Here is a 55,131-nt window from a genome sequence, read left to right as displayed (position 1 = left end):
CGCGCGCGGCGCGCTCACCCAACTGCGCGGTGTGCGCGGCGAAGTGGTGCGCATTCACGCGCCGGGTATCGGCCTGCGCCGCCCCGTGCGGTTGCTGCATCCGCGCTATCCGATCTATATCGCGCCGAAAGAGAACGATCTCTACGTGATCGGCGCGACCGAACTCGAATCGGAAGACATGTCGCCGATGACCGTGCGCTCCGCGCTCGAACTGCTCTCGGCGGCGCATTCGCTCAATCCGGCGTTTGGTGAGGCGCGCATCGTCGAGCTAAACGTCAATTGCCGACCGGCGCTGCCCGATCACCTGCCGCGCGTGCAGTGGGACGGTGACCGGCTGCTGCGTGTGAACGGTCTTTACCGCCACGGCTATTTGTTGGCCCCGGCAGTGACTGGCGAAGCCTGCGCACTCGCGCAAACCTTGTTGCAAACGAAGAGCGCGCCAACGGGCGTTGAGAACGCGCTCGATTGGGAGACGTGGCGAGCAAGCCGGCCGTGGCCGGACCTGTTCCGCCGGGCTTGAGAAGGAACAGAACGTAATGGATATTCAGATCAATCAACAGACGCTGAGCGTGGCCGATGCGGCAACGCTTGCCGAAGCGCTCGCCGCCTACGGCGCCAAGCCGCCCTTTGCGGCCGCCGTGAACGGACAGTTCGTCCCCAAGACGCAATACGCCGCGCGCCAACTCGCGCAGGGCGACAAAGTCGACGTCGTGCAACCGGTCGCCGGAGGCTGAAATGAACGCACTTACCGAATCGGCCAACGTGGCCGCAGGCAGCGCGCGCGACGCGCTCACGCTTTACGACACCCGCTTCGGCAGCCGTTTCTTGCTGGGCACCTCGCGCTATCCGTCGTTGCAAGTGCTCAACGATTCCATCGATACGGCACGCCCCGGCATGGTGACCGTGGCGCTGCGTCGCCAACTCTCGGGCTCGCAAACGTCGGAAGGTCACTTCTGGGAAACGCTGCGCCGCCTCGCGGTGCCGGTGCTGCCCAATACGGCCGGTTGCCATTCCGTGCAGGAAGCCGTCACCACCGCCCAAATGGCGCGCGAAGTGTTCGAGACCGACTGGATCAAGCTCGAACTCATCGGTGACGACTACACGCTGCAACCCGACCCGTTCGGTCTCGTGACTGCGGCCGAGCAATTGATTCGCGATGGCTTCAAGGTGTTGCCGTACTGCACGGAAGATTTGGTGCTGTGCCGCCGTTTGCTCGATGTCGGCTGTCAGGCGCTCATGCCTTGGGGCGCGCCGATCGGCACCGGCAAGGGGGTGATCAACCCCTACGGTCTGCGTTTGCTGCGCGATCGTCTGCCCGACACGCCGCTCATCGTCGATGCGGGTCTCGGCCTGCCGTCGCACGCGTGTCAGGTGATGGAGTGGGGCTTCGACGGCGTGCTGCTCAACACGGCAGTGGCGTTGGCCGCACAGCCGGTCGAGATGGCCGGGGCGTTTGCGACCGCGATTAAGGCTGGCCGTGCCGCTTGGCTGGCCGGGCCGATGGCCGAGCGTGAAAGCGCCGAAGCCAGCACGCCGGTGGTCGGTGTGCCGTTCTGGCACGACAAGGACTATTCATGACGAAACCCGCCCGCGCTGCGGCGCTTCAGCCCACGTACGACGCCCCTGCGTTGTCTCACGTGCAGTGCCTGCCCGCCGACGCGCCACTCGCGCTCGCGTGGCAGCAGGCGGCTGCGGCCATTCGTGCGCGTCTCGCCCCGTGGCCGGACGGAAGTGCCACGGCGCAATGGCGTCTGCACGCGCAGGTGCCGCCCGGTGGGTTCGCGAAAGGCGACGTGTTTTGGTGGCCACTGACGCCGCAAGGCGCATTGGATACCGGCACGTCGGTGCAGATCGACGTGTGGCGTGCCGCAGGCGCCGTCGTACTGTGTACGCGTGCGCTGCCGCGCGGTGGCGTAGAAGACACGCTGTATGCCAACGGCGAGATCTATCGCGTGGCCGGTGTGGATGACCCCGCGTTTTTCCCCGCGTTCGCCGCTTTTCTCGATTGCGGTTTCGCCCCGCACGATGCCCTCATACTCGGTCGCGCGTGGCGCACCGACGGCAGCCACGCGCGCGCGGAAGATGCCGCCACGTTGGGCGACTGGCCGACCGTGCTGGCGACGTTTCCGGCTGTCGTTGGGCAAGCGCCGAGTCCCGGCGAGTTTCCTTCGTGCCCGGCAAGACTGGGTTTGTATCCGGTACTGCCCAACGCCGACTGGTGCGAGCGCATGGCCGATTTGCAGGTCGGCACCGTGCAGTTGCGCCTCAAAGACCCTGCCCATCCGGCACTCAAGTCGGAGATTGCGCGTACGGTCGCGGCGGGCAAGCGTGTGACGCACGACAGCGCGTGGTTCATTAACGACCATTGGCGCGAGGCGATGCAGGCCGAGGCTTACGGCGTGCATCTCGGGCAGGAAGATATGGCGGCGCTCTCGGCCGACGAGGTGCAGACGCTGCACGCGAGCGGTATGCGCCTAGGGATCAGCACGCACGGCTATTACGAGATTCTCGCGGCACATCACTTCCGTCCGAGCTATCTGGCCGTAGGGGCCGTGTTCCCGACGACGACCAAGGTGATCGCCACGGCGCCGCAAGGCTTGGCCAAGCTCGCACGCTACGTGAAGCTGATTGCGCCGCACTATCCGCTCGTCGCTATCGGCGGCATCGATGCGCAGAACTTGCCGCAGGTACTCGAGACTGGCGTGGGCTGCACGGCTGTCGTGCGCGCCGTGACCGAGGCCAACGATGTGGCCGCTGCGGTGAAGGGGATGCAGGAGGCGTTTGCGCAGCGGGGGTGACGAGTCGCGTGGCAGGGCATGAGAACCATGACCTGCCGATGTGGCTTGTGCGGCTGACGGGTGCCGATGAGACGGCGAGGAAGTGCGCTGACGAAGTTTTACAGCGTGCGCGTCATGAACACCGCGCCGTCGCCGTACCCGGCCAACTTTGCCGCAATGAGCGGCGACACATCGGTTGCCACTATGTAACCGAATCGCGCCCAAAAGCCTTGCGATTGCTGCACTGCAACGAGCGCGGATGCGCCGAGCCTTAGCGACTGTGCCGACGCCAGCGCTGCGGCGTACAACCGGTCGGCAACGCCCGCACCTCGTGTGCGCGGTGCTAGCGCCATGTCATGCACGTACCAGCAATCGGGGGCGTCGGGCAGGGCGTCAAGTATCGAGTCGAGCGGCGGCGGGGCGGCCAGCCGCCACGGGTGGGTGAACAGATACCCGGCCACGACGGCCGCATCGTCGATCGCCACCCAGCACGTGGCCGGTGACAGTGCCAGCCGGGAGCCGAGCGTGGCTTCCGATTCCAGCATCACATCGCCATAGGCTTGCGCCTGCACCGCCAACACTTGGGGAAGGTCGGCAGGACGCATCGGACGCGTCTGAAATTGCGTGGTCAACGCCTGCGGGCGCGGCACACCGTCTGACGGGACAGACTTCATAACAATCAATGGTTTATTGCCCAAACCGGCATATTGTAGCAACGGCGCAACACCCGCGCCGCTCAGGCGATCCGTAAGTCCTTGGCAGGGTTACGTTTTTCCTCGTTACACGCATCGGAACGAGATTCTGCGGGGCGAGCCAGCCGCCTGTAAAATCCCGCGGGCAACTGCCAGGACTGCCTGTCACTGCCTCCCCTTGGACGGCATCGATCAGCATTCCCCCCTATAATTGGCGTTTTGCGCCGCACTATAAGACCCGAAACGTGCCTATCCCGAATACGGAAAATCTGCTCGAATTGCGCGACGTTAGCTTCGGTTATGGCGAACGTCTCGTCCTTTCCGGGCTGAATATGCGGTTTCCGCGCGGCAAGGTGATTGCGGTCATGGGCGGCTCCGGCTGCGGCAAGACCACCGTGCTGCGCCTGATCGGCGGGCTGGTGCATGCCAGTCGAGGCACCGTCGATTTCGATGGCACCGACGTGTCGTCGCTCGATCGCGACGGCTGGTATAAGTTGCGCCGCCGCATGGGCATGTTGTTCCAGTTTGGCGCGCTCTTCACTGACATGACGGTGTTCGACAATGTGGCGTTTCCGCTGCGCGAACATACGCGTCTCGACGAAGAGATGATCCGCGATCTGGTACTCATGAAGCTCAACGCTGTCGGCCTGCGTGGCGCGCGTGACATGAAGCCGGCCGAGATTTCGGGCGGTATGGCCCGGCGCGTCGCACTGGCGCGCACGATTGCGCTCGACCCGGACCTCGTCATGTACGACGAGCCGTTCACCGGTCTCGACCCGATCTCGATGGGGATTACGGCGAACCTGATTCGCAAGCTCAACGATGCGTTGGGCGCAACGTCGATCATCGTGTCGCACGATGTCTCCGAGACTTTCGCTATCGCCGACTACATCTATTTCATTACCGACGGCCGTATCGGGGCGGAAGGCACGCCCGAGGAGTTGCGGGCGTCGCAAGACCCGACGGTGCGTCAGTTCATCGATGCACAACCGGACGGCCCGGTGAAGTTTCAGTACCCTGCGTTGCCGCTGGCTGAAGATTTCGGTATCGGAGGCCGCGCATGATTACGGCGATCGGCAGTTTCGTCCGAGGTCACGTCGAGCGTCTCGGGTATGGTGCGCGGTTGTTCCTGCGCATGCTCCGGTCGAGCGCCGCGTTGCTGCGCCGCCCGCGCCTGGTGACCGATCAGATTCACTTCGTCGGCAACTACTCGTTCGTGATCATTGCGGTCTCGGGCTTGTTCGTCGGCTTCGTGCTGGGGCTGCAAGGCTATTACACGCTCAATAAGTACGGCTCGGAACAGGCGCTCGGGCTGCTCGTGGCCCTCTCGCTCGTGCGCGAGCTCGGCCCGGTGGTCACGGCACTCTTGTTTGCCGGACGTGCAGGCACGTCGCTCACGGCCGAGATCGGTTTGATGAAAGCCGGTGAGCAGTTGACGGCGATGGAGATGATGGCGATCGACCCGATTGCGCGGGTTGTGGCGCCGCGCTTCTGGGCGGGTGTGATCGCGATGCCGATTCTCGCGGCCATTTTCTCGGCGGTCGGTATCTTCGGCGGCTATCTCGTCGGCGTGCAGATGATCGGCGTCGACAGCGGTGCGTTCTGGTCGCAGATGCAAGGCGGCGTCGACGTCTGGGCAGATGTCGCCAACGGCGTGATCAAGAGCATCGTGTTTGGCATTGCCGTGACTTTTATCGCGCTGTATCAGGGGTTTGAAGCCCAGCCGACGCCGGAGGGTGTTTCGCGCGCGACGACACGCACGGTGGTGCAGGCGTCGCTTGCCGTGCTGGCGCTCGACTTCCTGCTCACGGCGCTGATGTTCAGCTAAACCGCCGGGCGACATCGCCTAAGACATACACAGACTGATTGCGCACACTGACACAATGAAAAAACACCCCCTCGACTTCTGGGTCGGCTTGTTCGTGGTTCTCGGCTTCGCAGCCCTGCTGTTTCTCGCACTCAAGGCGGGGAACATGAGTTCGCTGTCGTTCTCGAGTACCTACCCGGTGACCGTGCGCTTCGACAACATCGGCGGGCTCAAGCCGCGCGCCGCGGTCAAGAGTGCAGGCGTGGTGGTCGGGCGCGTGGCGTCGATTCAGTTCGACGACAAGCGCTATCTGGCCAGCGTCACGCTCAATATCGACTCGCAATACAAGTTTCCGAAAGACTCATCGGCGAAGATTCTGACCTCGGGCCTGCTCGGCGAGCAGTACATCGGGCTCGAACCCGGGGGTGACGATCAAATGTTGAAAGCCGGTGATACGATCACGCTCACGCAGTCTGCAATTGTGTTGGAAAACCTGATCGGCCAGTTCCTGTATAACAAGGCGGCGGATGCCGGCGGGGCGCAACCGGGGAACGCATCTGCGGCTCCGGCAGCGCCTGCGGCGCCAGCTGCACCGGCTGCCGCGCCGGGGCAAGGGGCAACGGCTAACCAAGGAAAATAAAAGAAATGACCCGCTTCCGTACTTCGGCAGTGCTGGCCGTCGGCGCCCTGACGCTGGCTGGTTGCGCCACTGTCACGAACCCCACGCCGACCGACCCCATCGAAGGGTTCAACCGTTCGATGTACACGTTCAACGACAAGCTCGATAAGGCTGTCATGACCCCGGTGGCCAAGGGCTACCGCTTCGTGGTGCCCCAGCCCGGGCGCGACATGGTTACGAACTTCTTCTCGAACGTCGGCGACGTCTACAACTTCGCCAACAACCTGTTGCAGCTGCAAGTGACCGCCGCCGTACAGGATTTGATGCGCCTGACGATCAACACCTTCTTCGGTGTGGGCGGTCTGTTCGACTTCGCAACGCCGGCCGGCTTGCCCAAGCACAGCCAGGACTTCGGCGTGACGCTCGGCAAGTGGGGCGTGCCCGACGGCCCGTATCTGGTGCTGCCGCTGCTCGGCCCGAGCACGGTGCGCGACACGGCGGGGATGGCGGCGAATCTGTACCTCGACCCGACGTCCTATATCAAGCCGGATTGGGTGAGCTACTCGCTGTACGGTGTGCGTCTGGTCAACACGCGGGCGAACCTGCTCGATGCGTCGAACCTGCTCGAAGCGGCTGCACTCGATCCGTATTCGTTCACGCGTGACGCTTATTTGGCGCGCCGTAAGTACCTGATCAGCGGTGGCGCATCGGGCAATACGCCGCTGCCGAATTACGAAGATGAGGACGGCGCGGCTGGCGGTTCCGGCGCAGGTGCCGCAGGTGCCGCGGGTGCCATGGGCGCAGGCGGGCAACCGATGCCGGCCTCGGCCTCTGCCCCGGCGGCAGAGGCACCGGCCTCCGGCGCATCGGCTGAACCGCAAGCCCCGCAAGGCTCGCCGCTGCCGGGCACGATGGTGCCGGGTGGTCTGCCGTTCCGTCGCTGATGAATGACACGCCGCACGCTCAACCGTGCGGCGTATATCCGAAACGCGCAGCATCCCGCCATGTGGGATGCCGTCGGCAGGCCCGCCAGGCAACAGTTTGTTACAACGCGCCGCCGATAATTCGCGAACTCCAGACGTAACGCGGGTATCCAAACCCGCAACACTCGTCACTCGAAAGAGGAAGTCCACAATGAAGAAGTTCTGGCTCATTCCCGTCATGGCGTTCATGACGTTTACCGCTGCGGGCTCGGCAATGGCACAGGCTCAGGCGCCGGATGTACTGGTCAAGCAAACCGTGACCGAAGTCATGGCCGCTGCCAAAGCCGACCCGAATATTCAACGCGGCGATCTGAACAGCATTACCAAGCTGATCGAAACGAAGATCATGCCGCATGCCGACTTCGGCAAGACCACGCAACTCGCCACCGGCCGCGCATGGGCAAATGCCACGCCGCAGCAGCGCGAGCAACTCACGACGGAATTCCGCAAGCTGCTGCTGTACACGTACGCAGGCGCCATCGCATCGATTCGCGATCAACAGGTCCAGTACAAGCCGTTCCGCATGCAGCCGGGCGATACCGACACCGTGGTCTCCACCAGCGTGCTCAACAATGGCCAGCCGTTCGAGCTGGACTACCGCCTGTACAAGACGGACAGCGGCGAATGGAAGCTGTATGACATGAGCGTATTCAACGCATGGCTGATCCAAACGTATCGCAGCCAGTTCGCCGAGCAGATCAACAAGAACGGTATCGACGGTTTGATCCAGTTCTTGAAGACCCGCAACCAGCAACTCTCGGGCGGTAAGTAAGCGCATGCTCGCTTTGAAAACCGATCTCACTCACGACACTGCCGGCGAAGTGCTTGCGCAGGCCATCGATCGCATCGACGCGGGTGAAACCCACGTCGATTGCGCGGGGCTCACGCACTTCGATTCGTCGGCGCTCGCCGTGCTGCTGGCCTTGCGCCGTCATGCGGGCCGACGTGGGGCGACGTTGGCGTTCACTAACTTGCCGACCGGTTTGGCCAGCCTCGCGCTGGTGTATGGCGTCGACCATCTGCTCTCGAGTTGATCGGCCGGTGCACCGTTTGCGGGGTTTCCGCCCCAAAGAAAAAGCGCCGTTGAGAGACGGCGCTTTTTTTGCCCGCGGCGAGCACGCCGTGCCTGTTGAATCCAGCAGGTAAGCGCCTGGCAGACGATTCGCGGGCCAGCCGACCGGGCAAAACCACGGGGGACTGCCGCTTCCTTTATAATCAGGGGTTTTCTGCCGTCTATCGGGCGGTAACCCTCCGTCAGGGCATCGACGCCGTCATTGCCGCCATCCTCCCCGGTTTGCGCGCTCGGCGCGCGGTGCCCGGAGCTACAAAAAATGGCGCGTCCGCCAAGACGGGCGCGTGCAGCCCATGGCCGCCATCGAAATCCGTAACGTCAAAAAACGCTATCAGGCGTTGCAGGCGCTCAAAGGCGTCAGTTTCTCGATCGAAGAAGGTGAATTCTTCGGTCTGCTCGGCCCCAACGGCGCCGGCAAGACGACGCTCATCAGCATTCTCGCGGGCCTGGCCCGTGCCGACACCGGCAACATCAGCGTGCTCGGCCACGATGTCGTGCGCGACTACCGCAACGCCCGCCGCAAGCTCGGCGTGGTGCCGCAGGAGCTCGTCTTCGATCCGTTCTTCTCGGTACGCGAGACGCTGCGCATTCAGTCCGGCTATTTCGGCCTGACGCGCAACGACGACTGGATCGACGAAGTGATGGCCAACCTCGATCTGACCGACAAGGCCGACGCCAACATGCGCCAGCTCTCGGGCGGCATGAAGCGCCGTGTGCTCGTGGCGCAGGCGCTCGTGCATCGTCCGCCGGTGATCGTGCTCGACGAGCCGACCGCCGGGGTCGACGTGGAACTGCGTCAGACGCTGTGGAAATTCATCTCGCGCCTGAACCGCGAAGGTCACACCATCGTCCTCACCACGCACTATCTGGAAGAAGCCGAAGCGCTGTGCGATCGCATCGCCATGCTCAAGCGCGGCGAAGTCGTGGCGCTCGAGCGCACGGCGTCGCTGTTGCAGCGCTTTGCGGGCACGCGTCTGGTGCTGCGTTTCCGTCAGGGCACGCTGCCGGAGTCGCTGCGTCCGCTGTTGGTCGATGGGCAAGACACGGGCGGGCGTCAATTCGCGCTGCGTCTGGCCGGTTGCGACGAGGTCGAGTCGATTCTCGCCACGTGCCGGGCTGCTGGCGGCATCGTCGAAGACATTGAAATTCAGAAGGCCGATCTCGAGGACGTATTCGTGCAGATCATGTCGGGCTCGCGCGCGCAGGAGGTGGCAGCATGATCGGCTTCCGCACGCTGTTCTATAAAGAAGTGCTGCGCTTTTGGAAGGTGAGCTTTCAGACGGTCGCGGCGCCGGTGCTGACTGCGCTGCTCTATCTGATGATCTTCGGCCATGTGCTGGAAGACCGCGTGAAGGTCTACGACCAGATCACGTACACGTCCTTCCTCGTGCCGGGCCTGGTGATGATGAGCGTGTTGCAGAACGCGTTCGCGAACAGTTCCTCGTCGCTCATTCAGTCGAAGATCACCGGCAACTTGGTGTTCGTGCTGCTGCCGCCGCTCTCGCACTGGGAGATGTACGGTGCGTACGTGCTCGCCGCTGTGGTGCGCGGGTTGTGCGTGGGGTTCGGCGTGTTTTTGGTGACGGTGACGTTCACGCATCTGACGTTTGCCGCACCGCTGTGGATTCTCGGCTTCGCGTTTCTCGGCGCTGCGATTCTCGGCACGCTTGGGCTGATTGCGGGCATTTGGGCCGAGAAATTCGACCAGCTCGCCGCGTTCCAAAACTTCCTGATCATGCCGGCGACTTTCCTCGCAGGCGTGTTCTATTCGATTCATTCGCTGCCGCCGCTGTGGCAGGCCGTGTCGCACTTCAACCCGTTTTTCTACATGATCGACGGGTTCCGCTACGGCTTCTTCGGCGTCTCGGATGTCTCGCCGGTCACGAGCCTCGCGGTCGTCGGCGCGACGTTCCTCATACTCGCAACCGTGGCGCTGAACTTGCTGCGCCGCGGCTACAAACTGCGTCACTGAACTTTCTTAGGATCGGCAAATGCTGCCCACCCCAGAACAAATCAAACAGTACATCGAAGCCGGTTTGGCTTGCGAGCACGTTGCCGTCGAAGGCGACGGCCAGCACTTCTTTGCGACCATCGTGAGCGCACAGTTCGAAGGCAAGCGCCTCATCGCGCGCCATCAGCTGGTGTACGCCGCATTGGGCGATCGCATGAAGGCGGAAATTCACGCATTGTCGATGAAGACCCTGACGCCCGCGGAGTATCAGGCGCAATGAGGATTACGCAAGAGAGCGCCGGCGCGGCCGGCAACGGCGAGCCTATCGCCGGCGAGCGTGTGGCCGCAGACCACCTCGAAATCGAGGGCGGCGAGCGGCTGGCGGGAGAAATTACGGTATCGGGCGCGAAGAACGCTGCCTTGCCGATTCTGTGTGCAAGTCTGCTGACGGCCGAGCCGCTGGTGCTTGGCAACGTCCCCGATCTGCACGACGTGCGCACCATGCTGACGTTGCTCGCCCGCATGGGCGTGAAGGTCGAACGTCAAGGCGAGTCGGTGACGCTCGACGCGTCGCAGATCACGGAAGCCGCTGCCCCGTATGAACTCGTGAAGACGATGCGGGCATCGATTCTCGTGTTGGGACCGCTGCTGGCGCGTTGCGGCGAGGCGCGTGTGTCGCTGCCCGGTGGGTGCGCGATCGGCGCACGCCCGGTCGATCAGCACATCAAGGGCCTGCAAAAGATGGGCGCCGAGATCACGCTCACGCACGGCGACATCGTGGCGAAGGCCACTCGCCTGCGCGGCGAGACGCTCGTGACGGACATGATCACCGTGACCGGCACCGAGAATTTGCTGATGGCGGCCACGCTTGCTGACGGCGTGACCGTGCTGGCCAATGCCGCGCGCGAGCCGGAAGTGACCGATCTGGCGAACTTGCTCGTGAAGATGGGCGCGAAGATCGAAGGCATCGGTACCGACCGTCTGGTGGTGACCGGTGTGGCGCGCTTGCATGGTGCAACGCACGACGTGGTGCCCGATCGTATCGAGGCAGGCACGTTCCTGTGCGCGGCGGTGGCCACGCGCGGCGATATCACGCTGCGCCGTGTGGTGCCGGGCACGCTCGATGCCGTCATCGCGAAGTTGCGCGAGACCGGTGCCAATGTGAGCGCCGGTGCGGATTGGCTGCGTGTGTCGATGGATCGACGCGCGCAGGCCGTGAGTTTTCAGACGTCGGAATATCCGGCGTTCCCGACCGACATGCAAGCGCAGTTCATGGCGCTGAACTGTATTGCGCAGGGCGCATCGCAGGTCGTCGAGACGATCTTCGAGAACCGCTTCATGCACGTGCAGGAATTGCTGCGTCTGGGCGCGAATATCGGCATCGAAGGCAATACCGCGCGTATTTCCGGCGTGGAACGCTTGTCGGGTGCGCATGTGATGGCGACCGATCTGCGCGCTTCCGCCAGCTTGATCGTGGCTGGCCTGACCGCCGATGGCCGAACGCTCGTCGACCGTATTCATCACCTCGATCGCGGCTATCATCGTATCGAGGCCAAGTTGTGCGCCGTGGGCGCGCGAATCCGGCGTGTCGAAGCACGCCAGGGAGAGATTGCATGAGTTCCGCCAAGTCCGCCCAGCCGCTCAGCCAACCGCTGACGCTGGCCCTCTCGAAAGGGCGTATCTTTACGGAAACGCTGCCGTTGCTCGCTGCCGCAGGCATCGAAGTCACGGAAGATCCCGAAACCTCGCGCAAGCTGATTTTGCCGACCACGGACCCGAATTTGCGCGTGATCATCGTGCGCGCGACCGACGTGCCGACCTACGTGCAATATGGCGCCGCCGACTTCGGCGTGGCCGGTAAGGACGTACTGATCGAGCACGGTGGTGGCGGTCTTTATCAGCCGATCGATTTGAACATTGCCCGCTGCCGCATGTCTGTGGCTGTACCGAAGGGCTTCGATTACGCGAACGCCGTGCGTCAGGGCGCCCGCCTGCGGGTGGCGACCAAGTACGTGCAGACCGCGCGCGAACACTTCGCGGCCAAGGGCGTGCACGTCGACCTGATCAAGCTGTACGGTTCGATGGAACTGGGCCCGCTGGTGGGCCTCGCCGACGCGATTGTCGACCTGGTGAGCACCGGTGGCACGCTGCGGGCCAACAATCTGGTGGAAGTGGAGGAGATCATGGATATCTCGTCCCGCCTCGTGATCAACCAGGCTGCACTCAAGCTCAAGCGCGAGTCGTTGCAGCCCATTCTGGATGCCTTCGAGCAGGCCTCCCGCCAAACAGCATGAAACTCGATATTCGCAAACTCGATTCCTCTGCCGACGGCTTCGCGAAACAGCTTCGCGATGTGCTGGCGTTCGAGGCGAGCGAAGACGCCGCCATCGATCGCGCGGCTGCCGAGATTCTCGCCGACGTGAAGACGCGTGGCGACGCAGCCGTCATTGAATACACCAACAAGTTCGACCGCCTCACGGCATCCGATATGGCGGCGCTGGAGCTGCCTGCGTCGGCGCTGGAAGCCGCACTGGAAAGCCTCGAACCGAAGCGCCGTGCAGCGCTGGAAGCGGCCGCTGCGCGCGTGCGTGCCTATCACGAGAAGCAGCGCATCGAATGCGGCAGCCATAGCTGGCAGTACACCGAGTCGGACGGCACGGTGCTGGGTCAGAAGGTGACGCCGCTCGATCGCGTTGGTATCTACGTGCCGGGTGGTAAGGCCGCCTATCCGTCGTCGGTGCTGATGAACGCGATTCCTGCGCGTGTGGCCGGCGTGAAGGAAATCATCATGGTGGTGCCCACGCCCGATGGCGTGCAGAACCCGTTGGTGCTGGCGGCGGCGCACATTGCTGGCGTGGACCGAGTGTTCACCATCGGTGGTGCGCAGGCGGTCGGCGCGTTGGCGTATGGCACCGAGACCGTGCCAGCTGTCGACAAGATCGTCGGTCCGGGTAATGCGTTCGTGGCCGCGGCCAAGCGCCGTGTGTTCGGTACGGTTGGCATCGACATGATCGCCGGTCCGTCGGAAATTCTCGTGATTTGCGACGGCACGACCGATCCGGACTGGGTGGCGATGGACCTGTTCTCGCAAGCCGAGCACGACGAGCTCGCGCAGTCGATTCTGCTGTGCCCGGACGCCGCTTATATCGCACGCGTGCAACAGTCGATGGAGCGCCAGATCGAAGAGATGCCGCGTCGCGAAGTGATCGCTGCATCGCTGCAAGGCCGTGGCGCGCTGGTGAAGGTGCGCGACATGAACGAAGCGTGCGAAATCGCCAACGTAATCGCACCCGAGCACCTTGAGATCTCGACGGAAAACGCGCAGCAGTGGGGCGACAAGATTCGCCACGCCGGTGCGATTTTCCTTGGCAAGTTCACGAGCGAAAGTCTGGGCGATTACTGCGCCGGACCGAACCACGTGCTGCCGACCTCGCGCACGGCACGTTTCTCGTCGCCGCTGGGCGTGTACGACTTCATCAAGCGCTCCAGCCTGATCGAAGTGAGCGAAGGCGGTGCCCGCATGCTCGGCGAAATCGCTGCCGAGCTGGCCTACGGCGAGGGCTTGCAGGCCCACGCACGCAGCGCCGAATTCCGTCTGCACCACGAGTCCTGACATGCGCGACGACGCCCTGTGGCCCGCCGCGCAAACTGCTTCGGCGCCGGCTACTTCCCGGCGTCGGGCTCGCGCAATGCCCGCTCAATTCCAAGCTTCAGTAGTTTCATCCATGCTGCCTGCCCGCTTCGCGCGGGCCGGGTGGCGTGCGGCTGTTCGCATCGCGGCGCTCTTCGCGCTTGGTGCTGCCGCCAGTTCCGCAGCGCACGCCGCTGGCAACTACTGCCAGCACGCGACGTTCGAAGGTGCGTCGGTTGAGCGCATGACCGTGTGCGTGCGTCGTCAGGCGTTCGATAACGATGTTTATGTGCTGCGTCTGGACGGCAAGACCGCCTTGCGCGGTACCGACGACGAAGTGGCGCACGGCGTGTTCGGCCGCGTGGGCAACCGGCTCGTGGCGATGCGCTGCGAAGCCGAGGAATCGCCCGCGCGAGTGAGCCCAGCGGTGGCGCAAGCGCTGTCGTGGCAAACCGGCGTGCGCGTGCAGCGCATTACAGACGCGCTTGGCAGTGTCGAGACCGGCCGCCGTTGCACCGTCAAGATCGACGGGGCCGACGCCGGGCTGCTGACCTTCGCGTTCAACTGATCGGGCGCTGCCACACGACGCATCCGATTTCACTGATTTAGCCGATTTCACCGACGTAGCTGACTAAACCCGCAAGCGATTCGCGCTTTGCCCACACAGGTAGTCCGACCCTCATGTCTGTCGATCAAGTGATTCGCCCCGATGTGCTCGCCATGAGCACGTATCCCGTGCCCGATGCGAGCGGTCTGCTCAAGCTCGACGCGATGGAGAACCCCTACGGCCTGCCCGAAGCCCTGCGCACCGCGCTGGGGCAGCGTCTGGCCGACGTGGCGCTCAATCGCTATCCGGCACCGCGTCCGGCTGCGCTGCTCGAAAAGCTTGCGCATGCGATGGACGTGCCGGCGGGGGCAAAGCTGCTGCTCGGTAACGGATCGGACGAAATCATCACCATGATCGCGACGGCCACGGCACGCCCGGGTGCCGCGATCATCGCACCGATGCCGGGCTTCGTGATGTACGAGATGACGGCGCGCTTCGCAGGCATCCCGTTCGTCGGCGTGCCGCTCAGGGCCGACTTCTCGCTCGACATGCCAGCCATGCTGAACGCCATTGCGGCGCATCCGGGCGCGGTGGTGTATCTGGCGTACCCGAACAACCCGACCGGCAACCTCTTCGCCGACGACGAGATTGAAACGCTCGTGCGCGCGGCCAGCGGCGGCCTGGTGGTTATCGACGAGGCCTACCAGCCGTTTGCGGGCAAGACGTGGATGCCCCGTCTGCCGGAATTCCCGAACATGGTGGTCATGCGCACGGTCTCGAAGCTGGGGCTGGCGGGGATTCGGTTGGGCTATCTGGCGGGTAGTGCCGAATGGCTCGACCAGTTCGACAAGGTTCGCCCGCCGTACAACGTGAATGTGCTCACGCAGGCGTGCGCCGAATTCATGCTCGATCACCTCGACGTGCTCGACGCTCAAGCGGCCGAATTGCGGGCTGAACGCACCCGTCTGGCGGCCGCCGTGGCGGCGCTGCCGGGTGTGACGGTGTTCCCGAGCGCGGCGAATTTCCTGCTCGTGCGGGTGCCTGATGCCGACAAAACCTTCGCGGGCCTGCTCGCCCGTAAGGTATTGATCAAAAACGTGGGTAAAATGCACGTATTGCTGGCCAATTGCCTGCGATTGACGGTCGGCACCCCCACGGAGAATGCGACGATGGTCGAAGCCCTGGCCGCATCACTCTAACAAGCTACAAGACGAGAACTCACCATCATGCGCATTGCGGAAGTCGTTCGCGATACCAGCGAAACGCAAATACGCGTCAAGATCGATCTGGACGGCACTGGCCGGAAGACGCTCGACACCGGCGTACCGTTTCTGGACCACATGCTCGACCAGATCGCGCGCCATGGCCTCATCGACATGGAAGTCGAAGCCAAGGGCGACACCTTCATCGACGACCACCACACGGTGGAAGACGTCGGCATCACGCTGGGTATGGCCGTGGCCAAGGCCGTCGGCGACAAGAAGGGCCTCGTGCGCTACGGCCATAGCTATGTGCCGCTCGACGAAGCGCTCTCGCGCGTGGTGATCGACTTCTCGGGGCGTCCCGGTCTCGAATTCCACGTGCCGTTCACGCGTGCGCGTGTGGGCAACTTCGACGTCGACCTGACCATCGAATTCTTCCGTGGCTTCGTCAATCATGCTGGCGTGACGCTGCATATCGACAACCTGCGCGGCATCAACGCCCACCACCAGTGCGAAACGGTGTTCAAGGCGTTTGGCCGCGCGCTGCGCATGGCGGTCGAGATCGATCCGCGTGCGGCAGGTGTCGTGCCGTCCACGAAGGGCAGCCTGTAAGCGAACAAGCGGAATAAGCGGAACAAGCGAGTTAGCCCGCCGGTCTTGGTGACCGGCGTCCCAGCGACGATTCTCTGACCGGCCGGAATGCCGGCGCCGCGTGCCCCCAGATGACGCTCGACGCCTTCAAATTCTTCATTTCGCTGCTGGCCCTGATCAACCCGCTGGGCGCGATCCCGCTGTTCATCAGTCTGACGTCCACGCAGACGCGCGAAGAGAAACGCCATACGATCAATGTGGCGGCTATCGCCGTGGCGCTTGTGGTGGCGGGCTCGGGATTGTTCGGCGAGCACATCATTCGCTTCTTCGGCATTTCGATTGCGTCGTTGGAAGTGGGCGGTGGGGTGATCATGCTGCTCATGGCAGTGAACATGATCAACGCGCAGACCGGCAACACGCGCGCGACCGCCGAAGAGCGGCACGAAGCGGAAGAGCGGCCGAACATTGCCGTGGTGCCGCTAGCCATTCCGCTGCTCACGGGGCCGGGCACGATCAGTACCGTGATCATTTACTCGGGCCGTGCCGCCGGGTGGGCGCAGATTCTGGCGCTCATGGCGATTGGCGTGGGGGTTGGGGCGGTGTGCTGGGTGGCGCTGCGCAGTGCCGGGCGGATCGAAGGCTGGCTGGGCCGCACAGGTATCAACATCGGCACGCGTCTGATGGGGTTGATCCTCTCGGCGCTGGCCGTGGAATTCATTATCGATGGTTTGAAAATACTGCTGCCGGGTTTGAGATGAATAAGATTGCGATTGTCGACTACGGAATGGGCAACCTGCGCTCGGTCTATCAGGCGTTGCGCGCTGCCGCGCCGGAAGCCGACGTGAGCATCAGCAGCGACGCCGCCGAGATTCGCGCTGCCGACCGCGTGGTGCTGCCGGGTCAGGGCGCCATGCGCGACTGCATGGGCTGCCTGAACGAGTCGGGCCTGCGTGAGGCGGTGGTCGAAGCGTCGGCCACCAAGCCGATGTTCGGCGTGTGCGTGGGCGAGCAGATGCTGTTCGACATTTCGGACGAGGGCAATACGCCTGCGCTGGGTCTGCTGCCGGGCCGCGTGATGCGCTTCGATCTGGAAGGCCAGTTGCAAGACGACGGCTCGCGCTTCAAGGTGCCGCAGATGGGTTGGAACCGCGTGCGTCAGGCGCAGGCTCACCCGATCTGGGCCGGTGTGCCCGACGACAGCTATTTTTACTTCGTGCACAGTTACTACGTGCTGCCAGCCAAGGCTGAACTGACGGTCGGCGAGACGGTGTACGGCGTGCCCTTTACCAGTGCAGTGGCGCGGGATAACATCTTCGCCACCCAGTTCCACCCGGAAAAGAGCGCTCAGGCAGGGCTTGCGCTTTACCGCAATTTTGCACAGTGGAAACCTTAATTCGCCTGATTGGGACCCGCGCGGCGCCTTGGTGCCCGGGCCTGTCGGCGCAGCCAGCTTATACTGTGTCATGTTGAATATTCCGATCCCGATGTACCGGCACCTTGCAGGTCAGGGATCGGTTTTATGTTGTCCGCGTTTTTCGCGAATTCCTTTTACTTCCCACTAGCGACGTTTCACGATTGCCTATGCTGCTCATCCCGGCCATCGACCTTAAAGACGGTCAATGTGTGCGCCTTAAACAAGGCGACATGGATCAAGCCACTGTTTTCTCGGAGGACCCCGCTGCTATGGCCCGACATTGGGTCGAGCAAGGTGCACGCCGCCTCCATCTGGTGGACTTGAACGGCGCATTTGTCGGCAAGCCGCGTAACGAGGCTGCCATCCGCTCCATCATTCAGGAAGTGGGCGCAGACATCCCCGTGCAGCTGGGCGGCGGTATTCGCGACCTCAACACCATCGAGCGCTATCTCGACGACGGCCTGTCGTACGTGATTATCGGCACGGCGGCGGTGAAGGACCCCGGCTTCCTGAAGGACGCGTGCAGCGCGTTCGGCGGGCACATCATCGTGGGCCTCGATGCCAAGGACGGCAAAGTTGCCACCGACGGGTGGAGCAAGCTGAGCGGTCACGAAGTCGTGGACCTCGCGCGCAAGTTCGAAGACTACGGCATCGAGTCGATCATCTACACCGATATCGGCCGTGACGGCATGCTGCAAGGCATCAACATCGAAGCGACCGTGCGCCTTGCGCAGGCCGTGACGGTGCCGGTGATCGCCAGCGGCGGTTTGTCGAACCTGGGCGATATCGACGCACTGTGTAACGTGCAGAACGAAGGCGTCGAAGGCGTCATCTGCGGCCGTGCGATCTACTCGGGCGACCTGAATTTCTCGGCGGCGCAAACGCGTGCCGACGAGCTTTCCGAAGGAGCGGCATAAGCGAGACTACGGCTGCGGCCGTCTCGCGTGCCTACATCATGGCTCTCGCTAAACGCATCATCCCGTGCCTGGACGTGACGGCCGGCCGCGTGGTCAAGGGCGTCAATTTCGTCGAACTGCGCGACGCGGGCGACCCCGTCGAAATCGCCCGTCGTTATGACGAGCAAGGCGCCGACGAGCTGACGTTTCTCGACATCACGGCGACCTCCGACGGGCGCGACCTGATTCTGCCGATCATCGAATCGGTGGCGGCGCAGGTCTTCATCCCGCTGACCGTGGGCGGCGGCGTGCGCGAAGTCGCCGACGTGCGTCGTTTGCTCAACGCCGGTGCAGACAAGGTCAGCATGAACTCGTCGGCGGTGGCGAATCCGCAACTGATCGCCGACGCGTCGGCCAAACACGGCGCGCAGTGCATCGTCGTGGCGATCGACGCCAAGCGTGTCTCGGCCGACGGCGAGCCGCTGCGCTGGGAAGTCTTCACGCATGGCGGGCGCAAGGCCACGGGGCTCGACGTGGTGGATTGGGCGAAGAAGATCGCAGCGCTCGGCGCGGGCGAGATTCTGCTCACCAGCATGGATCGCGACGGCACCAAGAGCGGCTTCGATCTGGCGCTCACGCGTGCCGTGTCCGACGCCGTGAGTATCCCCGTGATCGCCTCGGGCGGCGTGGGGTCGCTGGCCGATCTGGCCAACGGCGTGACCGAAGGCCATGCCGATGCCGTCCTCGCCGCCAGCATCTTCCACTACGGCGAGCACACGGTCGGTGAAGCCAAGCGCTTCATGGCCGACAAGGGCATTTCGGTGCGGCTCTGAACGGGAATCGACGGATCATGACGCAAGACTGGCTGGACAAGGTAAGTTGGGACGCGCAGGGCCTGGTGCCCGTGATCGCGCAGGAAGTCGGCAGCAACGACGTGCTGATGTTCGCGTGGATGAACCGTGAAGCGCTCGCGCGCACGGTTGAGACCGGCGAGGCCGTCTACTACTCGCGCTCGCGCAAACGCCTGTGGCACAAGGGCGAAGAATCGGGTCACGTGCAGAAAGTGCACGAGATTCGCCTCGATTGCGACGAAGACGTGGTGCTGCTCAAAGTCGAGCAGATCGACGGCATTGCGTGCCATACCGGCCGCCATTCCTGTTTCTTCCAGAAGTTCGAGGGCACCGTCGAGGATGGCCAGTGGGCCACCGTCGAGCCGGTGCTCAAAGACCCGCACAAGATCTATAAGTGAGTGCCATGAACGATACGCTCGCGCGTGTTGCCGAAGTGATCGCGTCGCGCCGCGGCGGCGATCCGGACAAGTCGTACGTCGCCCGTCTGTTCCACAAAGGCGATGACGCGATTTGCAAGAAGATCGGCGAAGAGGCCACCGAAGTGGTGCTCGCAGCGAAGGACATCCGCATCGGCGGGGCCGACAATCTGCGTCAGAAGTTGGTCAACGAGACCGCCGATCTGTGGTTTCACTGCATGGTGCTGCTTGCGCATCATGACCTGAGCCCGGACGAAGTGCTCGCCGAACTGGCACGCCGCGAGGGGCTCTCGGGGCTGACGGAAAAAGCGCAGCGCAGCACGCGCGGCGAACACGCCGACTGACAGAACAACGGCAACCGCCGGGGAGACCATCCATGAACGATCCGCAAATGCCCGGCACGCCCGGCACGACTGGCGCCTCGGGCAACAGCAATCCGTACGTCGTCAACCCGCCCACGTCCGAGCAGGAGCGCGCGCTGCGTAAGCTCACGCATGTGCTCTACGCGTTGTACGCACTGTTCTGGCTCACGGGCGGCGTGACCGCCATCGTGGCGATCATCATCAACTACATCAAGCGCGACGACGCCGTCGGCACGCTCTACGCCTCGCATTTCACGTGGCAGATCCGCACGTTCTGGTGGTCGGTGCTGTGGGGCGTGCTGGGTGTGGCGCTCGCGGTGGTGATGGTTGGCTTCGCGATTCTGTGGGTGCTCGGCATCTGGACGCTGTACCGCATCGTCAAGGGCTGGCTCTATCTGAACGACAACAAGCCGATGTACGCGGCGCGCGCCTGAGCCGGCTTTCGCCCACCCGCATCGAGGCATTGGAGAGGACGACATCAGCATGACGCAAGACAACTGTATCTTCTGCAAAATCGTCGCCGGGCAGATCCCGAGCACACAGGTGTACGCCGACGACGACGTGATTGTGTTCAAGGACATCAACCCGGCGGCCGATATGCATTTGCTCATGGTGCCGCGCAAGCACATCGCCACGTTGCAGGACTGTCAGCCTGAAGATCAGGCGCTGCTCGGCAAGATGCTGCTGCTGGCCCCGAAGCTGGCCGCCGAACAAGGTTATCGCTACGACGGCGACCCCGAGAACGTTGACGGTAACGGCTTCCGGGTGGTGGTGAACAACGGCCCGGGTGGCGGGCAAGAGGTTTATCATCTGCACATGCATATTCTGGCCGGACCGCGGCCGTGGAAGCGCATGTAAGCCAGAGGATGTGAAATGCGGGTGAAGTGCGAGTGAAGCGCGAGTTCAGCGAAAAATCACTGCAATTCACGGGCATACGATGCATCGACACCGCATCGGAAAAGGTTTCACGAAACATTTATTTCTACCCGGCGTCCGACGCGGTTACGATGCTGGACGTGACGCTCGATGTGCCACAATGGGGCACATCGCGTCGCACTCGGGGCAAATACAACGCATCGGGCGACATCGTCCGATAAGACCCCTCGCCGCACGGCGGCCGGGGCGAGTTACGCAAGGAGAGTGGTCATGGGTTCGTTGAGTATTTGGCACTGGCTGATCGTGCTGGTGATCGTGATGATGGTTTTCGGCACCAAGAAGCTGCGTAACATGGGCAGCGACCTCGGCGGTGCGGTCAAGGGCTTCAAGGACGGCATGAAGGAAGGCGAAACGCCGGCCGCCAAGGAAGACCCGACGACGGCCAAGGAACTGCGCGATTCGACGACCATCGACGTGCAGGCCAAGGACACGAGCAGCAACAAGCAAGGCTAAGTCGGCGTCGACATGATCGATCTCGGCCTTTCCAAACTGATGCTGATCGGCGTTGTGGCGCTGGTCGTGATCGGTCCTGAACGCCTGCCGAAGGTGGCCCGCACGGCAGGCGCGCTGTTTGGCCGCGCCCAGCGTTACATCAACGATGTGAAGGCCGAGGTGAGCCGCGAGATGGAGCTCGACGAACTTCGTAATATGCGAAGCCAGTTCGAGGACGCGGCACGCAGCGCCCAGAGCACCGTTCAGAAGCATCTGCATGAGCAGGAATCCTCGCTTAACGAAGCCTGGGCGAGCGCCACGGGCACGACGTCGAGCGAGATGGCCGGGGGTGGCACCGATGCCGCGACCGGGTATTCCGACAGCTACCTCGCCGAACCGGTCATTACGCCCGGTATTCGAGCGTCGACCAAGCGCCGCAACTGGCGCGTACGTCGGAATGCAACGCCGGTGTGGTTCAAGCAGGCGAGCGCCACGCGCACGAAAGTGCAATCGGGCGCAGCACGCGTCGCGCGTCATACGCCGGCCAAACTGCGCCGGCCGGTCAAGTTCTTCTGAGGCGCCTGCGCACCTTACTTCCCGCCACCTTGCGCCGTACTGGCCTCATTCCTGGATAAGTCGACGTGAGCGACGACAAGCAAACCCCTGACGGGGGCACCGAAGAGACATTCATCTCGCACCTGATCGAGCTGCGCAACCGCATCATTCGCGCGGGCGCTTCGGTGATCGTGGTGTTTCTCTCGCTCGTGTATTGGGCGCCGGACATCTTCCGCCTGCTCGCCCGTCCCCTCACGCAATCGCTGCCGGCCGACGGCAAGCTGATCGTGACGGACATCACCGGCTCGTTCTTCGTGCCGATGAAAGTCACGTTGATGGTCGCCTTCGTGATCGCATTGCCGATCGTGCTCTATCAGATCTGGGCGTTTATCGCCCCGGGGCTGTATCAGCACGAAAAGAAGCTGGTGATGCCGCTGGTGATCAGCAGCTACTCGCTGTTTCTGATCGGCATGGCGTTCGCGTATTTCCTCGTGTTCCCGACGGTGTTCCACTTCATCGCGCACTACAACGCGCCGCTTGGCGCGGAGATGAACACCGATATCGACAATTACCTAAGTTTTGTCTTAACGATGTTCATGGCGTTCGGGGTGACCTTCGAAGTGCCGGTGGTCGTCGTGGTGCTGGCGCGCATGGGCGTGGTGAGCCTCGCCAAGCTCAAGCAGATCCGTCCCTATGTCGTCGTTGGGGCGTTTGTGCTGGCGGCTGTCGTGACGCCGCCGGACATTCTGTCGCAGCTCATGCTTGCCGTGCCGCTCTGTATCCTTTACGAACTGGGGCTGATTGCTGTCCGACTGTTCGTTAAGCAAGGGCAGACGGAAGACGGGAAAGACGGCGAAGAAAGCGAGAAGACGGCGTCGTAAGCTGGCTTGCAGGGCGCCCTAGACGGGCTGGCATTCGGATGCACAAACAAAAACGGCTGCACTTTCGTGCAGCCGTTTTTTTATTGCGGTGTGCCTTTCGATCCGGTGCAGCCGGGAGCCACCCGGCGCCGAATCTGTTCTGACGTCAGTCAGCGCTGTTATCGTCGCTGTTGTCGTCCTCGTCTTGCGCAGGACGCTTGGGCGGCGGCGGCCGCTTGCCGATCGTGACCGTCAGATCAAGTTCTTTCTTCTTGCGCGTAACGTGAATCTTCGCCTGCGTACCCGGCTTGATCTGCGCGATGACGTTGAGCAGTTCAGTCGTGTCGCGGATCGATTCATCGTTGACCTTGGTCAGGATGTCGCCCGGTTGCACGCCAGCCTTGTCCGCCGGTCCGCCTTGCACGACACCGGCGATGATCACGCCCGAATCCTGCTGCAAACCGAACGATTCCGCGATATCGGACGTGATGTCCTGCGGCTCGACCCCGACCCAGCCGCGCGTGACCGTGCCGCTGGTGATGATGCTCTCAAGCACCGAGCGCGCCGTCGACACCGGAATGGCAAAACCGATCCCCATGTTGCCGCCACTGCGCGAATAGATCGCCGTGTTGATGCCGAGCAGATTGCCGTTCACGTCGACCAGCGCGCCGCCCGAGTTGCCGGGGTTGATGGCCGCATCCGTCTGGATGAAGTTCTCGAACGTGCTGATATCGAGGTGGTTACGGCCAAGCGCGCTGATGATACCCATCGTCACCGTCTGACCGACGCCGAACGGATTGCCGATGGCGAGGACCACGTCGCCGACGCGCACCTGATCCATGCGGCCGAGCGTGATGGCGGGCAGGTTGTCCAGCGTGATCTTGAGCACGGCCAGATCGGTCTCGGGGTCGCTGCCGACCAGCTTCGCGCGGGCTTTGCGGCCATCGGCGAGGGCGACTTCGATCTCGTCGGCGCCGTCCACCACGTGATGATTCGTGAGAATATAGCCCTCACTGCTGACGATCACGCCCGAGCCGAGGCTCGAGACCGGGTCTTGCCGCACCGTGCCGCCGCCGTCGCCGAAGAAGTAACGGAACAGCGGATCATCGAGGCGCGGGTCGCGATTCTGCTTTTGCTCCTTGCTGGAAAAAATGCTGACGACCGCGGGCATAGCCTTTTGCGCGCCATCGGCATAGGAGCCGGTCGCCGGCTTGTCGGACAGACTGGGGGCGACTTCTTGAAGGGCAATGATCGGATTTGCCAACTGTTTGCCGAACGAACCCTGGCGTTGCAGCCACTGCGGCTTGAGCGTGGCGATGATGAAGAGCAACGCAAGCAGCACGGTGACCGCTTGCGCGAACAGTAGCCAGAAGCGTCTGAGCATGAAAGAGCGAGACCTTATATGAATCGTGTTGAACTCGAATTGTATCTGAACGATACCCTGCAAATCGCGCAATTTCGCGATTACTGCCCGAACGGCCTACAGGTCGAAGGGCGTCCTGAAGTCCGTAAAATCGCCAGCGGCGTGACTGCCAGCCTGGCGTTTCTCGAAGCCGCCCGCGATTGGGGCGCCGATGCCGTCATCGTCCATCACGGTTACTTCTGGAAGAACGAAGATGCCCGTGTTGTCGGAATGAAACGCCGCCGTTTGGGGGTGTTGATTAACAACGACATCAACCTGTTCGCCTACCATCTGCCACTCGACGCGCACCCCGAACTGGGCAACAACGCGCAACTCGGCAAATTGTTAGGTTTCGCCGACGATGGCGGACGTTTCGGTCCCGATCAGCTCGGATGGCTCGGTACCCCTGCGCAACCCACGACCTTGGGGGCACTTGCCGCTCACGTGGCTGCGACATTAGGTCGCACGCCCCTCATGCTGGGCGATGCTGATCGTGATGTGCGTCGGGTCGCGTGGTGCACGGGCGGTGCACAAGGCTTCTTCGAAGCTGCCATCGCGGCGGGTGCGGACGTCTACATCAGCGGCGAAGTGTCCGAACCGACGACCCACCTCGCGGCGGAAAGCGGCGTTGGCTATCTGGCGGCGGGTCACCACGCGACGGAGCGTGGCGGGGCGAGGGCGGTGGGCGAGCACATCGCCGAACGCTTCGGCCTCGAACACAAGTTCTTCGACCTGTCGAACCCGGTCTGAGCCGAACCGCTGTCGGCCGTCACGCAAGGTGCACGGCCGACAGCGTGTTGCATCGGGCTTAGCCGTTCTGCTTCTTCAAGCTGTCGCGGATTTCACGCAGCAGAACGATGTCTTCCGGCGTCGCGGCCGGTGCTGCCGGGGCTTCCGGTGCAGGGCGCTTGAGGCGGTTGATCTGCTTGACCATCACGAAGATGATGAACGCCAGAATGATGAAGTTGATGGCCACGGTAATGAAGTTGCCGTAACCGAAGACGGCAACGCCGGCCTTGGTCAGATCGGCATACGACGTGGGGTTGCCCTTGAAGTCGGGCGGGATGGCGCCGAGCAGGATGAATTTGCTCGAGAAGTCGAGACCGCCGAAGATGGCACCGACGATCGGCATGATGAGGTCTTTGACGACCGAGTCGACGATCTTGCCGAACGCCGCGCCGATGATCACACCGACGGCCAGATCGACCACATTGCCTTTGACGGCAAATTCCTTGAATTCCGACATGAAGCTCATGCCATTCCTCCGCTGTTTTAATGAGGGCCGGGGGCGCGCACTGTAGCTGTCACCGGGATGAGACAGGGAAAATGATGACTAAATGTCGTGCACGCGTCAACGAAAGCGGCGATCATAGCGACTCTCGTGCAGCATCCCAGAAGCGAAACCCCGGGTGAGCATCAGCCGCCCGCAGGGTACGTTAATCCTTTGAAAATACGCGAAAACCACTAGGAGACTGGGGCGTTTTGCCGTTGTTTCAGGCATTTACGCTCGCGTATGATTTAAGGTTGACGGAAATACCAAATCAACCGTGTGGGGCTTGTGATGAGTGACAATCAAGAAAAGGCCGTCGACAGTAGCCGCCGGAATCTGCTGATTGCAACGTCCGTAGCTGGAGGCGTGGGCGGCGTTGCAACACTAGTTCCTTTCGTCAGTTCCCTGGAACCGTCTGAGCGCGCCAAGGCAGGCGGTGCGCCGGTCGAGGCCGATATCAGCAATCTCAAGCCCGGTGAAAAGATGACCGTGGCGTGGCGTGGTCTGCCGGTGTGGATCGTGCGCCGCACGCCGGCGGAAATGGATTCGCTGTCCAAAGTGACCGGCGAGCTTGCCGATCCGGAGTCCAAGGAGACGTTCTCCTATCCGATGCCCGACTATTGCAAGAACGCGTTCCGCGCGCGTGCCGAGCATAAGGATCTGCTCGTTGTCGTCGGCATCTGCACCCATCTGGGCTGCATTCCATCGGGCCCCTACGAAGCCAACAGCATCCCTGCGCTGGGGCACGATCCGGGCTTCCTGTGCCCGTGCCATGGTTCCACGTACGACATGTCGGGCCGCGTGTTCAAGAACAAGCCGGCACCGAAGAATCTCGACGTTCCTCGTTTCATGTTCGTGAACGACACCAAGATCGTGATCGGTAAAGACGAAAAAGGAGAAGCGTAACCATGGCCGCCGACAAACAGGTCGACACGACGGGCTTGCTGGGCTGGATCGATCGTCGGTTCCCACTGACACAGCTTTGGAAGGAACACGCTTCCGAGTACTACGCCCCTAAGAACTTCAATTTTTGGTATTTCTTCGGCTCGCTGGCCATGCTGGTGCTAGTGATTCAGATCGTCACCGGCATTTTCCTGGTGATGAACTACAAGCCGGATGCCAACCTTGCGTTTGCGTCGGTCGAGTACATCATGCGCGAGGTGCCATGGGGCTGGCTCATTCGCTACATGCACTCCACGGGCGCGTCGATGTTCTTCGTGGTGGTGTATCTGCACATGTTCCGCGGGCTGCTCTACGGTTCGTACCGTAAGCCGCGCGAGCTGGTGTGGGTGTTTGGCTGCCTGATCTTCTTGTGCCTGATGGCCGAGGCGTTCTTCGGGTATCTGCTGCCGTGGGGCCAGATGTCGTACTGGGGCGCACAGGTGATCGTGAACCTCTTCTCGGCAATTCCGTTCATCGGTCCGGACCTCTCGCTGTGGATTCGTGGCGATTATGTCGTCTCGGACGCGACGCTCAATCGCTTCTTCGCGTTCCACGTGATTGCGATTCCGCTGGTGCTGATCGGCTTGATCGTTGCGCACATCATTGCGCTGCACGAAGTGGGCTCGAACAACCCGGACGGCATCGAGATCAAGGACAAGAAGGACGCCAACGGTCGGCCGCTCGACGGCATTCCGTTCCATCCGTACTACACCGTGCACGACATCATGGGCGTGGGGGTGTTTCTGATGGTGTTCTCGGCGATCGTGTTCTTCGCGCCGACGATGGGGGGGTACTTCCTCGAAGCGAACAACTTCATCCCGTCCGACTCGCTCAAGACGCCGCCGCACATTGCACCGGTCTGGTACTTCACGCCGTTCTACTCGATGCTGCGTGCGACGACCGATGACTTCAAGCACATCTTGATGGCGCTGACCGTGATTGTGACGGCGGTGTGGTGGATCAAGGGGCGCGCCGCGGCGACCACGAAGGTGGCGGGTTCCGGCGGTGTGGTGCTGCTGTTGCTGGCGATGTTCCTGATCGAGGCGAAGTTCTGGGGCGTGGTGGTGATGGGCGGCGCGGTGGTGACGCTGTTCTTCCTGCCGTGGCTGGATCAGAGCCTGGTGAAGTCGATCCGGTACCGTCCGGGGTTTCACAAAGTGTTGTTGGGTATCCTCGTCGTCATCTTTGCAGTGCTGGGTTATCTGGGGATCCAGGAGCCGACGCCCGTGAAGACTGCGATCTCGCAAATTGGCGCGCTGTATTACTTCGGATTCTTCTGGCTGATGCCGATCTGGAGCAAACGCGGCACGTTCAAGCCGGTGCCGGAGCGCGTTACCTTTGCGGCGCATTGAGCGCACTCAAGTCGACTAGGGATATCAAGATGAAAAAACTGTTGCTCATCCTGGCGCTCCTCAGCGGTTTTGTGGCGCCGGCCATGGCGGAAGAGGGCGGACAGCTCGATTCGGCGCCCAATCGCGTGGACGATCTGGCGTCGCTGCAACGCGGGGCCAAACTGTTCGTGAATTACTGTTTGAACTGCCATTCGGCGGCATCGATGCGGTATTCGCGTCTCAAGGATCTGGGGTTGTCGGAGGCGGAGATCAAGAACAATCTGCTGTTCACGACCGACAAGATTGGCGAGACGATGACCGTGGCGATGCGCTCGGCGGACGCGAAGGACTGGTTTGGTTCGGCGCCGCCGGATTTGTCGGTGGAGGCGCGGGCGCGGGGGACGGACTGGCTGTATACGTACCTGCGCACGTTCTATCGTGACGATACGCGTCCGACGGGCTGGAACAACGTGGCGTTCCCGAATGTGGGCATGCCGAACCCGTTCTGGCAGTTGCAGGGACAGCGTGGAATCAAGCATGTGGAGGGCGCGGAACATGGCCCGGCACAGTTCGTGCAGATCACGCAGGGGACCATGAAACCGGTGGAATTCGATTCTGCCATGGCTGATCTGGTATCTTATCTGGATTGGATGTCGGAGCCGGCGCAGCGTACGCGTCGGCAGCTTGGCGTCTGGGTTTTGTTGTTCTTGGGACTCTTTACGGTGCTTGCCTGGCGCCTGAATGCGGCCTATTGGAAGGACGTGAAGTAAAATAACGTCTGTACGACGGGGCCAGGGTCAGGGAAGCGTCGGTTTCCCACCCCGGCCCCGTTGGTTTTTAAGGAAGACGCGCTATGATGGTTTTGTACTCGGGCACGACCTGCCCCTTCTCCCAGCGTTGCCGGCTGGTCCTGTTCGAAAAAGGCATGGATTTTGAGATCCGTGACGTCGATCTGTTCAACAAGCCGGAAGACATTGCGGTGATGAATCCGTACGGTCAGGTGCCGATTCTTGTCGAGCGCGATCTGATTCTGTACGAATCGAACATCATCAATGAGTACATTGACGAGCGTTTCCCGCATCCGCAGTTGATGCCGGCAGACCCGGTGCAGCGTGCGCGTGCGCGCCTGTTCCTGTTCAATTTCGAGAAAGAGCTGTTCGTGCATGTGAGCACGCTCGAGAACGAAAAGGGCCGTGCAGCGGACAAGAATCACGAGAAGGCTCGCCTGTCGATTCGCGATCGTCTGACGCAATTGGCACCGATCTTCTTGAAGAACAAGTACATGCTGGGCGAAGAGTTCTCGATGCTGGACGTGGCGATTGCGCCGCTGTTGTGGCGTCTGGATCACTACGGCATTGAGTTGTCGAAGAATGCTGCCCCGTTGATGAAGTATGCCGAGCGTATTTTCAGCCGTCCGGCGTACATTGAAGCACTGACGCCGTCCGAAAAGGTCATGCGTCGTTAAAACGTCGCCTATGCGTCGCCAATGTGTCGATTCCCCGCTGGCGCGGGCTGGCCTGCTGAAGTTGGCAGGCTGGCTGCCCGTGGGGAGCGCAATGTCTTATGCCTCCTGAAACGTCTACCAAGCCTTATTTACTGCGCGCGCTGTACGAGTGGTGTACCGATAACGGGTACACGCCGTATTTGGCCGTGCATGTCGATGCCAAGACCCGGGTACCGCGCGAGTTTGTGAAAGATGGCGAGATCGTGCTGAACATCAGCTTCGACGCCACGAGCGGACTCCAGATGGGCAACGACTGGATTGAATTTAGCGCCCGCTTTGGCGGCATCTCGCAGAAGGTTGAGGTGCAGGTGCCGAACGTGTTGGCGATTTACGCACGCGAGAATGGCCAGGGGATGGCATTCCCGGTGGATAAGCAGGCACAGGCGGAGGCGGGACCGGAGTTGGAATCGGTGCCGTCGTCGCCCGAGTCGGCAGAGGACGATCCGGAGCCGCCGCGTCCTGGCGGCAACGGGGCTGCGGGCGGTAATGCGCCGCGTGGCCACCTGAAGGTGGTGAAGTAATTCGCAGCGTGCGAACGGGTGGGGCGGTGCTTTCTGAGCGTTCCCCCAAACGGCCGAAGTTGTGAAGGATTTTGCACTGACAGGTAGTCGCAACGACCGATGAATCGGTTACAATGTGCGACTTCGCCGGCTTAGCTCATCTGGTAGAGCAGTTGATTTGTAATCATCAGGTGGCGGGTTCGAGTCCTGCAGCCGGCACCAAATAAAGCAAAGGGGTTACGTGATTTTCACGTAACCCCTTTTGCGTTTACACCGTCAATAGCCTGACGAGCAGCGGCGGCTCCATATCAAAAGCCCCGCCGCCTCTCACCCCATCACAAAAACTTCGTCGGCCAGATAATAGTCCGCCACATATGCGCCGACGCTGATCCGTCGAACCCGAGCCCTTCCTTCGGCTGTTTAAAATGCCGTCCGATGATGTCAATAAACGGATCCCAGCTCACTTCGGCGTTCGGGTCGAACGAATAGATGTCATTCAGCGTGATCAGTCGGCTAGTCATATACCACTTGTGATTCCGCGCGTACTCCCAGTCCGCCTTAACGTAGTCTTCCGGCTCATAATCCCCGCCAAAGTACCGGATATACGCTTCAGGATAGTCGTAGCCGACAAAAGCATCCGGAAAGAACCGCAGCGCCTGGTGATACCGAATCGCCCAACTGACTTCCTCATCGACATACGGCGCAATCAACTGCGCTCCCCAATAGCCGTGATCGGCGCGAATGAACCCTGACACGCTGATGTCGTGCAGCAGACAGGCCAGAATCGTCTTCTCGTCATGCCCAGCCTTCAGCGCGTGCGTAGCGCTTTGCAGCAGGTGATTCGCGGGTGCAAACCGATGACGGAAGAAATCAAGCAGCGTGGGGCGTTCCGGCATCTTTTGCAGACGCGGATCGTCACCCATTAGAAAGTGCCGCGGATCGGGTTTTCCGCCCGGCGGCGGCATGATCGGTGCTGTCGGATCGCGATCGCCCGAGGTGAAAATCACTGAGCGAACGATCTTGCAGTCGAGCTCCTCGATCATCCGATGTTCTAACGCATCGGCGCGTGCTGAAAGACTCATACCGGGGTGCCCCGGCGCATTCGTAGTGGACATATCCTCTCCTGAACGATTCGTACGCGCGCTCAGCGCTGCGGGGCGGTAGGGGCCGCAGGGGCCATCGGCGCCATCGGCGGCAAAACCGGCACACTCACCGCCCGCGTCTCGGTGTAATTCTTCAGCCCTTGCGCGCCGTACTCACGCCCGATACCCGACTCTTTCGTGCCACCGAACGGCACGTCGTATTCCACGCCGACGTGGTGATTAATCCACGCCGTGCCCACTTCGAGCCGTTGCGCAATCGCTCGCGCACGCGCAGGATCCGCACTCCAAACCGACCCGGACAGTCCGAAACGCGTGCTATTCGCGCGCCGCACCACATCATCCACATCGCTGAACCGAATCACTGGCAGCACCGGCCCGAACGGTTCCTCGTCCACCAGTCGCGTCCCCTCGGCGATATCCGCCACGATGGTCGGCGCAATGAAATACCCAGCGCGCGGCAACGCTTCGCCGCCACACAAAATACGTGCGTCCTGGCGTCGCGTGTCCTCGATGAGTTCCAGCACTCGCTCGTACTGCATGCGGTTCTGCACCGGTCCCATCAGCACACCCTCTTCGAAGCCTTCACCAACTTTCACCCGGCGTGCGATCTCCACCAACGCGTCACACAAAGCGTCATAAACCTTCTCATGAACATACAAACGCTTGATCGCCATGCAAATCTGACCGCTGTTCCCGAACGCAGCCCAGAACAGACGCGGCGCGAGTGCCTTCACATCGATGTCATCGAGCACGATCGCCGCATCGTTGCCGCCAAGCTCCAGCGTCACGCGCTTGAGCGTGCTGGCCGCACTCGCCATCACCCGCTTACCGGTCGCAACAGACCCAGTGAACGAAATCTTGTCGATGCCCGGATGCTCCGTCATCCAAGCGCCCAGATCATTCCCCCCGGCGACGACGTTCACCACACCGGGCGGGAAATGCTCGCGCGCGATCTCGCCAATAAGCAGCGTAGTGAGCGGTGTGTACGGCGACGGCTTGAGCACGATGGTGTTACCCGTGTAGAGCGACTGCGTGATCTTCGGCAACGCGAGCAACACGGGCACATTCCACGGCGTAATCGCGCCGACGACCCCAAGCGGGTGATATTGCAACTCGACGTGACCACGCTCGTTATCGCGCAACAACTCGGGTTTCAGATCGATCGCCAGCAGCCCTTCCAGATTGGCGAACGCACGATTGAGCTCATCCTGCGCCCGCGCAAACGGCTTGCCTTGCTCGCGAGTCAGCAACGTGGCGATTTCCTTGCTTCGCCCCTTGAGCGCCTCGGCAAATCCACGCAGCATGTCCCGCCGCTCGGCAGGCGTAGTCTCGCGCCACGTACCGAACGCACGACGCGCAGCCGCCACGGCACGATCCAGTTGATCGCGAGACGCATCCGGACACGCGGCAAACGGCGCGCCTGTCCCCGGATTGATGACATCGAACGAGGTGTCGCTCGGCTCGCCGCGACCGTCGATGGTATGAGTGAAACCGCTTTGCATGACGTCTCCTCCAGCGTCCTGTTCCGGACGCATTGATAGTGATAGGCGTTGCTACAGATCGAGCACCAGTCGGTCGCCCCGGCAGCCGGAGCAGCAGGTCATGACGGTGCGACCGCTGGCCCGTTCGTCTTGACTCAACACGAGGTCGCGATGCTCGGGTGTGCCTTCGAGTACACCGACTTCGCACGTCCCGCAAACGCCTTCGCGACAAGAATACGGGGCGTCCACACCGGCGTCGAGCAACGCATCGAGCATCGTTTTTCCCGGCTTGACCACGACAATCTTTCCGCTCTTGGCGAGCATCACTTCGTATTGCCCAGCGGAACCTTCGGGCGCGCCAACGCCCGCGAAATACTCCACATGTCCGTGGCAATCGGGGCGACGTGCCACCTCCGCCTCGAACGCCTTCAACATCGGCGACGGTCCGCAGCAATACAGATGCGTGCCAGCGGACACGTCATCGACAAGCCGCCCGAGGTCGAGCGACCCCTGTCCCGGCGCACGGTCGAAGTGCCACTCGACGCGCCCGTGTGCGAAAGCGCTGCGCTCCAGCCGCGCCGCGAACGCCGCAGTCTCCCGACTACGTGCGCAGTAATGCAGCGTCCAAGGGCGTTGCATGGCTTCAAGACGCGCGGCCATCGACAACAACGGCGTGACCCCGATCCCCCCAGCCACGAGCACGGTATGTCCGGTGCTCGCGGCGGTCTCGTCGAGCGGGAAGTGATTGCGCGGCGCACTGATCTTGAGCATCGCGCCTTCGTGCAGATGCTCGTGCACGAAAGCCGAGCCGCCACGGCTGGCCGGATCGTGGTTCACGCCAATGACATAGCGATGCCGCTCGCCCGGATCGTTGAGTAGCGAATAGCATCGCGATAATCCGTCGCGCAGGAACAACTCGATATGAGCGCCAGCCGTGAACGGCGGCAGCGCGCTGTCGCCAGACGCATGCAATTCAAAGACGGCAATAGCGGCCGTCTCCTGCTCGCGTCGCGCGACGTTAACGATTAGCGTGTCGGTGAAGTCGGACATGTTCATGGCGTCGCCCGCAGCCGGTTATGCCGCGACCTTGGCGGGCAGACGGAAGACGTGACGCGCGTTGTCCTCATAGATCTTGCGGCGGTCGTCTGCGCTCAGCCAGTCGAGCTTGTCGATGAGCGAGCGCACGTCGTCCATCGAGCGGCCCGTCGCCGGATTGACCGCCGAGCCGACGCCGGGGCATTCCGTGCCAAACAGGCAGCGATCGACCCCAACCGTTTTGATGAGCAGCGAAAGCGCCTCTTCGGTGTACAGCACGGTGTCGAAATACAAATTGCGCAGACGCTCCGAGAAGCGCTGACCGTTCGGGCGGCGCAGCGTCGGTGCGTCGAAGCGGCCAATCTGATAGGGCACAGCACCGCCACCATGGCTCACGACGATCTTCAGATTCGGGAAGTCCTTGAACACGTCGGAGTTCACCAGGCCGAACACGGCAATCGTCTCTTCATTGATGAAGTGCAACGAGTACGGCACGCGTTCCGAGCGCGATCCGGTGCCGTGAATGTGCGCGGGGACATCCAGCTCGCACAACTTTTCGTACAGCGGATACCAGTAACGATCACCCAGCGGCGGCGCTTCGGCGACACCGTTCTCGAACGGATCGGGGTTGAGCAGACACCCGGCAAAGCCCAGTTCGTTGATGCAACGCTCGAGCTCGGGCAGGGCCTGTTCGATGGGGTCGCCTGCCGTTTGCGGCAAACCGGCGACACCGGCGAACGTCTGCGGGAACAGTTGCGTCTGGCGATAGATGATGTTGTTGCATTCTTCGGTGAACCAGTGCACCAGCTTCGCGGGCTTCTCCGATTGCATCAACTGGAAAGGGCGCGGCGAGACCAGTTGCAGGTCGGTGCCGTGATCGCGAATGTAATCGAGATGCCCCTTCGGCCACGTCTCTGCGCGATTGGCGGCGGCGCGAATCTCGTCGTCGGAAACATTGATGCGCCCGCGGCCGTGCGAGCCACGGCTCGCCAGCAGGCTGGCCTTATAGGCCCACAGTTCGGTCGGTGCGCTTACGTGGGCATGGCAATCGATGATCATGCTGAACTCCGGTGTCAGGTTGGAACGGCGTTGCGATGGAAAAAGGAATTGCGCAATTCGTTTGTGCGGCGCGTCGTCAAGACGCCTGCCTAGGTGCCCCGCGCAGTAATGCGGCTGCGCCTTCGAGCACGGGTGTTTCCTGCGGCAGCAGCATCGACACGGGACGAACGTTATAGACCGCGCCGTCGGACGCACAGGCGGGCGCCTGCCCTTGTGCGAGATCGCGCGCCAGACCCAGCATCAACCGGCGAAAGCGCACGATGCCGCGATCGGACGCGCCCAGCCGCTCCTGCGACCGATCGACGATGGGCCCCATGCTTTCCTGCACGGCGGCGTCCTGATTCGGGATGCCCTCGATGCCGGTGAAGTTGGACGTGCGCTGTCGCGTCCGGTCGATGGCATAGTCGTTGCCCCGATGCAGCAACGGCTGGTAGCCGTCGTCGACGGGGCCCCAGAAGCCCTGACGTCCACCGCGAAACGCGACTTCCTCGTCGCGATACGCACGCGCAGGGCTTGCGCTGAACGACCACGTCCACGTGGTCTCGTCATCGATGGGCACCCAGGCGTGACCGTCATACGGCTCTTGGCTGGACTCCGCAAAATTGCCTACGGGCGGAATCATCGTGTAGCAGGGCAGCAGGAATTGCGTGACGCGCCAGTAGTACGTGCCGGGTTCGGCATGACGGCGTGCCGCGATCACGAGGCCATGCCCGGCGTCGCTGACTTCGAACACCGGATGACGGTCTGACGCGTGATAGCGATTGCTCGGCGCCCCTGCCACCGGTTCGGTGCGGCTGTGCAGGAACGAGATATGGCTCGAATCGATCCCGCCTTCGACGGCCTGCGCCCAATTGCACGATTGCAGGCGCTTGGTCGCCGTGTGCTGCCGCTCGGGCAGCCGCGACCATTCGAAGTCCGGCAACGCGGGCACCGACTCGCGCGGCCCCATGTACACCCACACCACACCGTTGCGCTCGGCCGTGAGATACGCCTTGATCCGCACGTTATGCGTTTGCGGATTCTCGTGCGGCTCGGAGGGCATCTCCACGCACTGTCCGTTCACATCGAACTTCCAGCCGTGATAAACGCAACGCAAGCCGCAGTCTTCGTTACGGCCGAAGAAGAGGCCGGCGCGGCGGTGAGCGCAGTACGCGTCCACGATGCCCACGCGTCCTTCGGTATCGCGAAACGCGACGAGGTCTTCGCACAACAAGCGCAAGCGCACGGGGGCGCCGTCACGCTCGGCGATCTCGTCGGAGAGCAGCGCGGGCAGCCAGAAGCGGCGGAACAGTTCGCCCATGGGCGTGCCGGGGCCAACGCGGGTGAGGGTTTCGTTGTCTTGCCTGGAAAGCATGCCTGCCTCCTTGCAGGTGGGGCCGACGCGTCACTCTCTGCGGAATGTGCGCGGCGGATGGCCTTAGTTGGCCGGGTGCCAGAGCACGAAGCCCATGGCATTGCCCGTGCCGGCCGCCGAGCGGTAGCACGGCACGTAGTCGACCAGTTGCATCGTCATCGCTTCGGCATTCGCCGCGGCAATGACCGGCAGCCAGTTCTTTACTTCCGACGTGCCCGATTGCAGCAACGTCTCGTCGATGCTGCGCAGATACGCGTTATCGCCGCGCGCCATCGCGTCGAGCAATGCCCGGTCGAAGGCTTCGTCGATGACGAAGTGGCTCAACCCACCGGATGCGATCAGCGCGACACGCACGTCGTCAGGCCACGCGCTCAGTGCGTCGTGCAGGGCCAACCCAAGGTCGACACAGCGCGTGGCGCGTGGCTGATTGGGCGGATAGAACGTGTTGAGCATGATCGGCACATGCGGTGGCACGCGGCCATGCATGAGCCGTTGATAGACGAAGCCGAAGGCGTGCGGCATGCCGGTCGGGCCGTCGTTGCCGCGCTGCGGGACTTCCGTCGAGAGCGTGATGTCGTGCCCATACTCGGTGAATGCCGTCGCGAGATGCCGCGCGAGCGGGGCATGCGCTGGGTACTCGGTGCGCGCCCCCGGCTTGATGGCCGCCGACGAGATCGAGATGCCTGGCGGCATCTTCGCCAGACGCGCTGCGCTCACCGGCTCGTCGAAAACGGACTCGCCGCCATAGAGCCACAACGCGGGCGTGATCGCGGGCCCGAAGACTTCGCGCTGATCGTTGCCGACGATCACGACGACGTCGGGCGCCGCATCATGCAAGGCCTGCGAAAGCACTTCAAGGGCGGCATTGCAGCGCGCCGCATGTGCCTCGCGTGCGGGGAGCGTGACCTGAGCTTCGAGGTCTTCGCTCGCACGCAGCGTCATCAGTTCCTCGAAGCTGTAGGTCTGGCCGCGAAACGGATGCGCTAACTCGGCCCGGTCGGCGCGTACGCGCAGATCCCAGTCGGCGGGTGGGGTGGAGAGCATCGGCCCATGGGACGTGCCCATGGCCAGCACGATCTTAGTCATGGCGCTCGTCCCGGATCGGATGAATCGGGTACGTCTGCCGACTCGACTCGTGCAATGAGTTGGTCTGACCCGCTTGATCGGCTTGCCCCGTCAAATCGGCATCGACCACATTGCCCTGCGCGTCGATACGCACGCCCATCGCGTCGTGGAACGCGCGCTTGATGGCTTCCGGCTGGCCAGCCTGAAATGCGTATTCCTTGAGGTGCTTGCCGATGATCGGATGCGCCTTGAGCTCGTCCCGCGTCAGCCCGTCGACGAACAGACGGCGCGCTGCAACCGGCAGTTCGATGCGTACGTTCTTGGCCTCATCGCGCACTAGCCCCTTCGGATCTCGGCCCTGTGCGACGGCGTCCAGTTCATCGAAGAAATGCCGACGCAACATCGCGATGCCTCGATCGCTAGCCCCGAGATTCTCCTGCGTCCGATCGGCAATACGTCCTTGCCCGACCCACGCAACGAAGTCCTGATTCATCACGTGGCTGGAGATCCACTGCCCAGTCGCTTCGTCTTTGACCGGGCCGTACCACGCTGGGATTTTCTCTTGCACATACGGCTCGCGCTCACGCGGCACGCGGTTGAAGGCCCAGGTGATCGACAGCGTGTTCTCGTCGTCGATGGGCACACGCCATTCGAAGTGATCGCCCAAACAGAAGACATTCGGCCACAACGCCAAACGCCCCACGGCCCACAGCGGATGCTTCTCGTCGGTGTCTTCGCGAACACGCTTGTAGATCAGGCCGTACTCGAATTCCTCGAAGCCGAGCTTGGTGTGCGTCGGGGAGTAGGGGCCGGTATCGCCGCGCAGCCGCACGCTCCAATTCGAATGCATCCACTCGAAATGCACGGGGTCGATGGAGTTTTCCTGGCACTGGAACCAGTTGCAGGGCACTTCGGAGATCACCACCTGACGGAAGCCGTTCGCCCACGTGAAGGGCTCCCACGTCGGCACGAGCGGTGCGGGCAGCGGCCCCATGTAGGCCCAGATCATGCCGGCCTTGACCTGCACCGGGTACGACTTGATCTTGATGCGGTCTTTGAGGCGGACCTGCGGGTTGGCAATGTCTTCATACGGCTGCTCGGTGCACTGACCCTTCTCGTCGTACAGCCAGCCGTGATAGTTGCAGCGCAGTCCGCACTTTTCCACGAAGCCGTAGGCCAGATCCGCGCGACGGTGCGGGCATTGACGATCCACCAGGCCGTAGTTGCCCGACAGGTCCTTGTAGAGCACGAGGTCTTCGCCGAACAGCCGGGCAGGCCGCACCGAAATCTCGTCGAACTCGCTCTCGGCGCCAATCGGATGCCAGTAACGCCGCAGCAAATCGCCCATCGGCGTGCCTGGCCCGACCTGCGTCAACAACTGGTTCTTTGCCTCGCTGAGCATGGATGTCTCCGTCCGTTTTTTTGTGGGATGCGCACCGCTTTCAACAGTGCATTTGCGCATACTGTATGCGTGTTTATTTGGCGTGTCAACGCCCTTTGTCGTGCGACTTGCTATCCCTTTACGGCCTTCCGTGCCCCTGCCATTTACCGGAGGTTTCGCGCAAACCCCCGAATTTAGGCGGTTTCGCCTATTGACGGGACACGCTTACAAACATACTGTATGCGCATTATACTTCGGCGCGTGTGCCGCTTGATCAGCGTCAATGACTCGCGGCGGGACGTGCCCTACGCTGCGACCACCATGTTCCGAACGTCCGATTTCCTACCCCGTTCATCGTCATCACCACCCATCGAATCGACCATGTCTGCTACCGACACACGCTTGCCGGTCACGCTTCTTACGGGCTTTCTCGGAAGCGGCAAGACCACCTTGTTGCGGGCATTGCTCGCGCACCCGGGCATGAGCGACACGGCGGTCATCGTCAATGAGTTCGGTGAAGTGGGGCTGGACCATCTGCTCGTCGAGACGCTCGACGCGCATACGGTGTTGCTGGAGAGCGGCTGCGTGTGCTGCGCCGTGCGCGACGATTTGAGCGAGACGTTACTGTCGCTGCATTCGCAGTTGGAAGCAGGCGACATCGTGCCGTTCTCGCGCATCGTGATCGAGACCAGCGGGCTGGCGGACCCCAGCGCTGTGGTGGCGACGTTGTTGCGTGACGCTGCGCTGTCGAAGCGATTCACGCTCGATGCGGTCATCGTCACGGTCGACGCCGTGCATGCGATGTCCCAACTTGCGCAGCAACCGGAAGCGCAGCGCCAGGTGCTGCTCGCCGACCGGCTGCTCATCACGAAGACGGATCTCGTCGGCAGTGACGGACTCGACGCGCTCGACGCACTTCGCGCAGCGCTCGCCCAGCGAAATCCCGCCGCGTCGCAGCATCTGTGCGAGCACGGCCGCATTGCACCGTCAGACGTGCTGGGCCTAGGCATGCACGTGGCAGACAACGTGGCGAATGCGACCTTGCGCTGGCACGATACGACGTCGCAGCGCTATCGATCCGTGTGCCATACCCATGGCGAGCAAGCGTGCGCCGACTGCGCGCCGCTCACCCTATTGCCCGGCAATGACGGACCTCACCGCGCAGACGTCGCCGCCCATTGCATCGCACTAGAGGCGCCCCTCGAATGGGACGTGCTCAGTAGTTGGCTCGGTGCCGTCGCATTTCATCACGGCGATGACTTACTTCGTTTGAAGGGGTTGGTCGATGTGCAGGGCGAAGACGGCCCCGTCGTCGTCCACGGCGTGCAGCATCGTCTACATCCGCCGGAGATCTTGGCGGCATGGCCCGTGCGCGCCGAGCCGACGAATACCGAACGACACTCACGCTTCGTCTTCATCATGCGCAACGTGCCGCGCGAAGCCTTGCTGGCGCATCTCGCCGAAGCGCAGCGCGTGCCGACATAGGCTATGCGCAATGTAGTATCTTGTTGCCGACAAAACGACCAGGAATCCCATGCCACGCGAAAAAGCAGAAACACCCGTCTGGAAACTCGGCCGCGCCGAATCGACCGCCATGCGCGTCGAACGTCAGATCAAGGAGGCATTGCTCGACGGGCACTTCGCCCCGGGTGATTTCCTCGGCTCAGAAAACGACCTCGCCACACAGTTCGGCGTGAGCCGTCTGCCGATTCGCGAAGCACTGGGCCGTCTGCAAGCGCTTGGCGTCGTCGATATCCGCACGGGTGCTGGCGGCGGCGCGCGCATTGCCCAGGGCAATCCGGCGCTCTTCTCGGAAGCACTCGCGATTCAGCTTAAGCTCGTGGGGATGTCGGCTGAGGAGATCTTCGACGCGCAGTTCACGATAGAAGTCGCCGTCGCCGGACTCGCCGCTCAGGCGGCCACGGCAGAGGACATCGAGGCGCTCGAATTGGCGCTGGAGAATGCGCAGGCGCTCGTGGGGACGCAGCACGAGTTCACTCAGGCGTCGATGGCGTTTCGTAACGCGGTGGCACATGCTTCGCACAACCACTTTCTCGAAGCGATGATGCAGGCGATCGTGCACGTGCTCTATCGCTCGCTGACGCCGTACACCACTGAGACGGTTGCCAAGGGCGTGATCAAACGCCATCGCGAACTGCTCAATGCCATTCGCGCGCGCAATGACGAGGCCGCACGTCAGGTTGTCTCGCAGAACCTCACGGTGCTGCGCGAGAAGTATCTGGCAGCACGCGACACTGCCGCCAAGGCCGCTGCCAAGCGCTAAAAAAAGAACCGCGTCCCCCGACGCGGTTCGCAAAACCGGCCCACCCCCAAGCGGGCCAGCACTGCCTGATATCGGGCGCGGCCTTCTTCAAAGATTGGCCGCTACCCGCTCGATTCAACGCCGCATCAGCGGTTCCATCCGTAGATATCCAACGACGCTTCACCGGCTTCGAGGCGGCGAATAATGTCCGCTTCCTTCGCCTCGCGCTCGTGACCCGCATTCACCACCGCGTCGAGCGATGCTTGCGGCAATACGACAACCCCATCGGCATCGCCCACGACCACGTCGCCCGGCGCAATGACGATGTCTTCGAAGCGCACCGGATAGCCGATCCACCCGCGTGCATCGAAGTCCTTTCCCGTGCCGCGAATGCACAGGCCGCGTGCAAAGACCGGGAAGCCGAAGCGCTCCAGAATCGCGCCGTCGCGCACACACCCGTCGATCACGAGTCCGCCGAGCTTGCGCGCGCGACCCATGGTCGACATCACTTCGCCCCAGTAGCCGGCGTCGTAATGCCCCGCGACGCGAACGACCAGCACATCGCCGGGACTGGCCAGCGCCAGCGCCCGATGCAGCCAGAGGTTGTCCGCCGGTGGTGCATCCACGGTCATTGCCGGGCCACATACGCGAAACGACGGCGCCATCGGCTTGATGGCGGCGGGCAGCGCACCCACCTTGCCCGCGGCCTCGTGAAGCGTGGCAACAGGCAGCGCTGCAACTCGCGCGAGCAATGCCGGATCGGGCCGTGTGAAATCGAGATTGACCGTCGGCAGACGGGCGAACGGATAGTGCGACTTGAGCGATGCTGCGTGCGAAGTGACGTCCATGTGCCGTCTCCTTAGCGTTGGCGCGTTTGCAACTGGTGATAGCCCAGATCCTTGCGGGCATCGTCCAGACGTTTGCCACCGCGCACCGCTTCGCGGATATGACGCTCTGCCGCGTCGATGGCCTCCGCCGCATCGAGCACGGCGGCCTCATGCACGCTCGGAATCACAATCACGCCGTCGGCATCGCCGCGCACGATGTCGCCGGGATTCACGCGCGCGTTACCGATGTTCACGGGCACGCCGACCGCTTCGACCTGCACGCGGTCCTTGCCGGTGCGCATCCAGTTGCCTCGGCTGAAGATCGGATAGCCGAGTTCGAGTGCGAGCGAGACGTCGCGGCAGATGCCGTCGATCACCGTGCCCGCGATGCCGCGCCGATGGGCGATCTCGGTGAGAATGTCGCCCCACACCGTGCAGTCTTCGCGTCCGCCGTTATCGAGCACGAGTACGGTGCCCGGCGCAATATCGTCGATGTAGTCGCCGACGGTGCCGGGCGGCGTGCTGGCCGGACCATATTGCAGGGTGTAGGCACGACCGGCCATGCGAAAACCACTGTCGCGCGCCTTGACCTGATGACATTGCCCGGCGATGCCGAGCCGATCGAGGGCATCGCTTAGCGTGGCCGTGTCGAGTGCCGCCGCACGTGCGACGTTAGTGTCTTGCGGTTGATTCATGACGTGTCTCCTGATGAATGTTCTGGCGCATTGAGCGCTCTGGTGCCTATTCGGCACTTATGCGGCGCTGGTATGCAGCATGTGTTCGTAGTTAGCGCCCATCACTTCGGTGACGGGCTGACCGGCGAGCAACGCTTTGGCCATGGCGGCCTCTCGTGCGGCGATCTGTTCAGCGGCGTCGAGCACGCGACCGATGTCCGAAGCGCTGACGAAAACCACGGCGCTGTTATCGGCAATCACAAAATCGCCCGGAGCCACGTCGAAGCCATCCACATGGATGGGAATGTTGGTACCCGCTTCGACCACGCGCGAGCGAGCAGTCCGTGCCGTCAGATCGCGGCAGAACACCGGCAGGTCGTACTCGCGGGCCTCGTCGATATCGCGCACGGGGCCGTCGGCAACGACGCCTGCAATGCCGCGTTGCACTGCCGCGAGCGACAGAATGCCGCCCCAACTTCCTGCATCGAGTCCCGTGCGCTGCTCGACGACGATGATGTCGTCGGCGCCTCCGAGCATCACAGCGGTGGTGCCGAGATGGCGCGGCGTGCCACTGACGGGCGGTGCGTCGGCGGCAGCGACGAGCTTGACGGTGATCGCGCGGCCAGCGATGCGTCGCGAGCCGGCGCGTTGCGGAAGATGGCTCACAGTGCTCGGCAGGCCAAGTTTGTCGAGGGCATCCGAGACGGCGCAGGCGTCGAGTTTTCGCAGTCGTGAGACGGCGTCAGCGGGAGCGTTCATGACGTGTCCTTGCTAGGTTGGGTAAGTCGTAAGTCAATGCGGATCGAAGGCGTCGCAGCGTGTGTCAGGCGGGCGCCCAGTAGGCGAACGCCATCGCGTTGCCCGTGCCCGCTTCGGTGCGATAGCACGGCACGTAGTCCACGAGCGTCATGTGCCAATCGATGTCGTGCATGGCGGCCGCGAGCGGATACCAGCTCTTGATCTCTGCCGTATTGCCGTTGAAGTACGACTCGGGAATGTTGGCCAACGCAACCTCGTCGCGCGCGGCGAACGCATTCAACACGCGCCAGTCGAGGGCTTCGTCGATGACGAAATGGGTCATGCCACCGGAGGCGAGCACCGCTACGCGCATGTCACTGGGCAAGCGCTCGATGGCGGCGCGCAACGCGTGGCCGAACGCCAGACACCGAGCCGCGCGCGGCTGGTTGGGGGCGACACCCACGTTCAGGAAGATCGGCACGCTCGGTGGCGGCAGATCGCGCATGATGCGCCGGTAGAGAAAGCCAAAGGCGTGAGGAATGCCGTGCTGGCGATCCTCGCCACCCGGCAGACGCACGGAGCGCGCGACATCGAAGTGCGCATCGCACAGCGACCGGATGAGCGCGTCGGCCACGCCCGGCGAGCCCGGATACGTGGCCCCTTGCGGCGGACAGTGTCCTGCTTCCGCCACGGCAACCCCCGGGGGCAGACGCTCCACCTGCGCTTCGGTCAGCGGAATGTTCTCGATGCGTTCGCCCGCGTACACGGTGATGGACGGCGTCAGATCTTCCTTGAAGACTTCGCGCTGATCGTTACCCAACAAGATCACCACATCCGGGCGCGCGGTGGCGAACCGGTCCGCGAGCGTGTCGAGTGCGCGCTGGCAAGCATCGAAACTCGCCTGCTTGGCTTCGGGCTGGATGGCCTGCGAGAAGCGCGGCGACTCATCGGCACGCGCGGCCAGCAGCGCGTCGTAAGGCATCGACTCGCCCCGAAACCAATGCTGCGCATTCTTGCGATCCGCACCGGCGCGCAAGTGCCACATCTCAGGCGGGGTCGCGAGCATCGGCCCGTGAGAACACCCCATCGCAAAAACGATCCGTGCCATCCGTGCGCCTCCTTGTTTTGTATTACTGTATGCGTGTTTTGTCGAAGAATAGGCGGGTTGTATTTGGGTTGTCAACGCCCCCTCAACTATTTTTTCGTCGTGTTTGACACTGGTCATAACGGACATATAGTATGCGTGTTATGCCGCGTCGTAGTGCGGGTTAGCGCCCGTTCACGCGCCGCAAGTCGTGCGCAACACTCATTACGATAACGATATTGGAGGCAGACATGACTCAATCCGCGATGGACGCCAGCCCGGCGAACGCGCCCCCGCAAAATCCCGCGCACGCCCCGCCGTCGGCGCCATCCGCAGCATCTCCCGCACAGACCTCCGGCGGCGCAACACGCCGTGTCGGCCTGCGCGATTGGTACATGCTGATCGTGCTCACTGCCATCTTCGTGCTGTCGTTTATCGATCGTTCGTCGCTCTCGCTCGTGGTTGGTCCACTGAAACAAGAACTGGGGGTGAGCGACTTCCAGATGAGTCTGTTGCTCGGGCTCTCGTTCGTTGTGCTGTACAGCACGTTCAGCATTCCCGCCGGGTATCTTGCCGACCGCTTCAGCCGTCGCGGCATCATCGGTTGGGCCGTGTTCGTTTGGTCGTCGATGACGGTGCTGTGCGGCTTTGCGTCGAACTACGTTCAGCTCTTTCTTGGCCGTACGGGCATCGGTATCGGGGAGGGCGCGTTGCAACCGGCGGCCTACTCGATGATTCGCGACACCTTTCCACCGGACCGGCGTGGCCGCGCGTTCGGCATCTATCACATGGGGCCGATGCTCGGTGTGGGCTTCTCGCTGTTTGTCGGCGGCACGCTGCTCAGCTTGTCGCAGAGCGGCGATGTCGCGCACTGGCCGATCCTCGGTTCGCTCCGCCCGTGGCAGTTTGTGATTGTGGTGCCAGGGTTGTTGGGCATTCCGCTTGCGCTGCTGATGCTGACGTTGCGTGAACCGAAACGCGCGGTGAAGCAACAAGCCGCTGACGCAGCGGGCTATCGCGATGCCCTGCGCTTCATGCGCAGCGAATGGCGTCTCTACGTGCCGCTGTGGACGGCTGCCACGCTCTATGCCATGGCGATTTCGGGCTTCAACGCTTGGCTGCCGACGGTGATCGCACGCGCTTGGCAGTTGCCGCTGCCGAGCATTGGCCGCATGCTCGGGCCGCTCATGATGGTGTCGGTCCCTGCGGGGCTGGTGCTGCTCGGCGCGGTCATGGACCGGCTGTCGCGCCGTGGGCGCCGTGCAGCGCCGCTCGAAGTGGCCATGGTCTCGACGTTCCTTTCTTGTCTGGCCACGTTCTTTCTTGCCTTCACGGATAACCATCTGTTGGCCGTCGTGCTGTACGTGTGCCACACGTTCTTTGCCAGCCCGATCCCGTCGTCCGCCGGGGCCACGATGGCGCAGATCACGCCGGGACGCATGATGGGCAAGCTCTCGTCGCTGTTCTTCCTCGTGCAGAACCTGCTCGGCCTTGCGCTGGGGCCGACGGTAGCCGCCACGATCTCGCATCTGTTCTTTAGCGGCCCGATGGCAATGGGATACGCCATCGTCACGACGTTCTGTGGATGCACGGCAATCGCAGGCATCATGTACGCGCTGGTCGCTGCGCAAGTGCGCCGCCGCAACTTCGAGTAACACGTCTGCCGGTATCCCCGGCAAATACGCGCCGTCGGCTTCCATGCGACGGCGCGTATTTTTTTATCTGCTGCACCCCGTCGATCGAGTCGATCACCTCCCGCCCCTAAAGAAACCACCGCAACGATCGCAGTGATTCGCCATAAAAAAACCACCGCAAGAATCGCGGTGGTTAAGGGGTACGACGATGAAGCCTTCAGGGGATGCGAATCTGCGACGCGACTTAGAAGCGATGCCGCAAGCCGATACCTACGCCGGTCTGATCATGCCCGTTCGGAAACTCGGCACGTTGTGCCCCGTGACCGACGCTGTAGTCCACCGTGCCGTATAGCGTGGTACGGCGCGAGAAGCCATACTCCGCCAGCAACACATAGGTCTCTCGCGAGCCGTCGCCCGCGTCTCCGGTAACACCGTTCACATTGGAAGCACGGTCGTAGTACACGGCGGCCGTCAACGTCAGCGGTTTCGACACCTGATACGCCACACCTGCGAAGAACGCGTTGTCCTTACGCGGATTCGGTCCGCCTGTCACGCCGCGGCCCGAGAGGAAGCCGTCGACGAAGCCGGTCTTGTCGTTACTGTTGTAATAGCCGAGGGTGAACGTTGCGGGGCCCCATTCGTACTTGAGGTCCAGGTTGTAGACCATCTGCGTGTTGGCCTGAATATCCCGGTTTTGCAACACGTTCGCGGCAACGCCGAACGGCTTGCCCATGTACGCGACAGAGAGAACGTAGCCCGAATTGCGTGCCGTGCTACCGGCAACGCCGCCGACGATGTACTCCAAGCCAACCTGGATGTCTTGATACCGCTTGGTGTATTTGACTGCGTTGTTGGCACCGTTCGGACCGTTGGTGCCGAACACGACAGGCATCCACTCGTTCTGGTCGTAGTTGCCCACCGTGAGCGGGTCCCAGCCGTCGATCAGCAGTTCCCAAGTCGGATTGTCTTGCGTACCGATGGTGAGCTTGCCGAAGTCGCCCTCGAGGCCGACATAGGCTTTGCGGTTGAAGATTTTCCCGCTTCGTTGCGACGCACCGTTATTCAGGTGATAGCCGCCCTCGAGCATGAACAGTGCCTTCATGCCTTGGCCGAGGTCTTCCTTGCCATAGATGCCCCAACGGCTTTGCGAGATGGCGCCGTCGGTGAGCGCGAAAGTGCTCTTGTTGTCAGCGGTTGTGCCCGACAGATAGCGAAGGCTCGCATCCGCCACGCCGAACATCGTCACGCTCGATTGCGCGAACGCCGGCGAGGCGATCAACGCCCCGGCGGCCAGAGGAAATGCCCACTTTTTCATTTAATGCCTTCCCCAATGCGCCAACCGCCCTGCAAGCGGTCGGCCATAGTAGCACCGCCGCAGCATTCGCCACTGTCGTCAGTTCGTGCATATTTTGGCAATATAGTTCGTATAACTAATTAATTGCCGTGAGAATTAGCACACACCTCTACCTCGCCGGCCTCCAAAGCTTTGGCGAAGCCAAACTCGGACAATGACGATACCCAATCCGCCCGGCGGAAATACTGCCGGTGATCTCCCTTGCCGCGACTATAAATTTGTATACCTAATTATTTTGTTGTATGCTTTCCGTCGTAGTCACCTCCTGAATGGCACGCGTTGCACACGCCGTTAAAGTGGTCCGGAGGCGCGACGCTCCCTGTCCGGAGCGTCGCAATTTCCCGAACTTCCAAATTCGCTAATGCTTGTCGCCTTACTTTGCGCCGACCGGTTTTACAGCGATCACTTCGATTTCCACCATCCAGCCCGGATCGACCAGACGCGCCGCTTGCAGCACTGAGCGCGCAGGCAAGTTCGGACCGTTCTTGTCGAAGAACTGGTAGTAACCGTTCATGAAGCCGCCGAAGTCCATCACGTTGTTCTTCGCAGGGTCACCCACGAGGAACACCTGCATCTTCACCACGTCCTTCATGCCGAGATTCATGGTCGCGAGCAGTGCCTGAATTCGCTTGAGCACACTTACCGTCTGCTGCTCGGTGTTGCCGTATCCGCCGTTCTCGAGTTTCTCGGGCACCTGACCGCTCAGGTACACGGTAGTGGCGCTCGCCGGTACCTCGACAGCGAGCGCGAGCGGCCCGGGTGTTTTCGGTAGATGGCGCACGACTTCCTGTGCACCGGCGGCGTGTGCAATACACAGGCCAGCGCTAAGCGCTGCCACGCTCCACCATCGTTTCGTTGACATCGTCATATGGGTTCCTGAAAGTTGTTGAATGAATGGCGCGCACGTCTCCACGCGCGCCGGAATTCCCGACGCGTGACTGTCGTTTCTGCGAATTACGGCCGACGTGCCGCGCAAAGGCGCAGCACGTCGGCGGGCATCAGTTGCCCTTGGAGCCGCCTTCCGCTTCCTTCGCTGCCACGGTCTTGCGCACCGCTGCGACCTGCTCGACGGACACCGGCGTCGCGTTGTTGCCCCATTCGCCGCGAATGAAGCTGACCACCGAAGCGATCTGCGCGTCGTTGAGCGACGAATTGAACGTCGGCATGCCGCCACGGCCACCGATCACGGTCTCGACGACCTTGGTGGGATCGCCCAGCACGAACTTGTCGCCCTTAAGAGCGGGAAACGCGCCGGGGATGCCTTGGCCGCCTGCCTGATGGCACGCTGCACAGTTGTTACCGAAGAGGGTTTTGCCCGACGGTGTCTGCGCGTGAGAAACACCCGCCACCAGACCGAAGAACGCGATCGACCACAACTTTTTCATTGCCTCACTCCTGTACTTTTCTTCTGACTGCCACTGACTTTGCTACTGAAGCTTTGCTGCTGATGCTTGGCGTTGCCGCGAGCTCACGCACTCAGACGCGCATGCAACTGCTCGATCTGATACCAAGCCGATTCGATGGCGCCTGCCTGCCAGCCATTCAAGTGGCTCATGTGTTCACCGGCGAGCAGCGTGCGGCCTTCGCCCTTGAGCAGACGGGGATACGCGGTGCGGCGTCCGGCCTCGCTCCAGTCGGCCCAGCCGCCAAGGTTGTATTTCACGCGATGCCAGGCCACGGAGAACGATGATTCGGCCGAGTCGCGATACTGTCCCGGGAACACTTTCTCGCCAGCCGCCAGACCGAACTCCGTGCGCTCCTTCTGAGACATCGCACTGATCTGCGCGGCCGTCGCACCGAAGTTGTAGTAGGACAGCAGCGTGCCTTTCTTGCCTTGCCAGTTGGTCGACGGCAGCGAGATCAGCGTGGCGCCCTTGATATCGGTCTGGATGTGCCCGCCGTAGATGAAGTGATCTTCTTCCCAGAAGCGGCGCTTCATCTGCACGCCGAGCTTGCCGACCGGCTCGTAGGCAACCTGCATGGCGTCCTTGAAACCGTCGGAGAAGTCGGTATCGATTTGTTTGAGTACCGACAGCGGGATCGTGCACAGGCAGAAGTCGCCCGTGACCGTGCGCGCTGCGCCAGTGCGCGTGTCCTTGCACTGCAAGGTCACGCCGCTATCGGTATTACGCAGGCTCACCACCTCGGTGTTGTAGCGAATCATCTTCTTCGTGCGGGCTTCGAAGGCCTTCGCCACGTGGTCCATGCCGCCCACGGCCTGAAGCATCGTCTTTTGCTGTTCGATGTCGTTGGCGGAGCGGTAGATATTGCCGAGCTTCGACTTGAGCAGATCGCCGAACTGCAACGGATCGGTCAACTCGCCCGCCTGTACGCCGGGATACGTCTTGTAACCGCGTGCCGACGTGCCTTTGTAGTCGAGGTCTTTCTTGTTCAGATAGCCTTCGTGCACGAGGTAGTCGAGCAGCAGCGCCTTGTCGCCTTCGCTGATCTGATCGTTGAGCTTGCCCGCGCGCAGCGTTTTGGCGAAGAGCTCATCGGTGTAGCCGCGCATGTCCGCTTTGATTTCGAACTGACGCAGACGCTTGCCTGCGAGCGGACCGTCGATGTTTTCCTTATAGACGTAGGCGGCATCGTTGTCGTTATTGAACAGTTCGAGCGCCACGCCGAATTCGCGCGTGTAGTGCAGTGTGGACTGCTGGCAAAACGGAATGCGCCACGGGCCGTGGTTGATGTACTGGCCTTCGTCGAAATTACAGACTTGGCGCTCACCGCCCAGTTCGGTCAACTCGAAGCCTCGGCGTGCGGTCTGACAACGGCCACCGGCAAAGCCACGCGCTTCGATGATCTCGCACTGATAGCCGAGCTTCGAGAGTTCGTAGGCGGCGGTCATGCCGGCCAAGCCCGCACCGAGAATGACGACGCGCTTGCCGCGTCCGCTGCCGGACAATCGCGGCGGCGACGTCCGTACCGAAGCAAGATCGACGCCCCATGCCTTCATGGTGGCCAGCATGAGACCACTGCCGCCAATCGCTAGCGTGCGCATCAGGAAATCCCGACGCCGCAGAGGGCTTCCGCCTCCCTGTACGCTCGCCTCTGCGATCGAATCCATCGAACCGAACGACTTACCCGTGGTTTGTTGCGCGTCTGACATGACTCTCCTCACTCTTGGATGATGCAACCTGTCGCGAATGCCAACGCCGTGCGCCTGATGTGCGAGGGCGCGCCACGACCTTACGGACGAGCGCAACCAGCAAGCGCATACCGCGCCTCAGCGAACAAAAAGGGGGATGGTGAGAAGGCTCAGGGCGAGTGGCCAGAGGACCGCATGATGTCTCCTTAAGCGCGAATTCCGGGGCGAGCCCGACGGTCTTGCGCCGTCGTAACGCCGGGTTCTTGTCTTCTCGTGAAACGTCACCCGCCGAGCCGGCCGACTGCGCGCTCCGGGGGGAATGCGGCCGGTCGACTAAGAATCACGCCGGCGCTGCACTGCGGAGCCAATCCTGCTCAGGGGAATCGGGTATGCTTGCTTGCCCGTAGTAATAGGCTTGCTAGCCACCATAACGACCATACTATATGCGTGTTATGGATTGGAATATTAGCGTTACTACTTAGCGTGCGTAGGGTGTCTAGCGATGGGCGACCGCGTGCCGCAACAACGTCGGCAGGGTCAGCGAAGGAGGGGAGTCATCTGGGGATTTCAGGCGCAACGACCGTGCCGCCCAGTGAAACCACTGAACGGCACGATCGCATCACGACATAGCGTTTCCGGGCAAATGAAAGTCGTTAAAACGCCCGCGCAAAGATCTCTTCAATCTCCTTTTGCTCTGCACGTCGCGGGTTTGTAAAACCGCACGCATCTTGCATGGCATTCGCGGCCAGCGTCGGAATATCTTCCTTCTTCGCGCCCAACTCCGTCAGCCCGGCAGGAATGCCGATGTCTTTCGACAACTTACGAATCGCGGCAATCGCCACTTTTGCGCCTTCGGCATCGCTCAGGCCATCGACCTTCTCGCCCATGGCGTGTGCGATGTCTTTCAGTCGTGCAGCACTCACGCTCGCATTGAACTCTTCTACGTGCGGCAGCAGAATCGCGTTGCACACGCCGTGCGGCAGATCGTAGAACCCACCCAGTTGGTGCGCCATCGCGTGCACGTAGCCGAGCGACGCGTTGTTAAACGCCATCCCTGCGAGGAACTGCGCATAAGCCATGTTCTCGCGCGCAGTCATGTCGTCGCCGTGCGATACCGCGCGGCGCAGGTTCTCGGAGATCAGCGTCACGGCCTTGAGCGCGCACGCATCGGTGATCGGCGTGGCGGCCGTCGACACATAGGCTTCGGTGGCATGCGTCAGTGCATCCATACCCGTGGCGGCGGTGAGTCCCTTCGGCATTGCGGCCATCAACGCGGGGTCATTCACCGACAGCAGCGGCGTGACGTTGCGATCGACAATGGCCATCTTCACATGACGCGTCTCGTCCGTGATGATGCAGAACCGCGTCATTTCGCTCGCAGTGCCTGCCGTGGTGTTGATCGCGATGAGCGGCAATTGCGGCTTGGCCGAACGGTCCACGCCTTCGTAATCAGCGATCTTGCCGCCGTTGGATGCGCACAGCGCGATACCTTTCGCGCAATCGTGCGGTGAGCCGCCACCCAACGAGATCACAAAATCGCATTGGTTTTGCTTGAGCAGTGCGAGCCCGGCTTCTACGTTCGAGACCGTCGGGTTCGGTTTCGCACCGTCAAAAATCACCGATTGAATATCTTGCTGCGTGAGCAGCTTCGCCACCTTGGCGGCGACACCGGCTTTGGCGAGTCCGGCGTCGGTCACGATCAACGCGCGGCGGAAATGGTATTGGGGCAGGGCGGCAATCGCTTCGTCGAGGCTGCCGATGCCCATCATGTTGACGGCAGGGATGAAGAAAGTTGTGCTCATGGTCATGCTCCTTTTATCTGTTCTGTGGGGGGAGCACCACAACCACGCGGCCGGCATTGCTGAAATGCCGGTCGCGTAGTCACAGAGGGTGTCCAGGATCTTTCGCAGGCTTTCGCAGGCATTAAAGACAGCATCTGCCGATGGGCGAGATGCGTCTTTGATCTGCGGCAAACAACGACACAAACGCGGGAAATGTCGAATGAATCTTCAAATCGCGTTCAGAAGAACCCCAGCGGGTTGATGTCGTAACTCACCAGCAGATTCTTCGTCTGCTGATAGTGATCGAGCATCATCTTGTGGGTCTCGCGGCCGATCCCCGACTTCTTGTAGCCGCCGAACGCCGCGTGCGCGGGATAGAGGTGATAGCAGTTCGTCCACACGCGCCCGGCCTGAATGGCGCGGCCCATGCGATACGCGCGGTTGATGTCGCGCGTCCACACCCCGGCACCCAGCCCGAACTCGGTGTCGTTGGCGATGGCAAGCGCTTCGGCTTCATCCTTGAACGTGGTGATACCGACCACCGGCCCAAAGATTTCCTCCTGAAACACGCGCATGCGGTTCTCGCCCTTGAGCAGCGTCGGCTGAATATAGAACCCCGACGCGAGCGGCCCTTCGAGCATCTCGATACCGCCGCCGGTTAGCACCGTCGCCCCTTCCTTACGGGCCAGGTCCAGATACGTGAGGATCTTGTCGAACTGCTGCTCCGACGCCTGCGCGCCCACGGCCGTCTCGGTATCGAGCGGGTCGCCGCGCTTGATGCGGGCGACCTTGGCCATCACGACCTCCATAAACGGCTCGTAAATCGATTCCTGAACGAGCGCACGCGACGGGCAGGTGCAGACCTCCCCTTGATTCAGGAATCCGAGCACGAGCCCCTCAGCGGCCTTCTCGATGAACTCCGGCTCGCCGCGCATGATGTCGTCGAAGAAAATGTTCGGCGACTTGCCGCCCAGTTCGACGGTGCTGGGGATGAGATTCGCAGCAGCGCGCGACAGAATGTGTCCGCCGACCGGTGTCGATCCGGTGAAGGCGATCTTGGCAATGCGACGGCTGGAGGCCAACGCTTCGCCCGCTTCCTTCCCAAAGCCCTGCACGATGTTGAGCACGCCCGCTGGCAGCAGGTCGCCGACGAGCTCAGCGAACAGCGTGATCGTGAGCGGCGTCTGCTCGGCCGGTTTGAGTACGACGCAGTTACCTGCGGCGAGGGCGGGCGCGAGCTTCCACGCGGCCATCAGCAGCGGGAAATTCCACGGAATGATTTGTCCGACCACGCCTAACGGTTCGTGAAAGTGATAGGCCGCCGTATGTTCGTCGATCTCGGCGCTCGTGCCTTCCTGCGCGCGAATGCATCCGGCGAAATACCGGAAGTGGTCGACGGCCAGCGGCATGTCGGCGGCGAGGGTTTCTCGCACCGGCTTGCCGTTGTCCCACGTTTCGGCGACGGCAAACTTCTCGAGATTGGCTTCGAGCCGGTCGGCAATTTGCAGAAGAATGCGCGAGCGCGCCTGCACCGACGTTTTGCCCCACTTGGCCGCGGCGGCGTGCGCCGCATCGAGGGCGAGTTCGATATCGGCACCGCTGGAGCGCGGAAACTCGCCGATGACACCGCCGGTCACCGGCGACGTGTTGGTGAAGTAGCGTCCTTCGACGGGCGGGACGAACTTGCCGCCAATGTAGTTCTCATAACGAGGCTGCAAAGTCAGCAAGGCACCGGGGGTGCCGGGCGGGGCGTAACGCATGTTGTGTCTCCGGATATTGTCGTGTCGGTGGCATCTAGGCCACGAACGTCGGTAAGCAAATCGCGGGCCAGCGGGGTAGGCCGTTGCTGCACGGGCATCTCGCTTGCCCGGCCGGTCACGCGGTGTGCCGAATCCGTGACACGGCTGTCACACCCTGTCTCGGGGACGGGACAGCGCGGCTCGCCATCCACGCCCCAATCACCGGCATTGCCCTTCCGGTAAGGGCGGCGCACATGAATGGCGCGGCGGATGCGATTGACATCCCTCATTGCAATCGCCTGTCGCTTGCGACATGCTTCGGGGACGACTTCAGGTCATCCGGCACGGGGGAGACAACCAATGCCAGCCAATACAGAATCGGCGCACGCACAACGTGTGCTGAATGTCGTACAAGGTCATCTGCCAGCCGTCGCCGCAGCGACGGACCCGAACATCGCTAGTTCATGGCGGCGCTGTCTCGACACGCACGATCTCGACCCGGGCGCGTCCATGGCACCGCACGTCATCGGCTCGTCGCAATTGAGCGAGCGGCGCAACGCGATGGAACAACTGCGCCGCGTGTCGTCGCACGTGCTCGATCGATTGCAACGTCAGTTGATGAATCCGCGTCAGGCGGTATTGCTGACCGACCCCGAAGGCGTGATCGTTGATTGCCAATTGCATGACGGCACGCGCGACGACTTCCTACGCGCAGGGTTGCGCCCGGGGGCCGACTGGAGCGAAGCGTGCGAGGGCACGAACGGCATCGGCACGTGCGTGGTCGAGCGGGCGCCGGTCATCATTTGCCAACAGGATCATTTCCGTGCGCTGCACACCCCACTCACATGCACGGCCAGCCCGGTCTTTGCGCCGCAAGGCGAGTTGCTGGCAGTGATCGATGTCTCGTCCACGAGTGCCGACGTCACAAGGCAAAGCCAGTTCCACACGCTGGCGCTGGTGAATCTCAGCGCGAAGGTGGTGGAGAGCGAGTATTTCTTTCAGCACTACCGCGACGAATGGCTGCTGCAATTGCAGGAGCAAGCGGACCACTTGGGCGGGTTTGCGCAGGCATTGCTTGCCTTCGACGACAGCGGCCGCGTGCTGGCTGCCAACCAAAGTGCATTGAACCGGCTGGGTGTCATGCGCGAAGAGATCGTCGGCACGCGCATCGACCGGTGGTTTGCCCAAACGCTGGATGCCTTACTGGATCGCGCACATCCGCAACCGCAGACTTGCTGGCCGATTCGCACGCTCGCGGGCGAACCTTTGCTGGCGATGTTGCGCGCACCTGCACGCGCGGGGCGCGCGACGGCTCGCATACCCGTACCGGCCGCACAGCCTGTGGAAGCTCCGGCTGCGCCGTTTGCCGATGCGCATCTGGCGCGCGAATTCTCCCGTGCGTGCCGCGTTTTCGCGCATGACGTGCCCGTGCTGATTCGTGGCGAAACCGGTAGCGGAAAAGAAGTCTTCGCGCGTGCGGTGCATGCCGCCAGTGCGCGCGCCAATGGCCCGTTCGTCGCACTGAACTGCGCGGCGATTCCCGAGGCGTTGATCGAGAGCGAGTTGTTCGGCTACGTGGGCGGCAGTTTTACCGGCGCGCGCAAAGAGGGCATGAGCGGCAAGCTTTGGCAGGCCAACCGCGGCACGCTGTTCCTCGATGAAATTGGCGACATGCCGTTCGCGATGCAGACGCGCTTGTTGCGGGTGCTGGAAGACCGTGCGGTATCGCCGCTGGGCGGTGGCGAGCCGGTGGCGCTCGACATTCGCGTGCTGAGCGCGACGCATCAGAATTTGGAGCAACGCATTGCCGAGCGGCAATTCCGCGAGGATCTGTTCTATCGCTTGAGCGGATTGGCAGTGGTGGTGCCGCCACTGCGCGAGCGCGACGACAAAGTGGATCTGATACAGCGCTTGCTGGGGCAGGC

60 protein-coding genes and 1 tRNA gene (2 of these 61 cut by a window edge) are annotated in these 55,131 nt (G+C 62.3%); 41 read left to right on the top strand and 20 right to left on the bottom strand.

All coding sequences use genetic code 11. The features are described from left to right. The 4 genes in view from PPN31114_RS25565 to PPN31114_RS25550 are tightly spaced (at most 16 nt apart) and all read left to right on the top strand, a layout consistent with a single transcriptional unit that may run on beyond the window. Positions 1 to 520, top strand: the final stretch of a protein-coding gene (locus PPN31114_RS25565; protein WP_150682332.1) for an FAD-dependent oxidoreductase. It extends 611 nt beyond the left edge of the window; only the last 520 of its 1,131 coding nucleotides appear in the window; its start codon lies off the left edge, out of view; it ends in the stop codon at positions 518 to 520. A 16-nt stretch (positions 521 to 536) separates the two neighbouring features. Then, positions 537 to 734, top strand: a complete 198-nt coding sequence (thiS, locus tag PPN31114_RS25560; RefSeq protein ID WP_150682331.1) for a sulfur carrier protein ThiS — start codon at positions 537 to 539, stop codon at positions 732 to 734. 1 nt (position 735) lies between these two features. Then, the gene (locus tag PPN31114_RS25555; RefSeq protein ID WP_150682330.1) at positions 736 to 1,578 is read left to right on the top strand and encodes a thiazole synthase; all 843 of its coding nucleotides are present in this window, start codon (positions 736 to 738) and stop codon (positions 1,576 to 1,578) included. Further along, positions 1,575 to 2,798 (top strand): thiamine phosphate synthase, encoded by a 1,224-nt coding sequence (locus PPN31114_RS25550; RefSeq protein WP_150682329.1) that lies wholly within the window; start codon positions 1,575 to 1,577, stop codon positions 2,796 to 2,798. Before PPN31114_RS25555 ends, PPN31114_RS25550 begins: the two co-directional genes overlap by 4 nt. A gap of 98 nt (positions 2,799 to 2,896) precedes the next feature. Here the strand turns inward: PPN31114_RS25550 and PPN31114_RS25545 are convergent, their stop codons facing one another. Then, the gene (locus PPN31114_RS25545) at positions 2,897 to 3,451 is read right to left on the bottom strand and encodes a GNAT family N-acetyltransferase (protein ID WP_246182752.1); all 555 of its coding nucleotides are present in this window, start codon (positions 3,449 to 3,451) and stop codon (positions 2,897 to 2,899) included. Positions 3,452 to 3,720: 269 nt separating this feature from the next. Here PPN31114_RS25545 and PPN31114_RS25540 point away from each other — a divergent pair, with 269 nt between their 5' ends. From PPN31114_RS25540 to tatC, 26 genes are all read left to right on the top strand, one after another. Further along, positions 3,721 to 4,533, top strand: coding sequence for an ABC transporter ATP-binding protein (locus tag PPN31114_RS25540; protein ID WP_150682385.1), 813 nt, complete (start codon positions 3,721 to 3,723; stop codon positions 4,531 to 4,533). Beyond that, positions 4,530 to 5,297, top strand: a complete 768-nt coding sequence (gene mlaE / locus PPN31114_RS25535; protein WP_150682328.1) for a lipid asymmetry maintenance ABC transporter permease subunit MlaE — start codon at positions 4,530 to 4,532, stop codon at positions 5,295 to 5,297. The genes PPN31114_RS25540 and mlaE overlap by 4 nt, the downstream gene beginning before the upstream one ends. Before the next feature lie 55 nt (positions 5,298 to 5,352). Further along, positions 5,353 to 5,916, top strand: coding sequence for an outer membrane lipid asymmetry maintenance protein MlaD (gene mlaD / locus PPN31114_RS25530; protein WP_150682327.1), 564 nt, complete (start codon positions 5,353 to 5,355; stop codon positions 5,914 to 5,916). Between the two features lie 5 nt (positions 5,917 to 5,921). Further along, on the top strand, positions 5,922 to 6,839 hold the full coding sequence (locus PPN31114_RS25525) for an MlaA family lipoprotein (protein WP_150682326.1): 918 nt from the start codon (positions 5,922 to 5,924) through the stop codon (positions 6,837 to 6,839). 190 nt (positions 6,840 to 7,029) lie between these two features. Next, the gene (locus PPN31114_RS25520; RefSeq protein ID WP_150682325.1) at positions 7,030 to 7,650 is read left to right on the top strand and encodes an MlaC/ttg2D family ABC transporter substrate-binding protein; all 621 of its coding nucleotides are present in this window, start codon (positions 7,030 to 7,032) and stop codon (positions 7,648 to 7,650) included. A 4-nt stretch (positions 7,651 to 7,654) separates the two neighbouring features. Further along, positions 7,655 to 7,912 carry an STAS domain-containing protein gene (locus PPN31114_RS25515; protein ID WP_150682324.1) on the top strand — a complete coding sequence of 86 codons (258 nt, stop codon included), beginning with the start codon at positions 7,655 to 7,657 and terminating at the stop codon, positions 7,910 to 7,912. A gap of 331 nt (positions 7,913 to 8,243) precedes the next feature. Next, positions 8,244 to 9,170: an ABC transporter ATP-binding protein gene (locus tag PPN31114_RS25510; protein WP_150682323.1), complete on the top strand. Its 927-nt coding sequence runs from the start codon at positions 8,244 to 8,246 to the stop codon at positions 9,168 to 9,170. Then, the gene (locus PPN31114_RS25505; RefSeq protein ID WP_150682322.1) at positions 9,167 to 9,922 is read left to right on the top strand and encodes an ABC transporter permease; all 756 of its coding nucleotides are present in this window, start codon (positions 9,167 to 9,169) and stop codon (positions 9,920 to 9,922) included. Before PPN31114_RS25510 ends, PPN31114_RS25505 begins: the two co-directional genes overlap by 4 nt. 19 nt (positions 9,923 to 9,941) lie before the next feature. Further along, positions 9,942 to 10,181, top strand: a complete 240-nt coding sequence (locus PPN31114_RS25500) for a BolA family protein (protein ID WP_150561111.1) — start codon at positions 9,942 to 9,944, stop codon at positions 10,179 to 10,181. Then, complete coding sequence (gene murA / locus PPN31114_RS25495) at positions 10,178 to 11,518, top strand: UDP-N-acetylglucosamine 1-carboxyvinyltransferase (RefSeq protein WP_246182751.1); 1,341 nt, start codon at positions 10,178 to 10,180, stop codon at positions 11,516 to 11,518. The genes PPN31114_RS25500 and murA overlap by 4 nt, the downstream gene beginning before the upstream one ends. After that, on the top strand, positions 11,515 to 12,195 hold the full coding sequence (hisG, locus tag PPN31114_RS25490) for an ATP phosphoribosyltransferase (RefSeq protein WP_150682321.1): 681 nt from the start codon (positions 11,515 to 11,517) through the stop codon (positions 12,193 to 12,195). The genes murA and hisG overlap by 4 nt, the downstream gene beginning before the upstream one ends. After that, entirely contained in the window at positions 12,192 to 13,514 is a 1,323-nt protein-coding gene (hisD, locus tag PPN31114_RS25485) for a histidinol dehydrogenase (protein ID WP_150682320.1), read from the top strand. Before hisG ends, hisD begins: the two co-directional genes overlap by 4 nt. A gap of 112 nt (positions 13,515 to 13,626) precedes the next feature. Then, complete coding sequence (locus PPN31114_RS25480) at positions 13,627 to 14,100, top strand: hypothetical protein (RefSeq protein ID WP_150682319.1); 474 nt, start codon at positions 13,627 to 13,629, stop codon at positions 14,098 to 14,100. Between the two features lie 113 nt (positions 14,101 to 14,213). Continuing rightward, positions 14,214 to 15,278 (top strand): histidinol-phosphate transaminase, encoded by a 1,065-nt coding sequence (hisC, locus tag PPN31114_RS25475; RefSeq protein WP_150682318.1) that lies wholly within the window; start codon positions 14,214 to 14,216, stop codon positions 15,276 to 15,278. A gap of 27 nt (positions 15,279 to 15,305) precedes the next feature. Then, positions 15,306 to 15,893, top strand: coding sequence for an imidazoleglycerol-phosphate dehydratase HisB (gene hisB, locus PPN31114_RS25470; RefSeq protein ID WP_150682317.1), 588 nt, complete (start codon positions 15,306 to 15,308; stop codon positions 15,891 to 15,893). A 110-nt stretch (positions 15,894 to 16,003) separates the two neighbouring features. Further along, positions 16,004 to 16,630 carry a MarC family protein gene (locus PPN31114_RS25465; RefSeq protein ID WP_150682316.1) on the top strand — a complete coding sequence of 209 codons (627 nt, stop codon included), beginning with the start codon at positions 16,004 to 16,006 and terminating at the stop codon, positions 16,628 to 16,630. Continuing rightward, positions 16,627 to 17,265, top strand: a complete 639-nt coding sequence (gene hisH / locus PPN31114_RS25460; protein ID WP_150682315.1) for an imidazole glycerol phosphate synthase subunit HisH — start codon at positions 16,627 to 16,629, stop codon at positions 17,263 to 17,265. The genes PPN31114_RS25465 and hisH overlap by 4 nt, the downstream gene beginning before the upstream one ends. 188 nt (positions 17,266 to 17,453) lie before the next feature. Further along, positions 17,454 to 18,203, top strand: a complete 750-nt coding sequence (gene hisA, locus PPN31114_RS25455) for a 1-(5-phosphoribosyl)-5-[(5-phosphoribosylamino)methylideneamino]imidazole-4-carboxamide isomerase (RefSeq protein ID WP_150682314.1) — start codon at positions 17,454 to 17,456, stop codon at positions 18,201 to 18,203. Between the two features lie 38 nt (positions 18,204 to 18,241). Beyond that, on the top strand, positions 18,242 to 19,015 hold the full coding sequence (gene hisF, locus PPN31114_RS25450; protein ID WP_150682313.1) for an imidazole glycerol phosphate synthase subunit HisF: 774 nt from the start codon (positions 18,242 to 18,244) through the stop codon (positions 19,013 to 19,015). A 17-nt stretch (positions 19,016 to 19,032) separates the two neighbouring features. After that, positions 19,033 to 19,431, top strand: coding sequence for a phosphoribosyl-AMP cyclohydrolase (hisI, locus tag PPN31114_RS25445; protein ID WP_150682312.1), 399 nt, complete (start codon positions 19,033 to 19,035; stop codon positions 19,429 to 19,431). Positions 19,432 to 19,436: 5 nt separating this feature from the next. Continuing rightward, positions 19,437 to 19,793, top strand: coding sequence for a phosphoribosyl-ATP diphosphatase (locus PPN31114_RS25440; RefSeq protein ID WP_150682311.1), 357 nt, complete (start codon positions 19,437 to 19,439; stop codon positions 19,791 to 19,793). Between the two features lie 47 nt (positions 19,794 to 19,840). Continuing rightward, entirely contained in the window at positions 19,841 to 20,245 is a 405-nt protein-coding gene (locus tag PPN31114_RS25435; protein WP_370865922.1) for a DUF4870 family protein, read from the top strand. A gap of 49 nt (positions 20,246 to 20,294) precedes the next feature. Next, entirely contained in the window at positions 20,295 to 20,669 is a 375-nt protein-coding gene (locus PPN31114_RS25430; protein ID WP_150682310.1) for a histidine triad nucleotide-binding protein, read from the top strand. Between the two features lie 288 nt (positions 20,670 to 20,957). After that, positions 20,958 to 21,200: a Sec-independent protein translocase subunit TatA gene (gene tatA, locus PPN31114_RS25425; protein ID WP_150682309.1), complete on the top strand. Its 243-nt coding sequence runs from the start codon at positions 20,958 to 20,960 to the stop codon at positions 21,198 to 21,200. A gap of 12 nt (positions 21,201 to 21,212) precedes the next feature. Beyond that, positions 21,213 to 21,755: a Sec-independent protein translocase protein TatB gene (gene tatB, locus PPN31114_RS25420; RefSeq protein ID WP_150682308.1), complete on the top strand. Its 543-nt coding sequence runs from the start codon at positions 21,213 to 21,215 to the stop codon at positions 21,753 to 21,755. Positions 21,756 to 21,820: 65 nt separating this feature from the next. Then, entirely contained in the window at positions 21,821 to 22,615 is a 795-nt protein-coding gene (gene tatC, locus PPN31114_RS25415; RefSeq protein ID WP_150682307.1) for a twin-arginine translocase subunit TatC, read from the top strand. Positions 22,616 to 22,760: 145 nt separating this feature from the next. On the opposite strand, the gene PPN31114_RS25410 is transcribed toward tatC, so the two are convergent. Further along, complete coding sequence (locus tag PPN31114_RS25410) at positions 22,761 to 23,978, bottom strand: Do family serine endopeptidase (protein WP_150682306.1); 1,218 nt, start codon at positions 23,976 to 23,978, stop codon at positions 22,761 to 22,763. Positions 23,979 to 23,996: 18 nt separating this feature from the next. Between PPN31114_RS25410 and PPN31114_RS25405 the strand changes: the two genes are divergently transcribed. Beyond that, positions 23,997 to 24,746: a Nif3-like dinuclear metal center hexameric protein gene (locus tag PPN31114_RS25405; RefSeq protein ID WP_150682305.1), complete on the top strand. Its 750-nt coding sequence runs from the start codon at positions 23,997 to 23,999 to the stop codon at positions 24,744 to 24,746. A gap of 58 nt (positions 24,747 to 24,804) precedes the next feature. Here the strand turns inward: PPN31114_RS25405 and mscL are convergent, their stop codons facing one another. Beyond that, positions 24,805 to 25,251 (bottom strand): large conductance mechanosensitive channel protein MscL, encoded by a 447-nt coding sequence (mscL, locus tag PPN31114_RS25400; RefSeq protein WP_150682304.1) that lies wholly within the window; start codon positions 25,249 to 25,251, stop codon positions 24,805 to 24,807. 306 nt (positions 25,252 to 25,557) lie between these two features. On the opposite strand from mscL, the gene petA reads away from it, so the two are divergent. The 6 genes from petA to PPN31114_RS25370 all read left to right on the top strand — a co-directional run bounded on the left by petA (position 25,558) and on the right by PPN31114_RS25370 (position 29,765). Next, positions 25,558 to 26,172: a ubiquinol-cytochrome c reductase iron-sulfur subunit gene (gene petA / locus PPN31114_RS25395; protein WP_150682382.1), complete on the top strand. Its 615-nt coding sequence runs from the start codon at positions 25,558 to 25,560 to the stop codon at positions 26,170 to 26,172. A gap of 2 nt (positions 26,173 to 26,174) precedes the next feature. Next, complete coding sequence (locus PPN31114_RS25390; protein WP_150682303.1) at positions 26,175 to 27,560, top strand: cytochrome b; 1,386 nt, start codon at positions 26,175 to 26,177, stop codon at positions 27,558 to 27,560. A 29-nt stretch (positions 27,561 to 27,589) separates the two neighbouring features. After that, on the top strand, positions 27,590 to 28,309 hold the full coding sequence (locus tag PPN31114_RS25385) for a cytochrome c1 (RefSeq protein ID WP_150682302.1): 720 nt from the start codon (positions 27,590 to 27,592) through the stop codon (positions 28,307 to 28,309). A gap of 83 nt (positions 28,310 to 28,392) precedes the next feature. Next, positions 28,393 to 29,004 (top strand): glutathione S-transferase N-terminal domain-containing protein, encoded by a 612-nt coding sequence (locus tag PPN31114_RS25380; protein ID WP_150682301.1) that lies wholly within the window; start codon positions 28,393 to 28,395, stop codon positions 29,002 to 29,004. A gap of 98 nt (positions 29,005 to 29,102) precedes the next feature. Further along, positions 29,103 to 29,564, top strand: a complete 462-nt coding sequence (locus PPN31114_RS25375) for a ClpXP protease specificity-enhancing factor (RefSeq protein ID WP_150682300.1) — start codon at positions 29,103 to 29,105, stop codon at positions 29,562 to 29,564. 125 nt (positions 29,565 to 29,689) lie between these two features. Next, positions 29,690 to 29,765: transfer RNA gene (locus PPN31114_RS25370), tRNA-Thr, on the top strand. A gap of 113 nt (positions 29,766 to 29,878) precedes the next feature. On the opposite strand, the gene PPN31114_RS25365 is transcribed toward PPN31114_RS25370, so the two are convergent. The 7 genes from PPN31114_RS25365 to PPN31114_RS25335 all read right to left on the bottom strand — a co-directional run bounded on the left by PPN31114_RS25365 (position 29,879) and on the right by PPN31114_RS25335 (position 38,042). After that, complete coding sequence (locus PPN31114_RS25365; protein ID WP_217426991.1) at positions 29,879 to 30,658, bottom strand: HD domain-containing protein; 780 nt, start codon at positions 30,656 to 30,658, stop codon at positions 29,879 to 29,881. A gap of 29 nt (positions 30,659 to 30,687) precedes the next feature. Beyond that, entirely contained in the window at positions 30,688 to 32,148 is a 1,461-nt protein-coding gene (locus PPN31114_RS25360) for an aldehyde dehydrogenase family protein (RefSeq protein WP_150682299.1), read from the bottom strand. Positions 32,149 to 32,199: 51 nt separating this feature from the next. Further along, complete coding sequence (locus tag PPN31114_RS25355; protein WP_246182749.1) at positions 32,200 to 33,183, bottom strand: PDR/VanB family oxidoreductase; 984 nt, start codon at positions 33,181 to 33,183, stop codon at positions 32,200 to 32,202. Between the two features lie 18 nt (positions 33,184 to 33,201). Continuing rightward, positions 33,202 to 34,221 (bottom strand): amidohydrolase family protein, encoded by a 1,020-nt coding sequence (locus PPN31114_RS25350; RefSeq protein ID WP_150682298.1) that lies wholly within the window; start codon positions 34,219 to 34,221, stop codon positions 33,202 to 33,204. Between the two features lie 76 nt (positions 34,222 to 34,297). Further along, positions 34,298 to 35,575 (bottom strand): Rieske 2Fe-2S domain-containing protein, encoded by a 1,278-nt coding sequence (locus tag PPN31114_RS25345; protein WP_150682297.1) that lies wholly within the window; start codon positions 35,573 to 35,575, stop codon positions 34,298 to 34,300. 63 nt (positions 35,576 to 35,638) lie between these two features. Continuing rightward, positions 35,639 to 36,661: a DODA-type extradiol aromatic ring-opening family dioxygenase gene (locus tag PPN31114_RS25340; RefSeq protein WP_150682296.1), complete on the bottom strand. Its 1,023-nt coding sequence runs from the start codon at positions 36,659 to 36,661 to the stop codon at positions 35,639 to 35,641. Further along, positions 36,654 to 38,042, bottom strand: coding sequence for an aromatic ring-hydroxylating oxygenase subunit alpha (locus PPN31114_RS25335; protein ID WP_150682295.1), 1,389 nt, complete (start codon positions 38,040 to 38,042; stop codon positions 36,654 to 36,656). Before PPN31114_RS25335 ends, PPN31114_RS25340 begins: the two co-directional genes overlap by 8 nt. A gap of 360 nt (positions 38,043 to 38,402) precedes the next feature. On the opposite strand from PPN31114_RS25335, the gene PPN31114_RS25330 reads away from it, so the two are divergent. Beyond that, entirely contained in the window at positions 38,403 to 39,506 is a 1,104-nt protein-coding gene (locus PPN31114_RS25330) for a CobW family GTP-binding protein (RefSeq protein WP_174988482.1), read from the top strand. Positions 39,507 to 39,555: 49 nt separating this feature from the next. Continuing rightward, the gene (locus PPN31114_RS25325) at positions 39,556 to 40,305 is read left to right on the top strand and encodes a FadR/GntR family transcriptional regulator (protein ID WP_150682293.1); all 750 of its coding nucleotides are present in this window, start codon (positions 39,556 to 39,558) and stop codon (positions 40,303 to 40,305) included. Between the two features lie 125 nt (positions 40,306 to 40,430). Here PPN31114_RS25325 and PPN31114_RS25320 read toward each other — a convergent pair whose 3' ends face one another. The 4 genes from PPN31114_RS25320 to PPN31114_RS25305 all read right to left on the bottom strand — a co-directional run bounded on the left by PPN31114_RS25320 (position 40,431) and on the right by PPN31114_RS25305 (position 43,631). Beyond that, positions 40,431 to 41,132 carry an RraA family protein gene (locus PPN31114_RS25320; protein ID WP_150682292.1) on the bottom strand — a complete coding sequence of 234 codons (702 nt, stop codon included), beginning with the start codon at positions 41,130 to 41,132 and terminating at the stop codon, positions 40,431 to 40,433. Between the two features lie 11 nt (positions 41,133 to 41,143). Further along, a complete protein-coding gene (locus PPN31114_RS25315) occupies positions 41,144 to 41,806 on the bottom strand; it encodes an RraA family protein (protein ID WP_150682291.1) in 663 nt (220 codons plus the stop codon). Positions 41,807 to 41,863: 57 nt separating this feature from the next. Continuing rightward, a complete protein-coding gene (locus PPN31114_RS25310) occupies positions 41,864 to 42,544 on the bottom strand; it encodes an RraA family protein (protein WP_150682290.1) in 681 nt (226 codons plus the stop codon). A gap of 64 nt (positions 42,545 to 42,608) precedes the next feature. Beyond that, positions 42,609 to 43,631: a DODA-type extradiol aromatic ring-opening family dioxygenase gene (locus PPN31114_RS25305; protein ID WP_174988479.1), complete on the bottom strand. Its 1,023-nt coding sequence runs from the start codon at positions 43,629 to 43,631 to the stop codon at positions 42,609 to 42,611. Positions 43,632 to 43,858: 227 nt separating this feature from the next. Here PPN31114_RS25305 and PPN31114_RS25300 point away from each other — a divergent pair, with 227 nt between their 5' ends. Next, positions 43,859 to 45,262: an MFS transporter gene (locus PPN31114_RS25300; protein WP_150682288.1), complete on the top strand. Its 1,404-nt coding sequence runs from the start codon at positions 43,859 to 43,861 to the stop codon at positions 45,260 to 45,262. A 223-nt stretch (positions 45,263 to 45,485) separates the two neighbouring features. On the opposite strand, the gene PPN31114_RS25295 is transcribed toward PPN31114_RS25300, so the two are convergent. The 6 genes from PPN31114_RS25295 to exaC all read right to left on the bottom strand — a co-directional run bounded on the left by PPN31114_RS25295 (position 45,486) and on the right by exaC (position 53,227). Further along, positions 45,486 to 46,556 (bottom strand): porin, encoded by a 1,071-nt coding sequence (locus PPN31114_RS25295; RefSeq protein WP_150682287.1) that lies wholly within the window; start codon positions 46,554 to 46,556, stop codon positions 45,486 to 45,488. 412 nt (positions 46,557 to 46,968) lie between these two features. Next, positions 46,969 to 47,457 (bottom strand): RidA family protein, encoded by a 489-nt coding sequence (locus PPN31114_RS25290; protein WP_150682286.1) that lies wholly within the window; start codon positions 47,455 to 47,457, stop codon positions 46,969 to 46,971. 136 nt (positions 47,458 to 47,593) lie between these two features. Beyond that, complete coding sequence (locus PPN31114_RS25285; RefSeq protein WP_150682285.1) at positions 47,594 to 47,980, bottom strand: c-type cytochrome; 387 nt, start codon at positions 47,978 to 47,980, stop codon at positions 47,594 to 47,596. Between the two features lie 83 nt (positions 47,981 to 48,063). After that, positions 48,064 to 49,707 carry an FAD-dependent oxidoreductase gene (locus tag PPN31114_RS25280; protein WP_246182748.1) on the bottom strand — a complete coding sequence of 548 codons (1,644 nt, stop codon included), beginning with the start codon at positions 49,705 to 49,707 and terminating at the stop codon, positions 48,064 to 48,066. A 632-nt stretch (positions 49,708 to 50,339) separates the two neighbouring features. Beyond that, positions 50,340 to 51,488, bottom strand: a complete 1,149-nt coding sequence (gene yiaY, locus PPN31114_RS25275) for an L-threonine dehydrogenase (protein ID WP_150682284.1) — start codon at positions 51,486 to 51,488, stop codon at positions 50,340 to 50,342. 218 nt (positions 51,489 to 51,706) lie between these two features. Beyond that, a complete protein-coding gene (gene exaC / locus PPN31114_RS25270) occupies positions 51,707 to 53,227 on the bottom strand; it encodes an acetaldehyde dehydrogenase ExaC (protein ID WP_150682283.1) in 1,521 nt (506 codons plus the stop codon). Between the two features lie 339 nt (positions 53,228 to 53,566). On the opposite strand from exaC, the gene PPN31114_RS25265 reads away from it, so the two are divergent. Beyond that, a protein-coding gene (locus PPN31114_RS25265) for a sigma-54-dependent Fis family transcriptional regulator (RefSeq protein ID WP_150682282.1) crosses the window boundary here: on the top strand, positions 53,567 to 55,131 show its 5' portion. The gene runs 385 nt beyond the window's last position; the window shows 1,565 of its 1,950 coding nt (coding positions 1-1,565); the start codon lies at positions 53,567 to 53,569; its stop codon lies off the right edge, out of view.

Source organism: Pandoraea pneumonica, from assembly GCF_902459645.1.
GTDB classification, from domain to species: Bacteria; Pseudomonadota; Gammaproteobacteria; order Burkholderiales; family Burkholderiaceae; genus Pandoraea; species Pandoraea pneumonica.
Note: the sequence above shows the minus strand (reverse complement) of the source record. Positions and strands in the feature narration are given on the sequence as shown.

Coding starts and splice junctions, on each gene's coding strand:
- PPN31114_RS25545 (WP_246182752.1), bottom strand. CDS start 3,451: ATGAAGTCTGTCCCGTCAGACGGTGTGCCGCGCCCGCAGGCGTTGACC.
- PPN31114_RS25515 (WP_150682324.1), top strand. CDS start 7,655: ATGCTCGCTTTGAAAACCGATCTCACTCACGACACTGCCGGCGAAGTG.
- hisH (WP_150682315.1), top strand. CDS start 16,627: ATGAATAAGATTGCGATTGTCGACTACGGAATGGGCAACCTGCGCTCG.
- PPN31114_RS25355 (WP_246182749.1), bottom strand. CDS start 33,183: ATGAACATGTCCGACTTCACCGACACGCTAATCGTTAACGTCGCGCGA.
- PPN31114_RS25505 (WP_150682322.1), top strand. CDS start 9,167: ATGATCGGCTTCCGCACGCTGTTCTATAAAGAAGTGCTGCGCTTTTGG.
- tatB (WP_150682308.1), top strand. CDS start 21,213: ATGATCGATCTCGGCCTTTCCAAACTGATGCTGATCGGCGTTGTGGCG.
- hisA (WP_150682314.1), top strand. CDS start 17,454: ATGCTGCTCATCCCGGCCATCGACCTTAAAGACGGTCAATGTGTGCGC.
- PPN31114_RS25325 (WP_150682293.1), top strand. CDS start 39,556: ATGCCACGCGAAAAAGCAGAAACACCCGTCTGGAAACTCGGCCGCGCC.
- PPN31114_RS25345 (WP_150682297.1), bottom strand. CDS start 35,575: ATGCTTTCCAGGCAAGACAACGAAACCCTCACCCGCGTTGGCCCCGGC.
- PPN31114_RS25300 (WP_150682288.1), top strand. CDS start 43,859: ATGACTCAATCCGCGATGGACGCCAGCCCGGCGAACGCGCCCCCGCAA.
- hisB (WP_150682317.1), top strand. CDS start 15,306: ATGCGCATTGCGGAAGTCGTTCGCGATACCAGCGAAACGCAAATACGC.
- PPN31114_RS25310 (WP_150682290.1), bottom strand. CDS start 42,544: ATGAACGCTCCCGCTGACGCCGTCTCACGACTGCGAAAACTCGACGCC.
- hisG (WP_150682321.1), top strand. CDS start 11,515: ATGAGTTCCGCCAAGTCCGCCCAGCCGCTCAGCCAACCGCTGACGCTG.
- PPN31114_RS25555 (WP_150682330.1), top strand. CDS start 736: ATGAACGCACTTACCGAATCGGCCAACGTGGCCGCAGGCAGCGCGCGC.
- PPN31114_RS25365 (WP_217426991.1), bottom strand. CDS start 30,658: ATGTCCACTACGAATGCGCCGGGGCACCCCGGTATGAGTCTTTCAGCA.
- PPN31114_RS25305 (WP_174988479.1), bottom strand. CDS start 43,631: ATGGCACGGATCGTTTTTGCGATGGGGTGTTCTCACGGGCCGATGCTC.
- thiS (WP_150682331.1), top strand. CDS start 537: ATGGATATTCAGATCAATCAACAGACGCTGAGCGTGGCCGATGCGGCA.
- PPN31114_RS25385 (WP_150682302.1), top strand. CDS start 27,590: ATGAAAAAACTGTTGCTCATCCTGGCGCTCCTCAGCGGTTTTGTGGCG.
- PPN31114_RS25435 (WP_370865922.1), top strand. CDS start 19,841: ATGCCCGGCACGCCCGGCACGACTGGCGCCTCGGGCAACAGCAATCCG.
- exaC (WP_150682283.1), bottom strand. CDS start 53,227: ATGCGTTACGCCCCGCCCGGCACCCCCGGTGCCTTGCTGACTTTGCAG.
- murA (WP_246182751.1), top strand. CDS start 10,178: ATGAGGATTACGCAAGAGAGCGCCGGCGCGGCCGGCAACGGCGAGCCT.
- PPN31114_RS25360 (WP_150682299.1), bottom strand. CDS start 32,148: ATGCAAAGCGGTTTCACTCATACCATCGACGGTCGCGGCGAGCCGAGC.
- hisF (WP_150682313.1), top strand. CDS start 18,242: ATGGCTCTCGCTAAACGCATCATCCCGTGCCTGGACGTGACGGCCGGC.
- PPN31114_RS25430 (WP_150682310.1), top strand. CDS start 20,295: ATGACGCAAGACAACTGTATCTTCTGCAAAATCGTCGCCGGGCAGATC.
- PPN31114_RS25525 (WP_150682326.1), top strand. CDS start 5,922: ATGACCCGCTTCCGTACTTCGGCAGTGCTGGCCGTCGGCGCCCTGACG.
- yiaY (WP_150682284.1), bottom strand. CDS start 51,488: ATGAGCACAACTTTCTTCATCCCTGCCGTCAACATGATGGGCATCGGC.
- PPN31114_RS25320 (WP_150682292.1), bottom strand. CDS start 41,132: ATGGACGTCACTTCGCACGCAGCATCGCTCAAGTCGCACTATCCGTTC.
- PPN31114_RS25440 (WP_150682311.1), top strand. CDS start 19,437: ATGAACGATACGCTCGCGCGTGTTGCCGAAGTGATCGCGTCGCGCCGC.
- PPN31114_RS25390 (WP_150682303.1), top strand. CDS start 26,175: ATGGCCGCCGACAAACAGGTCGACACGACGGGCTTGCTGGGCTGGATC.
- PPN31114_RS25380 (WP_150682301.1), top strand. CDS start 28,393: ATGATGGTTTTGTACTCGGGCACGACCTGCCCCTTCTCCCAGCGTTGC.
- PPN31114_RS25500 (WP_150561111.1), top strand. CDS start 9,942: ATGCTGCCCACCCCAGAACAAATCAAACAGTACATCGAAGCCGGTTTG.
- PPN31114_RS25330 (WP_174988482.1), top strand. CDS start 38,403: ATGTCTGCTACCGACACACGCTTGCCGGTCACGCTTCTTACGGGCTTT.
- PPN31114_RS25280 (WP_246182748.1), bottom strand. CDS start 49,707: ATGTCAGACGCGCAACAAACCACGGGTAAGTCGTTCGGTTCGATGGAT.
- PPN31114_RS25480 (WP_150682319.1), top strand. CDS start 13,627: ATGCTGCCTGCCCGCTTCGCGCGGGCCGGGTGGCGTGCGGCTGTTCGC.
- PPN31114_RS25285 (WP_150682285.1), bottom strand. CDS start 47,980: ATGAAAAAGTTGTGGTCGATCGCGTTCTTCGGTCTGGTGGCGGGTGTT.
- mscL (WP_150682304.1), bottom strand. CDS start 25,251: ATGAGCTTCATGTCGGAATTCAAGGAATTTGCCGTCAAAGGCAATGTG.
- PPN31114_RS25340 (WP_150682296.1), bottom strand. CDS start 36,661: ATGACTAAGATCGTGCTGGCCATGGGCACGTCCCATGGGCCGATGCTC.
- mlaD (WP_150682327.1), top strand. CDS start 5,353: ATGAAAAAACACCCCCTCGACTTCTGGGTCGGCTTGTTCGTGGTTCTC.
- hisD (WP_150682320.1), top strand. CDS start 12,192: ATGAAACTCGATATTCGCAAACTCGATTCCTCTGCCGACGGCTTCGCG.
- petA (WP_150682382.1), top strand. CDS start 25,558: ATGAGTGACAATCAAGAAAAGGCCGTCGACAGTAGCCGCCGGAATCTG.
- PPN31114_RS25350 (WP_150682298.1), bottom strand. CDS start 34,221: ATGATCATCGATTGCCATGCCCACGTAAGCGCACCGACCGAACTGTGG.
- PPN31114_RS25410 (WP_150682306.1), bottom strand. CDS start 23,978: ATGCTCAGACGCTTCTGGCTACTGTTCGCGCAAGCGGTCACCGTGCTG.
- PPN31114_RS25465 (WP_150682316.1), top strand. CDS start 16,004: ATGACGCTCGACGCCTTCAAATTCTTCATTTCGCTGCTGGCCCTGATC.
- PPN31114_RS25335 (WP_150682295.1), bottom strand. CDS start 38,042: ATGCTCAGCGAGGCAAAGAACCAGTTGTTGACGCAGGTCGGGCCAGGC.
- hisC (WP_150682318.1), top strand. CDS start 14,214: ATGTCTGTCGATCAAGTGATTCGCCCCGATGTGCTCGCCATGAGCACG.
- PPN31114_RS25510 (WP_150682323.1), top strand. CDS start 8,244: ATGGCCGCCATCGAAATCCGTAACGTCAAAAAACGCTATCAGGCGTTG.
- PPN31114_RS25315 (WP_150682291.1), bottom strand. CDS start 41,806: ATGAATCAACCGCAAGACACTAACGTCGCACGTGCGGCGGCACTCGAC.
- PPN31114_RS25375 (WP_150682300.1), top strand. CDS start 29,103: ATGCCTCCTGAAACGTCTACCAAGCCTTATTTACTGCGCGCGCTGTAC.
- PPN31114_RS25295 (WP_150682287.1), bottom strand. CDS start 46,556: ATGAAAAAGTGGGCATTTCCTCTGGCCGCCGGGGCGTTGATCGCCTCG.
- hisI (WP_150682312.1), top strand. CDS start 19,033: ATGACGCAAGACTGGCTGGACAAGGTAAGTTGGGACGCGCAGGGCCTG.
- PPN31114_RS25550 (WP_150682329.1), top strand. CDS start 1,575: ATGACGAAACCCGCCCGCGCTGCGGCGCTTCAGCCCACGTACGACGCC.
- mlaE (WP_150682328.1), top strand. CDS start 4,530: ATGATTACGGCGATCGGCAGTTTCGTCCGAGGTCACGTCGAGCGTCTC.
- PPN31114_RS25290 (WP_150682286.1), bottom strand. CDS start 47,457: ATGTCAACGAAACGATGGTGGAGCGTGGCAGCGCTTAGCGCTGGCCTG.
- tatA (WP_150682309.1), top strand. CDS start 20,958: ATGGGTTCGTTGAGTATTTGGCACTGGCTGATCGTGCTGGTGATCGTG.
- PPN31114_RS25520 (WP_150682325.1), top strand. CDS start 7,030: ATGAAGAAGTTCTGGCTCATTCCCGTCATGGCGTTCATGACGTTTACC.
- PPN31114_RS25405 (WP_150682305.1), top strand. CDS start 23,997: ATGAATCGTGTTGAACTCGAATTGTATCTGAACGATACCCTGCAAATC.